This is a genomic window from Pseudomonas sp. BN411 (assembly GCF_029871235.1).
Taxonomy (GTDB): Bacteria; Pseudomonadota; Gammaproteobacteria; order Pseudomonadales; family Pseudomonadaceae; genus Metapseudomonas.
Window position 1 is genome coordinate 1 of the sequence record NZ_SSOM01000068.1, and the last position, 57,671, is coordinate 57,671.

Consider the following 57,671-nt stretch of genomic DNA (forward strand, 5'->3'; position numbering starts at 1 on the left):
TGAATCGCCCCTAGTTTCGTAGACACCTCCAAGCCTCATAATGAGGCCCGTTAGGAGGTGCCATGAGCAACCAGCGTTACCCCGAAGAATTCAAAATCGAAGCGGTCAAGCAAGTGACCGAGCGCGGCCTCCCCGTAGCCGAGGTGGCAGCGCGGTTAGGCATGTCGGTGCACAGCCTGTATGCCTGGATCAAGCGCTACGGCAAGCCCCAGGCGCAGCGGCAGCAAGAAGATGATCAGCAGGCCGAACTGCGTCGTCTACGCGCCGAACTCAAGCGAGTGACCGAAGAGCGAGACATCCTAAAAAAGGCCGCCGCGTACTTTGCCAAGGAGTCCGGCTGAAGTACGCCTTCATCAGCAAGCTGTCGGTGGAGTACCCGGTACGGCGTCTCTGCCAGACCCTGAAAGTGCATCCCAGCGGTTACTACGCCTGGCTGGCCGAGCCGAAATCCGTACGCGCCAAGGAAGATCAGCGCCTGCTCGGGTTGATCAAACATGCCTGGCTGGAAAGCGGTGGGGTCTACGGCTATCGCAAGATTCACGACGACCTGCGTGAGCTGGGAGAGTCCTGTGGCCGGCACCGCGTGGCTCGCCTGATGCGGGGAGAAGGGCTGCGCTCGCAGACCGGCTATCGTCGGCGCCCCGGCTATTACGGCGGCCGGCCAACGGTAGCTTCGCCCAATCGCCTGGAGCGGCAGTTCAACGTCAGTGAACCGAACAAGGTCTGGGTCACCGACATCACCTACATCCGCACCTATGAGGGTTGGTTGTATTTGGCGGTGGTGCTGGATCTGTTTTCACGCCAGGTGATCGGCTGGTCGATGAAGCCACGGATGTGCAGCGACCTGGCCATCGATGCCCTGTTGATGGCGGTCTGGCGGCGCAAGCCCAAGCAGGAAGTGATGATCCACTCCGACCAGGGCAGCCAGTTCAGCAGCTCGGATTGGCAGAGTTTCCTCAAGGCCAACAACCTGATCAGCAGCATGAGCCGACGCGGCAACTGCCACGACAACGCGGTAGCGGAAAGCTTTTTTCAGTTGCTGAAACGGGAACGCATCCGACGGAAGACCTACGGCACCCGCGAAGAAGCTCGGAGTGATGTGTTCGATTACATCGAGATGTTTTATAACCCCAAACGCCGGCACAGCAGCGCTATGCAGCTATCGCCAGTGGAGTTTGAAAAGCGCTATTTCCAGAGCTTGGAGAGTGTCTAGGAAAGCCGGGGCGATTCAATGCACGCCTATAAACGACCTGCACAAACCCTCCTAAAGTTGAAGCCCTAGGATCATCAAAGGAGACTTCTCGGGACGTACCACCCGCTATCTCCCCAAAGGAAATACCCATACCTCTTACATCATCAAGAATAAAATAGACAATTACCTCTAGAGCCCGAGCAGCGCTATTTTCAAGCTTATAGAAAGCTTTGGGACCGCCAATAGTCTCCGCAAACGTAATAAAGGTCAAACTAAACGAAGGCTCAAAAGGGATTTCGCTAGCTTCAACTAACTGACCCTGCCCCCTAACCAGTTCTTTTAGTTCGTTTGCTTGAAGCCCAAGCGCCGCCGAGCTGATTTTTAGCTCTTTCCCCTGCTGCAAATAACCTATAACCAACCAAGCAAATGCAACAGGCCCAAAAGCCCCCGCAAAAAAATCGCCTAGCTCATTAAGCTTTAACTGTAAAAACTCTTCATATCGGACACCCACAAGCAACACAATTATCTCTACCCAAATAACAGTTGCTAGCCCCGCCCACCATTCGACGCCCTTGCTGGACAAATACTCCCTCTGCCCAGTTAACCAATCTCGAACTCCTTGCATCGCCACCTTCCAGGCCAGTTCAAATCAAGCGAGTCCGTATACATCAGAAGAATTCTAATTGCCACTACGCCGGCGCTCTGGCTAGGGCTATCTGGAGCAATCATGACTACCGCAATCGATCAGTTCGCCGGGTTCGGCGGCTTCTCCTGGGCTGCGCGGCAAGCCGGCGCCGATGTCATCTGGGCCGCCAACCACTGGCCGGATGCGGTGCACTGGCACAGCCAGACGTGTACATCCGCATGGATGAACGCTCACCAATGGGCAGGCCTTCCCTGATCGCCGACATCCACCTGCCTCCAAAGGAGGGGCCCAGGTTCCCGACGCTCTACGACGTGCAGGTTCACGGCATGGCCGCAACCGCCCTGGTGATCACCGGAACGGAGATCATCGACGGGGCGGCCTATGCGCAGTCGTGGCATTGCCGCATTACATATGCCTGGGGCGGCTACATCCGAAGCTGTCAATCTTCCTGCTCGTCGGCGTACACCTGGTCCAGCTCACACAGCTCAAGAAGCTTGGCAATGAACTCTGATGTATTGCCTGACTGGTTGATGCATTTGCGCAGATTGCCGCGCCAGGGCTTTCCCTGGATCTGACGCTGGGAATCAATCACCACCAGGGCGTCGCGACTGGCCGGGTTCTTGTCGCAGTTCCAGCCACCGACATCCCAGCCGATGAAGATCGGGGATACATCCGTGGTAAGAGGCATGTCTCCGCTTTCGAGCATTTTCGACGTCCCATCAAGCGCTCGCCCATTGCCCGCAGAAAGACTGGAAGCGCTGACTTCACCAATGAATGATGAACACGCAGTTAACCCGCATTGCTCAGCTTTGCGTCTAAGCCCGTTCGTGGCCAAATTACGCATACGAAAAAGGCCGGTTCATTTCTGAACCGGCCTTTCTCTGAATATGGTCGGGACGGAGTGATTCGAACTCTCCGCAGTGGTCGGGGCAGCAGCATGTCCTGGCGACTGGGACGCCGGCGCCGGCCGGCGATTGGCGAGCGGTCGCCCCTACACCAGGGTCGACTCCTGCTGCAGCCACTGCTCGAAGGCTCTGCTTTCCGGTCTGCCCTCTTTGGCCGCGTAGTAGACCAGGCGCAGGTGGCGATCCTCGTCGATGGTCAGCGTGGTGTGCTCGAACACGATCTGGCCAATCGAATCGATGCGCAAGTTGCGAATGCCCTGGCACGGGCCATGAATATCCTGCTGTTGCCACCAGTCCCTGAAATCGGGCGAAACCTTAGCGAGGTCCTTTACCAGTGCGGCGATTTCCGGATCCTGGGTTGCCCGTACGAAGTCCCGACGGAAACTGGAGAGGATCTGCAGCGCCTGCTCCCGCCAGGGGTTGAACAGCGCTTGCATGCCCGGGCTGGTGAATAGCATCCAGAGCAGGTTGCGGCGGTCAGCCGGTATCGCGGAGAAACCGAAGACCCGGTCCGCCGCGGTGTTCCAAGCCAGCACGTCCCAGCGCAGGTTAAGCACATAGGCCGGGCGCGTCGGGATATCCGCCATCAGCCGATGGATCAGCGGCGGCACCACGCACCAGGTCCGCCCAGGCTCCGCCGGCAAACGCTGGTGAGCCAGCAGGAACAGATGACGACGCTCGGTGGCATCCAGCTTGAGGGCACGGGAGAGATTGTCGAGGAAGTTGGAGGACACGCTGATGTCCCGCCCTTGTTCGAGCCAGGTGTACCAGGACAAACCCACCCCCGCCAAAGCAGCCACCTCCTCTCGACGCAGCCCTGGCGTGCGTCTTCGGCAACCGGCAGGTAGCCCCACCTCCTCCGGCGAGATGCGCTCGCGGCGGCTACGCAGGAATTCGGCCAACTCTACCCGGGTGCGTTCAAGTGTTCGGGGCGCGCTCATCCGATTACCTCCAGTAACAGCATAAACAGTCAAATTGTAACCCCTATAAATCCCGAGAAGAATACCCCGGCCTGGCCGCAAACTCGCACGCCAGAGCACTTGCTTGATGAAGAAGCACACAGAAACCTGTCATCAGCTTGCTAAGGAGATAAAGGGATGTACCAAGCACTTCTTCGCCAACAACTGGAGACATTGAAGTCCTCCAATCAGTACCGCACCTTCACCACCCTCAGCCGCATCTGCGGCCAATACCCACTGGCCAAACTGGAAGGCCGCGACCACGAACCCGTCATCGTCTGGTGCAGCAACGACTACCTCGGGATGTCCCAGCACCCGGTAGTCCGGGAGCAGATGCTCGGTGGCGTCTCGCCCCTGAATGAGCGCATGGGCACGGATCTGGTGGTCGGTCTCAGCTGAGCGAGTACGACGTCAGCCTCGAACTCTAGTCCCCAACCAGATGTGGCCCCGTCTCGGGGCCGCATCCCTCAGTTCTTCCACCAACCTGCCTCCAATGGAGCGCAAACGAGTCTGAGCATGCACACACCTAACCAATCCCCCATCTACCTCATAGCGCTAGGGGCATTTGCCCTCGGGATGGCCTCCTACGTCACCGCCGGCCTGATCCCGATGATCGAAGCCTCGTTCGCGGTGTCCGTGGCGGTGGCTGCCCAACTGGTGACCGCCTTCACCCTTGCATACGGCCTGGGCTCGCCTATCTTCGTGGCCCTGACCCCGGCGCATCGCCAACGCACCGGCCTGCTGCTGGCCCTCGGCCTGTTCGTCATCGCCAACGCCGCCAGCGCGCTGGCCGAGAACTTCACCACGCTGATGGTCTGGCGTGCCGTCGCTGGCATCGGTGCCGGCGTCTACCTGGCCATGGGCATCGGCGCCTCGGCCGCGGTGTCCACGCCGGAACGCCGTGGCAAGGCCATCGCCATCATCATGGGCGGCATGGCCAGCGGCGTGGTGCTGGGCGTGCCGCTCAGCCTGCTGGTAGCCGAGCAGATGGGCTGGCAGACCGCCCTGTGGCTGGTCACCGTGCTCGGCCTGGTGGCTTTCTTCGGTCTGCTGCTGAAGCTCCCGGCACTGCCAGCCGCCACCGCCAGTACCCTGGGCCAGAAGCTGGCGATTCTCGGCGACAGTCATGTACTGGTCATCCTGCTGGTGTCCCTGCTGGCAGCCATCGCCAGCCTCGGCATGTACACCTTCATCGCCCCGCTGCTGGCTGACCCGGCCTATGGCGCGGTGCGCACGGTCACACCATACCTCTGGGTTTGGGGAATCGGCGGCGTGCTGGGTAGCTTCCTGGTCGGTCCCCTGGTGGATCGCATCAAAGGACCGGTCCTGACCTTCACCATCATGCTGATCCTTGCCGTATCGCTGTTCGTGCTGCCACTGTCGGCCGCGCTCGGAACCTGGCTGGTGATGCTGTCCATCGCTGTCTGGGGAGCCGTTGGCTGGGCCCTGCAGGTACCGCAGAACAATGAACTCATCTTGGCGCGCCAGACCCAGGGCGACGGCAACCTAGCCATTGCACTGAACGAATCAGCGCTCTACCTAGGCAGCGCCATCGGTGCAGCAGCGGGCGGCTTCGTGCTGCTGTTGCAGATGCCCACCTGGACCCTGGCCGCCTGCGCGGGCGGCGTGGCCGTCCTGGGCGCTCTGCTGCAGATCGTCAACCTGCGGCGCCAACCGAACTGGACCTGCGACGCGCAGGCCGAGCCCCACAACTGATGTACTCAAGTGAGGAAGGGCGGCGGAGCTACACCTCGCGCGTGCGTACACCGGTCTACGCATCAAACAATCGCCACCTCTCGCCAGTGCCAATCGAGAGGCTCTCCGTACGGTTAAACCATTCAAAGTGGAGGGGCTGGCGGGGCATTTTCTTCGGTGGGGCAAATGCAGAAACGAAAAAGGCCGGTTCATTTCTGAACCGGCCTTTCTCTGAATATGGTCGGGACGGAGTGATTCGAACACTCGACCCCTTGCACCCCATAAAGGTAAAGCCAAATCCACCGACATCCCTCAAAATCCATAAACCGCCTTGTAACCACCATAAATACTGGATTCAAGGCTTTCCAGCATCCGTCAGCATCTACTACCATCCATCCAAAGCCACGCTCAATTCACTACCAATTCACTACCAAATAGCTACCAGGTGCCCGGATGGCCAAGATCACTGACAAAGCCCTCAAATCCAAGCCGGGCGAAACCCACAAATGGCTGAGCGAAGTGGCCATATGGGGGCACGGCACCCTTCTCGCCCGAATCACCCCCGCCGGCGACAGGCTCTTCTACTTTCAATACACGACAGAAGCCGGCAAGCGCTACGCAATGCCTATCGGCACTTACGGTAGCGGAGTGGACGGAAGCATGACGCTCTCAGATGCACGCCAGCGAGCCATGGAGCTTGCTAGCTTGCACAAATCGGGCATCAGGAATATCCGTGAGCACCTTGAGGCTGAGGAAGCAGCAAGAGTCGCCGTACGCGATGCAGGGCTTGCAAAGCTGGCTGCGGAGAAAGCGGCTCTTGAGGCTGAGCACGCTCGCCAGGCTGCTCGCAAAAGCGTCAGAGAGCTCTTTGACCACTGGGCGAAAGTGGATCTCGTAAACCGAAAGGATAAGGGCGCTGAGGTACGGCGTATGTTTGAAAAGGATGTCCTGCCACGCCTTGGAAACATGGCGGTCGCCGACGTCAAGAAGGGTCATATCACCGAGGTGACTGACGCCCTCCTCGCTCGCGGCGTCAATCGCATGGCCAAGCTGATCTTCAGCTTAATGCGTCAAATGTTTCGCTTTGCCGTCGACCGCGATCTGATTGAGCACGACCCAACAGCCAGCATCCGCAAGGCAAAAATCGGCGGCAAGGATGTTGAGCGCGATCGAGTCCTCAGCGAGGAAGAAATTCGCCTGCTGGCAGCTAAATCTCCTGAGGCAGGTCTGCTGCCCTCGACAGACGCAGCGATCTGGATCGCACTCTCCACATGCTGTCGCATAGGCGAGCTGCTTGGCGCTCGCTGGGAGCATGTTGACCTCAAGCAAGGCGCATGGCTGATTCCGGCGGAAAACAGCAAGAATGGAAAACCTCACACGGTGGCCCTTTCTCCATTCGCCGCCCAACAGTTCGAGCGCATCAAGCAGATTAACGGGAAATCTACCTGGTGTTATCCAAATACTGACGAGTCAGGCCCCGTTTGCTCCAAGACTGTGACCAAGCAGCTCGGCGACCGTCAACGGGAACCAGGCAAAGGTGTAATGAGTAACCGCAGCGCAAAAACCCAAGCCCTTCTCCTTCCTGGGGGCAGATGGACACCACATGACCTCCGACGCACGGGGGCGACCTTTATGACCGCGCTAGGGGTGCTTCCTGAAGTGGCAGAGAGGTGCCTGAACCATACTGAAGAGAACAAGGTTAAACGGATCTACCAACGGCATAGCTACGTAAGTGAAATGAAGGCCGCGTGGGACGCACTGGGCACATATCTACAGCGACTTACCTGCCTGGAGCCCACGCAATTACCCTCACGTAAACATGATCAGGCTGCCCATGATTTCGGGGAGGAGAAGCTACTCGTCTAAAACCAACTGTCGCTATCGACCGACTCTGTTGAAAAATTCCCTTTGCAATTTCTGTCCGCAATAGAGGGTGAATGACGTTGAAATTTGAACCAATTACAACGCTGAACTGCTCCGGATTTCGCGTAGCAATGCCTCAATCGAGCGTTTTTCGCCTTTGTGCGAACGAGCCTAGATGACGCCGCCTTCTTCAACAGAATCGATCCACAGCGGACGCTGAGCCTATCACCTGCCGGCATAGCCAAAATGGGTTCCCCACCATACCTCGTTGGTTGTGCCTAGCTGATCTGGCAACCCGCATCAGCTTTCCATGAGACTGCTCCGATCCAAAGATCTTTTTGAGCGGCCCTGAGCCTTCCACGTGTCGACCTTTTTGCATTAGATTTACGCGAAACATGCTCAAATTAGCAGTTACCTTTCGGGCCGTAGACATCAATGCTTATAATGAGCCGAATCGACGGTCGAATACGCATCCCAGACACGCTTCGCACGACGGGCTGAGTGAACTACTGCGAAGTTCAACCGTATCTCCACCATAGAAATACAAGGAAGTGGGTTCTTGATGTCAAAGTTTAAACGCGAACACAACTATGGCCATCTAAATTTCTTTGAAATTGAGCGCAGTGGTCTTTATCGAGTACAGCGAAAATCCTCCGGAGATGAAATTATCTCTAAAAATCATGGACTTGGAACCACTGAGGTCTTTCGTGCGCTTGTGAAGTGGGTAAAAGGCCGAGGCTTCAAAGAGACGGCTCCGTGGCCCAGCAAAGGCGAGGCCGACAACGACCCAGTCATGTGCTACTGTCGGGAAATAAAAGAATTTCCCAACGGCGACTTCATGGTCGTACTGTGGAAACACGACCCAACCGATACTCGGGGGTTCCGTGGTTTGGAGCTTGGTACAGATGGAAGGCCGACCGGTAACTACATCACGAACGGCGCATCGAGCACCGGCGAAAACTATGTCTGGGGACACCCATGCTATTACTGGATTATTCCGGATAAAAACATGGTGGTCTCTGTAAAATTTGATGACTCTAAATGTGATTCCGAGCTAATGCAGAAGTGGGTTAACTACTGCGTTAGATATCGACTTAAATTTACCGGTTATAATTCTCGTCAGCCAGGCGATTCAGAAACAAGGATCAACTTCAGCACTCCTGCAAACCCAGAAACCTATAATCTTATTTACAGATTTTCGACCAACATAAAGATCTTCAAAACGAGCGAAGAGCACCTAGAGCGAATCTGCGAAACGACTAAATACATGCTCCTGCGAAATGAGGTCATCGTCAGTGACGCAGCGAAGGATGCAGAAGTGAAAGCATCAATTTCCGAAAGGGGAGGACTAGACGCAGCCAATATTGAAATATTTAATTACTTCCAGACCTTTATGACTAAATTCTTCCCGAAAGCGAAAGAAGCAGATGACAACATCCGAAAAGTAGAAATAAAGCTGGAAGCGACACCTTCCATTGAGCAGATGAAGGAGCTGCTCAGCTACTCATCTGGTTTTAGCGAAAACGGCTGGGCAGATATCATATTCATCGATGAAAACGAGAATGGCACATCAATCAAGCAGCATCGGATAGTGGAGCGCATCGTGCTTCCGCCTGCAATCGATGCATATAGTTGTGATCAGCTCTACAAAGTGGTGTCAGAAGCCCGGGATACGTTCTTGCCTCTCGCTAGCGTTGTCGAAGATGCAAACGAGCCTAGCGTATTGGGCGCTGGGAAAACTTCATGAAAGCACTTATTGCCTGCCTGATAGCTCCGCTCTTGATGCTCTTTTTTAGAGTTGAAATAGAGTCTAGCTCGGTATCCAACATACTCAGCTTGCTTGTTGCTATTGCCGGCGCAATTTTTACGATCATGAGTATTTGGGTAGCATTTCTCTATCCCAACGTGCTGAAGACGCTGAAGGGCGAGAATCTAATCAATGTCGATTTTTCAGCAGGCGGTGAGGACACCACAAGGCTCAAAGAGATCATTAGCGTTATTGTACAGTCAGCATCAACGATGGCAGTCGCTATTATGCTGTTGATCCTGGCCTCCTTTGTCAGCAATTTTGGTTTCAACGCCCAAACGTGGATCGCGGGCATTTGCCAGTTCGGCCTCCTATTTGTCAGCGGCCTTCAGATCTGTGCACTGATCAGCACCATCCGTATTAATTTGAGCTTTATGGATGTGCTGGAGAAACAGAGAGGAAAGCGGGCGAAGGACTGGGACACCTGACGGGAGAGGGCTGACTAATCCATCTTGTCGAGCCAGAAAGACCACCGGAGCTGCACAGGCCTCAACTTCAGGCCTGACGCACTCGCCACCTGGCGGGGAAAGAGGACGACTTTCATCACAAGTGTTTCGTCACACAAACTGTTCAGTCGATTGAGCTTCGACCTCTACTTTTGAGCAGCTAGTAGCTCGAACGCCCTGACGAGCTGGGCGAGTATCAATGCTTTTAGTACTTCAGTGGATTAGGAGCACTCCAGGAGCAATTGTGTTCTTACTTCGACATTTCCCATCCGTCCGTTTGGTAGTCAGTTCGCCGACACGCTGCTTTTGAGAGTTTCCCTCGCGGAAGTAGCTTCCTCTTTCTGAGCGTGATGCAGTCCCATTTATTTAGCCCCTTTTACATAATCGCGTGAGTGAGCTGGCCAAATGGTCCGACTCACTTTTTCCCCAACCTAGTCGCGAGCCGATTAGAAATCTTCCTCTTGAAAATCTAACTTGAGGTTAAGTTTTCCTTGGTAAACGCCAATTCTCTTTTTGGCTCGATCAATGACGTCGTTGAAATGCAAGATTTCGTAGTAGGTTTCGCCTAGCTTCATCCCACTTTCGGGGTCGATCAGCCCACTCGATTGGAACCATCCGTTACCCATCGGAAACTTAGTCCAACTGCCGCCTAGCCGGAGCGGATTGACACTGTCGCCTATTAGGTATCCATAAAACCTCTTTAGCTTCCCGGCTGATTTTGCGTTCAGCAAGTAGGCGTACTCCTGCAGGTCACCTATGTGTTCGTCCATCTGAACGCCAGGAGCCTTGAACTCCACGATGATTACCGAGCCTTCCTTACTAAAGATGGCAATGTCAGGACGCTTCCCGCTATTTTCATCGGCACGCTTCTCGAGTATCTCCTGAACTCCTTGATCAATATCCTCCGAGAATATTTTATTACCATCGTCCCAAGTTAGTTTTGAGAGTGGCATATCTGATGCGATGTAGTCGTAGTAGTGATACTCCTCACTCAAAAGCCAGATGTCATGGTCGGTGACCTCTGCGCTGTCTTTCCGCATGGGGAAGAATATGCTGTGAATAATCCTTTCGTCCTTGCGCCGCGCATCACTACCGACATTCTGCATTGCCAAACCTTTTCCACATGCTAAGTCCAGTATCTGGACTATTGCTGCACGTCGGACAATGAGCTGAGACAAATTTGCCATATCGATGTTTTTGAGCGAGGCGGTGTACTTCCAAGATAACTCGTTGATTTTCTCCCTAAAGTCTTCCGAATCAGGCTCAGCACTGGTAATCTCGTCTTTAAGACTCACAATCTGCGCCGTTTCAGAAATGACTCGCTCTTGGTATTTTTTTAGAACGCGCTCAGCAACTGCCAGAGGAGAATCTCCATAGACGATTCGTGTCGACGTATCTCTCAGCATTTCCTCGCTAATTCCAAATTGATTTGAAACCACTTTGAGAACGGTCTCCTTTTTCCAGTCTGCAGGAGTGACCATTTTCTCAATCACCGGATCTATTGCCTCGAAGATGGCTGCGTACGAGATGCCGTCCTGCGAAAACATGTCGCCGGGGACGAATTCTGCGGCAATATACTCAAAATCATCTCGCTGCTCATTTACTCGAAGATCAAGGTAATCGCTTTCGATTAAGACAATGTGGTGATACTCGCCTACCGGGTTGTTTTGCTCAGTCTTAGTGCGTAGATATCTCGATGTAATATCTTTGACTGGGGAGGATTTAGCGCACAGCGCAATGGAGTTCTTCGGGAGGTCATATTGCTTGGCATCGAGCTTATAATGAGAAATCTTGAAGCTCTGCGGGTCAGCCACGCTTTCTCCGCTCGCGGGGTTGTACTCATTAGCTGTTACTGCTTCCACAGTCGTGACGCTGGGCAGGTCGGAGCGCCTCAGACTGGTATTCTGAGTATCCTTTTTCCAGTGCTGGCTACTGAACTTGATTTCAAAATCACCCAAGCGACTGTCGAGGCCGATCAGTCGCTGTATGAATGTCACTAAAACATTTTTCTTCAAGTCAGAGGCGGAGAACAGCGAGCTTAGCTCATCGCCACGCATTATCTTAGCGTGCACGAATGGCCTGAGCCTCTTCAGCGTGATACTTGTCCCGACCTTAACTCTGCTGCCAGAGGCAGAGCTGAAGTCTTCGGCCTCAATTTGCTTCTGAGGTTCCAGATAGTGAAGTTTTCGCTCAGTGAGCGACTCCCCATCTTGATAGGTGCTTTCAAGCAGGAGCTCCGAGAAATGGTGAAAAAATTGAATTCTGCCAGCACCTTTACACTGGCCAATTCCCGAGATTGAGAGATCATCTTTGTAGGATGTGTCTTTCGTTAGGAAGGCCTTAAGCTGTTCGTCGCCCAGTCCACAGCCGTTATCTCGGCAGGAAATGATCATATCTTCCTGGTTTTCATCAAGACCGGCAGGTACGAAAATCACCTCAATGTCTACCTGCATGTCGGGAGCATGCGGATCACTAGCTTTCCGAATTAGATAAGAGTCTATTGCGTTAGAAAGAAGCTCTTCAAATACGACATACGGATTGGTGCTGAGCTTTGTGTTCTTTAGGCTTCCCCGAATGTCAAGCGTCATGATTTTCTCGATGTTAATTGTCTGAAGGCTAGATCTGATAGAAAATGAAAATTTATATATTGGCGAACAGGTACATCCACTTCGTGGCAGTATGCCAGTTCTTGACTGAATCTAGCAGCTAGAACTGCTCATCACTCAATCGGCAGTGATCCTGCCAACCTTACATCAAGATTAATCGACGTTGTTGCAGCGTCTTGTAGAAACAGGTTTAGTACAGCAGCGCGAGGAGTACCAGTTCCGTCGCATCTGATTCAAACTTCTACTCCATTGCTAAGCCTGCTTGCTGGCCGGAGGGGTGAGGGACGCAACGGCAGCAATGATGTCATCCTCGTCACGTTCTTCGGTGCGCCTTTCTTGCCCATCCGCAACCCCATCCACACGGAGTCATCATAGTGCTTTGCTCCACCAGCCAAATGTCCGGATCATCCTCAACGATGAGTCCAGCGACCGCATACTCGGTGCGATCAATTCTATGATGGTGGACTTGATGACCACTGGGAGACCTGAGGGACGCACAACATGTGCTTGAGCGCTATCCGCTTCTCCAGCCAGTCGTAATCAGCAGCTTAGAACCACAAGCGGATATCAGCACTGACTCACGCCGCGCAGAGCGGCATCGGCCAGAGCAAGTAATTTAGGTAGCAGGCTTTGCACGTCGGGCTTTCATTTGCTGAAACTTTGGCCGCATGTAGTACAGCGTCTCAAGTATCGCTTGCAGAAAATCTAAAGCCTCGCTTGCATCTTGACGACCTATGTGCTCCTCGGAGGCATGAGCGCCATAGTTTCGAATTACGCGAAGCTCATTAGCCCAGTCATGTATTTCTTGACTAATGGCACCATTCTGGTACATCGCTTGAAGCCCAGCAAACATGGTTTTCTGTTTAGGATCATAGTCTTTAGTGACGGCTTCAAGCGCTCTTCCGACCATAACTACGCAGGCGATCCATGCCTTTGAGCTTTCGCACCTAACAGCCTCTTCGTACGACGCACGGACTACTTTAGGAAGCAAAAATCCTATATGTCTATCATGCGCAGGGTATAAGCGGTAGTATGCGTCGCTCTCAAATCCGTCGCCAACGTCTTCTCTTACAAATACAGCCGGGTTATTGCAGGTCTCACACTTAGCGAATGTAAACTCCTCTGGAGGGGCTTCGTCTGGAAGAAGATGAACTTGTATTGGAGTGAAATTGGTGTGCTCTTCACAATTGGCACAAATATAGATCATGCGTTCCCCTTGTAATTTAACCATTATTTTGCGGCGGCGTGAGAAGTAGACGCGGTGCCTCCCTTCGTTTTCCCAATGCCGCTTTGCGGCGACTGGGACGCTATCATTGAGCCCCACAGTCCACAAGTTCTCCTCCGGCCGATGGGAGCCCTCGCCGGAAAGTCAGCTTTGGGTTTTATCCTGCTAATACCCTCTTCCCCTCGGCACAACCACCTCCCAGCGCTCACATTTATTCAGATCCCTGTATTGCTCCTCACCGTCCTCAGCAAACCGCACCATGACAGCCGCCACCTCACATCGATCAAAGGCAATCTGTGGCCGGAACGACTTGGCGGTTCGTCCCACCAGGTTCCCCTGGCGATCAAGCAGTTGATAGCGACCGGCCTCTTCTTTCAGAGTCAGCGGATCGCCCTCTCGAAGGCTCCTTATGATTTCGTGTATCCGAGCATTTGGTAACTGACGGCCAGCAAACCCAATGTCGATGTCTTTCAGAGTGAGCTGCTGAAAGCGCACCTCCAGATCGAGAAGATGCCTACCCAAGAACTCACGCCGCGGTACATCTCTCGCCAAGCAGCAACTGAAGGGATTGCCATCGGCGAACTCGCACAACGTCAGGGTCTGCTCTGCCCGTGTCATGCCTACGTAATACAGACGTCGTTCATCAGACAGGCTGTCGGCCTGAGCGCTCCACCCGCCATCCAGCAAAACGACGTGGCGGAATTCCAGCCCCTTGGCCGAATGTACAGTGCCAAGATAGAGGCCTTCCCTGGGTTGCTGGCGCAATTCACGTGCATAGTCATAGAGCCAGTCAACCAGTGCGCCGCTGCTTAGCTGACACTCACCCAACTCACCTTGCAGTTGCTCAAAAGCGGTCCGGAAAAACTCCTGCCACTCAACGCCCAGCAGGACATTTGCGGAGGACAGTCGCTGCCAAGCGTCCGCAGCACAGAGCTGATCCTCAATGGGCCGCAAGTAATCAATTGCGGCTACAAAACTACGCTGCCGGGTGATGGGTAACGCACTCTCCTTGTCAGCCGCCAGGAAGTAAGGAATGCCGTTCTGCTCACACCAGGCCTGAACCGGCCATAGATAACGGTGCGTACGCGCCAGAACAGCACAGCCATTCCAGTCACCCCGATCCAGTCCCAGCAAACGGCTCAGCTCCCCCATCGCCGCCTGAGCTTGCAAGTTGCCGTGTTCTCGATCGATCGCCTCGACACTGATGCACAGCACTCGCCCTTGCCGCTCGGAATCCAACGATTCCCAAATTCCTCCCGAAGGGAGCTCCTGACGTATCCGGTCGATTCGGATCGGATGGGCTGTTTTCAACCGTGCCGGGTTCTGGTCAATGACCTGGTTTGCGGTCTCGATGATGTACCGGGAGGAACGGTAGTTATCGACGAGGAAACTGGTTGCCGCGTCGTACTCTTCCCGGAATCGCTCGATGTAGCGGTTATTAGTATCGCGCCACGCGTAGATGTTCTGATCATCGTCGCCCACCGCCAGGATGCACAGACGACCATCCTCTGCCGCATGCCGCCCAGCCAGGGCACTCACCAGCCGATACTGCAAGTCGTCGATATCCTGATACTCGTCGACCAGGATGTAGCGATAGCCCCGCAACAACTGCTCGCGTAGGTCGTCCTCACCTTCCACTTGCCGTTTTCCCTCCAGCAACCCGACGGCATCTTCCAGCCCCCGCTTCAGGGATTTCTCATCGACTACGTCACCGCGCTCGAAGCGGGTCCCAGTCAAACGCATGGCCATGCTGTGGTAGGTCATAACGCTGACCCCATAGGCATCAGCTCCCACCAAAGCCAACAGGCGCTTACGAATTTCGTTGGCTGCATGTCGGTTAAAGGTGAGTACCACGATGCTGGACGCCGGCACCCGACGCACCCGCAGCAAATAGGCAATACGATGCACGATCACTCGGGTTTTGCCGGAGCCAGGCCCCGCCAGGACCAAGCGGTTGAGGTCATCATCATCGGCGACAATCAGCTTCTGAGTGGCGCTCAACGTTTCGATGATCGACTTCCACGACTCCTCACTGGTCGCCAGCTTGAGGACATCTTCCCGACCAGAGAAATACCGCTTGATGAAGGCCGACTTGGGGTCATTGAAGTAATGCAGTATCAGGCGCAATGCTTCCGCCATTTCCTTCAGCGCCACTTCCGCATACTCGCGCATCACGTGGACCTGAATACGCTTTTCGCGGTAGTGCTCGTCGAGCCGAAGGTAATCCTCTTTCAGAAAGTTGTTGCGCTTATCCGGATCGACCTCAATGGTCATGGCCCGGCGCATCACCGTCATCCCGTGATTGAGGGTTAGGATGTCCTGTTTGTGCAAATAGAGCAGCACGTGTTCGATGGCTCTGTGGCGCTGTGTGGGAGGGATCCTGGAGGACAATTCGAGGTCCCCCTCTATCACCCCGACCAATTGACCAAAAGTGGTTTCAACCAGTAGATCCTTGCCTCGCAACCCAGCAGGCAGCTTACCGACCAGGAAGTCCAGAAGCTTGGCGGCCAATACCCGCCGCCTTTCACCAAGCCCCTCAATCTGGCTCCAGGTGTAGTCACCCTTGATTCGCAGTTTGAGGTAGTCGCGATTGAGCTGTCGCAATTCGAAGCTGCTGCGCTGTTGGCTATCAGCGTCGCGGTCCTGAGCGAGGCTGCGCAACAACCGCAGCACATGCAGTGGAAGCAGTTCCTCCTGCCCAGTAGCCTCCTTGAGCGCGGCGGTAAGCGGCGGCAGATTCAGGTCTTGCCAGCCACCCTGCTCAGCATCTGGCGCCTGTTCCCGCAAGCAATGGAATAGGGCCTCTTCCAACTGCAAGGTGCTCTGCAGCCGTTGGCTGGAGGCCCCCGCTATGCCATGACGCAAGTAGAGCGTGAGCTGCGAGTCGTTGACCAACAGGCCCATCTCTTCCATCTGTTTCAGAATGCCGGCAACCTCTTCCGAGGTTAGGCTGGTCAAGGCCATCAGCCGGTCGGTGTTCACACGCTCATCGACATCTGCCTCGAACAGGTAACGCAGGATGGCCCGAAACTCCTCCAGTCGGCGAGCCGGCAGCTTCGCCGCCAGCAGCTTCTTTTCAGCCTCATCCTCACCGACATTCAAACGTGCCGGGAATATCTGGGTATGGTTCTCCTCGCGCTTGAGGTAATCACCACGCTCCAGCCAGGCCACGGCGGTAACGACCTTGGTTTCGGCATCCCGATCATCTGCTGAAAAGCTGGTTTCCACTTGGTCATCCAGCAGGATCTCGCCGGCAGTAATCACCAGCTTGCCTTCTTTGCGCCGCCCGCTTTCAGTTCGCAGCTTGCGCAGTATCTGCTGAATGTCCCGGATACTGAGCTTCGAGCGTTCGCTCATGCCGAATTGCGTTTCGATGTCCTGGGGGTCGTAAAGCAGCACGCAGCACGCATCACTCTGATCGCGCCCCGCTCTTCCCGCCTCCTGCAGATAGTTCTCCAATGAACCGGGAATATCAGCATGTACCACAAGCCGGATATCAGCCTTGTCCACCCCCATGCCGAAAGCGTTGGTAGCAACGATGATCCGCAGCCGCCCAGCCTTGAAGTCGTCCTGGATGTCCGTTTTGGCATTCGGCTCAAGGCCCGCATGGAAGTGCTTGCAAGGCCATCCCTGGCCGATCAGGAAATCGGCCAGCTCCTCTGCTCCCTTGCGGCTGGAAACGAAGACAACCGCTCCGCCCTCCTGAGCCCCCAGGTGGTCACTCAGCAACTGATTTGTGCGGAGCCACTTTTCTGCCTTAGCGCAGGGCAGCACCTCGAAACTCAGATTGGTTCGTTCATGACTACCTGGGAAAACCTGGAATTCGATACCTAGGCTGCTCTTGAAGTGGCTCTGAATATCGGCCAGCACATCTGGCTTGGCCGTAGCCGTGAAACAACCAATAGGAGCCAGGGGCCCTTCCCCCGTGTGCTCGCGGATAAAGCGGGATACGTATAGATAATCCGGCCGGAAATCACTACCCCACTTCGACAGGCAATGTGCTTCGTCGAAAATCCAAGCGCCAATCTGACGCTGTCGGATAGCCCGCCGAAAAGCCTTATTGCGGAACTGCTCGGGCGAAACCAGCAGGATGCCGACATCGCCCATCTGGACTTTCTCCAGCACATCCGCCCGCTCTGGCATGGTCAGCAAGCCATTGAGCGTAGCCGCACACTGGACATTGCGCTCCAGCAATCCGTCGACCTGATCCTTCATCAGCGACTGCAGAGGCGAAACGATGATGGTGAGACTGCCATTGCGGTGAAAGCGGTTGAGTGCCGGCAATTGGTAGCACAGCGACTTTCCGCCTCCAGTCGCCAGAATCGCCAATACATGTTGGCCACGCATACCCGCTAGGACGATGTCGTGCTGCAGACTCTTGCCAGGCTCCTCGTAACGAAAGTCAGGAAAACCGAAGTATCGCCTCAGCTCATGCTGTGGATCATGGGTCGTCCGGCAGTACTGGCAATCGCTCCGATCACAAGGCGTATCACGAAGCTCCGTTATTAGCCGACTGACCTCCGGGAATTGATAACGCACCCAGGGTGCCAGTACCGAGTTACCACCCGAAACACGCAGCCAGGCCAAGACATAGGCCAACGGCCAGTGCAGCTCATTGCGTTGCAAATCCTCGTTGATGAGGTGCTCCAAACGAGCCCGGCAGACCTTCAGATCGCGTTGCAATGAAGGATCTGACTCACACAGCAACTGAGGAATCAGATCCTTCAGCGCCGATATCGGCAATGGGGACTGCCCACTCAGTGACGCAAAGAAAGACCCCAAATCACTCTTCAGGCTAGGTGCCAGGAGCGACTGATAGCACAGAAGCTCGTCCTGATTGATCTCACTCAAATAGGTAAACGCTTGGCGCTGGTCCTGGAACAACACCAGAGTGGAACGGCAATCAGCCAGGGGCGAATTTAGGCTGTCACGGATGAGCTTGTAATCCTTGACCAGCCGGTGATACGGGTTCTGTGGAAACGCCAGGGGCGAGAGGCGCAACGTGTCGATCACCGGCAACGCATGCAGAGCCAGCTGCGGCGCATGTCCACGCAATATTGGCAAATCATGCTCGATGACATTGTGCCCAAGGACAAAGCTCGCGCCCTCGGACAGAGCATCCAACTGCTGCAAAGCGGATGGCAGGTCCCTGGATACGGTTAGCTCGAGCTCTTGCTTTAGATCAGGTCGAAGCGCACCCAACATTTTGACGCGAGCCAGCTCGCCATCTTTTGGCGGCACCACCTCAAGATCGAATATCAGTCCCTTGGGCTGAGTAGCAGACGACATCCCTGGGCAATCCTTGCATCAAGACTTGAAATCATTTTGATGGCAAATAATCAATCGGCAAGGCGATGAAGTCCATCTTTAAGCACTAGTTGGGCTGAATTTCCGCCTACATCCTCAGGTGGAACAGGTTCTGATTCAAAAAACTTTCAGCCCTATATCACTGCAATGAACCCACCCACCATGGAGCTCAAACCATGTCATTGCAGTGTCCTTGCTGTTACTCCAAACGAATCGCCTCGCTCCGCCCCGCTATGAAGGTTGGCGCCGCTGTCGGCACGGTCGGTGGTGCTGCCAGCGGCATCAGCGGCGCCTTGGCGGGCAGCCGGATTGGCTCGATTGTCGGTGCTGTTGCGGGACCTGTGGGTCTCACCCTTGGCGCACTCTCTGGTGCAGTCATGGGAGGCCTTGCTGGCGGCATCAGTGGTTGTGCCATTGGTGCCCAATTAGGCGAGCGGTTGGACCGCCACGTACTTGCCAACAACCTCTGCATCGACTGCGGGCATCGCTTCAACCTACCCGTCTAACCTTCACCTAACTCACCCCGCTTCTCCCTCAGGCCAGTGCTGCGCGCCGCGTAGCACTTATGCCGACCTGTACCCAAAGGAATCGCAATCATGGCTCATCTCATCGAACAAATGGCCTATGTTGGTCAAACGCCCTGGCACGGCCTGGGTAATCAGCTCACTCAGAAACAGCCCATCGAAGTCTGGCAACGCGAAGCCGGGATGGACTGGGCGATTCTCGAAAGCCCCGTCCATTTCAAATCCGATTCCGTCGGTCATCTAGGCGCTATCCACTCCTTCCCGGAACAGAAGGTGCTCTTCCGTTCCGACACCAAAGCGCCACTGTCGGTGGTCTCCAAGCGCTACCACACCGTGCAGCCGCGTGAGGTGCTGGAGTTCTACCGCGATCTGACCGAGATCTCCGGCTACGAGTTGGAGACCGCTGGCGTACTCAAGGGCGGACGCAAGTTCTGGGCACTGGCGCGCACCGGGCAGGACGCGACGCTGAAAGGCAACGACCAGGTTAATGGCTACCTGCTGCTGGCCACCTCCTGCGACGGCACCCTGGCCACCACAGCCACCCCGACCACGGTGCGCGTGGTCTGCAACAACACCCTGACCATCGCTTTGGACGGCACCAGCCGCGCAATCAAAGTGCCGCACAACACCCGCTTCGATCCCAAGGCGGTGAAGAGGCAACTCGGTATCGCCGTCTCGCAATGGGACGACTTCATGTACCGCATGCGCGGCTTGGCCGAACGCAAGGTGCAGTGGCATGAGGCGCTGGGCTTCTTCATGAACGTGCTATGCGAGATCAGTCCGAGCAATCAACTGCCGGAGCAATTGCCCAACGAGCGCGCGCTGCGCAAGGTTCAGGAACTGTACGAAGGCCGTGGCCGAGGTAGTCAGCTGGACTCGGCACGCGGCACTGCCTGGGGCCTGCTCAATGCTGTAACCGAGTACGTCGATCACGAACGTCGTGCGCGTAGCACCGAGTACCGCATGGACTCGGCCTGGTTCGGCCAGGGGGCGCAGATCAAGCAACGCGCCCTGGATGCAGCCCTGCGTCTCGCCGCTTAACCCTTCTCGTCAATCGCCACGCTCTGTCAGCCTCGCGCTGACCGAGCGCTTTTATGTCCGCAAGGTGAACAGCATGAAAGCAACGTCATTGAATGGCAGCAACAAAGCCCGTCCTGCCCTGCGTCTGATCAGCACCAAGGCACTACCGCGCGAGGACTGGCTGCAGATTCGCAAACAGGGCATCGGCAGTTCGGATGCCGCGGCGGCAGTAGGCCTCAATCCCTACAAGTCACCGCTAGAGCTGTGGCTGGAGAAAACCGGCCGTGACACCAACTTTCCAAAGATCAATCCGAAGGATGAAGACAGCCCCGCCTACTGGGGCAACGTGCTGGAGCCCATCGTGGCCTGGCACTACAGCAAGCGCACGGGCTACAAAGTGCGACGCATCAACGCCGTGCTGCAGCATCCGAATCCCGACCTACCCTGGATGCTGGCAAACATCGACCGTGAGGTGACTGGCGCCGACGACGTCCAGATCCTCGAATGCAAGACCGCCGGTATCAACGGTGCCCGCCTCTGGCAGAACGGTGTGCCCGAGTACGTGCAATTGCAGGTGATGCATCAACTCGCCGTGACTGGTAAGCAGGCTGCGGATGTGGCGGTGCTGCTCGGTGGCCAGACGTTAGAGATCCACCATATCGCGCGGGACGAGCAGATGATTGCCCGCCTGATCGAGTTGGAGCGCAAGTTCTGGGCCTACGTGGAAACCGACACCCCGCCGCCCGCCGATGGTTCCGCGTCGGCGGAGGCGGCGTTGCGCTGCCTCTATCCCGAGGACAACGGCCAGTCCGTCGACTTCAGTAGCCATGCCGGGCTGGCGGCAGCCTACCTGGAGCTCAAGGCCGTGCGCCAGGCGATTGGCGAGAAGGAGAAGCGCGAGGCGCAGCTCAAGCAGTTGCTGCAGCAAGCGATGGGCGAAGCCACACGGGCGGAATTCGCCAGCGGTTCTATCAGTTGGAAGAAAGCCAAAGACAGCAGCGTTCTCGACGTGGAGCGCCTCCTAAAAGACAAGCCCCACCTGCAAGTGCGCTACGCCAAACTCAAGGAAGGCAGCCGGCGCTTCCTGATCAACTGATCCCCTCTTCCATCATTTCCCCCTTGGCCATCCGGGCAACCACTGTCGCCCGGATGGCCTCTTTTTATTTCCAGGAGAACCATCATGCTGAAAGGTCTGGCTATTACCCCGCCGGTGCTCGGGCGGATTTCCATCGGCAAGGTCATCGAGAAGAACGGCAAGCGTCTGCCGGAAAAGGATGACCAGTTCACCCTCACCTCCCAGGTGCAAGGCCGGGACGGCTGGCTGCTGCACCCGCTCAACGACGAACTGCGCCAAGGCAAGGAAGAAAAGCTGCGCAGCATTCCGGTACGGCTGCTGTTCAACGAACCGGAGCTGAATTTCCGCGCCGACTACACCCTGTTCGACCGGCAGTCCGGACGACCCGTTTGTGTGGGCAATGGCGAGACCTGCAAACGGGTCACCCAGGACGGCATGCAGTCGCTGCCCTGCCCTTCGCCGGATGCCTGCTCGCTGACCAAGGGCGGTGCCTGCAAACCCTACGGTCGGCTGAACGTCGCGATCGGCGACGAGGATCCGCTCGGCAGCTTCGTGTTCCGAACAACTGGTTTCAACAGCATCCGCACCCTGGCCGCCCGTCTGCAGTACTTCCAGGCCATCTCGGGCAACCGTCTGGCCTGTCTGCCGCTGGAGCTGCGGTTGCGCGGAAAATCCACCCGGCAAAGCCATGGCACGCCGATCTTCTATGTCGACCTAACCCTGCGTCGCGAGATGAGCGTGGAGGAGGCCCTGCTCGCGGCGAAACAGCTGGACGACACCCGCCAATCAGCAGGCTTCGATCAGACAGCGCTAGACAACGCAGCACGGTGCGGGCTTGGCAACGGCGCATTCGAGGACAGCGAGGAGGATGGCGGCGCCGTGATCGAAGAGTTCTTTCCGGCGGCAGGCGATCATCCCACTCAGCCAAGTGCTGCAGTTCGGCCTCACCATCTCACCCTGTCCGAAAAGCTGGAGCACCAGGCAAAGCAACACGGTCAGCCAAACCACCTCACCGAAACAGCACATTCAGTTGCTTCCGCGATAACAACCACTACTCCGGAGGAGGCGTCGTGAGCCTCTTGCGCTTCTTGGGACTGCTGTTCGCCTTCGTCGGGGTGCTCGCCAGTTGCACAGTCGTCATTGCGCTGCTGGTGCTCCTACTGAGGTTCTGGCCGGTGCTGTTCGTGTGCCTCTTGGCCCTCGCATTGTTCGGTTGGCTGATGGAGCACTGCGGCATCCGGATCAACACCCGCGACTAATACTGCATCAGCAGGCGACCCGCGGTCGCCTGTTCCGCTTCGAGGGTTGCTCAACCACAGGTAATTGGATGGTCGAGTAAATGCAGTTCTATGCCGAACGCTTGCCGGAGGAAAAACTACTTCAAAGAAACTCTCTAGGAAATGCTACAGCCCTGCCTCCAATAGCAAATCCGACGGCTTGCATTGGAGTGCTTTAGCAATTCGCGCGATGTTCAGGAAGGTCACATTGCGCTCCCCCCGCTCGATCTTGCCCATGTGAGATCGATCAATCTCGGCAGCATCTGCCAAGGCCTCTTGCGAGAACCCCAACTGCGCGCGACGAGCACGCACTGCAGCTCCCAGGCGAACCAGGATTTGGTCTTGATCTTGGCTGGCAGAGACTCTTGGCATGCCGCCAATCGTTTCGATATGCTGCCAAAACGACCACGGTATTTACGACCCATTCGCATGCTAACTCACCTTTTCAATCGTGAGCCCCCCCGAACACCCCCCGTTCCTGAAAGGAAGCACAATGAAGAAGATCCAATACGAAGACCTGAACACCGAGGTTCTGGCGACGCTCATCCGCAACAAGGAATCTTTCGAAGTCGTCGGGCTCAGCGGACGACTCAGTAGCGCAGTGACCACCGTCGAAAACCGGATCGAGGCCCAGGGGCTCAAATGCCGCATTTACACCTTCGGTCGCATTGCGGCTGCAGGCGGTAGCTTCTTTGGCGGTATCACGGGGGTGATCGGTCTCGCATCGGCCGCCGGCATTGCTGCCCATAACCTAGCCACCTTCAACCCGGACTATGAAATCGCCAAGTACCCGATCGATAACCGGATCGTTATCAAATACAAGAAATAGGAATGATTGAATGAAAATCCGATATGCATTGGGTGCAGCGGCCATGATGCTCACTACACATGCGCTCGCCGAAACCACCTACCTACCCTGCCAGCTTTATGGCAACGCGCGGCATAACTGCACACCAGAAACTCCAACTACCGGCGGTAGTCTCCTCACCGATCAGATGGAGCAGGCCACTTACACCGACGACCAGGGTGTAAAGCGTGTCGCGACTGTCCGCAAATACCTCGGAGCCATGTGCAAGGACAATATCTGCAGTGTGCGAGGCGCCCAGTTCAATGGGGAGTTCGTGGGCCACGCTCCAGCGGGCTTCTACATCATCCCACGCGGCTGGTATTTGAGCCCGGCCAGCGACGGCAGCACAGTCGCCTATCCAATGGGGACTGGTCCGCTCTACAACGGTGGCGCCGCCGAGGTTGCCTCCAATGGCCTAACTGGCGAGGCCTGCTATGAAAAGAAGATGGCCGATTTCCGACAGGAAAATGGTGACGAGGCCATGATCATTCATGACCAGATCATCGAGTGGGAAAAGGCGTGTGGACTTCCTACTAGCGAATAGTCCTCAACCCACTAAACAAAAACCCTTCATCTTCCTACCGAAGATGAAGGGTTTCGAGTTCAAGACCTATCTCGCCTTGCTATCAACTACATACGGGAATGGTCGAGTTCTCTCGTCCCTAGCTCAATTTCTCGGCGAATTGCCATCATTCGATCGAGTCGTTGTACATCCGGAAGATAGGAGGCGCCAAAAAGCGGATCGCTCCAGACCAGCTCCCCGGTGCTAGGACGGCGCATGATGTTACTAATGCTCACATCTGCATCAGCACCGAAATGAGCAGCCTTGGCCAAGGTTTGCAGCAGCGGAGCAAACTCAGAGAACCGCTCGGCCATCGAATGGCAACGCTCAATGAGCACAGGCAGATCTGGCTCCATGACCAACGTTTCGCCTTCGCTCAGTTCTTCCAGAAGGGCAATCAGGCGCTGGATGGTTGTCTCTTGGTGATCGAGCTCATCCAACCACTCCACTTCGGCCAGCCAATAGAACTCTTCCCCAGAATTGAGACTGTCCTCGTCGGAGGGGGCCACGGCGCCGAAATCCTGGAGGATGCGCATCACCTGCGGATTCCCTTGCACTGCCTCCCTAGCGAGAAAATTGTGGCCGCACCCATCTCGGGTCAGTCGATACAGGTGACCGTCCTTCTGGAACAGCATGGCGGAGGAGCCCTGAGCGAACAGTTCAGTTGAACGCAGTGGTTCCTGCTGCTTAAGCCACTCGAAGTAGGGTCCCCCGAAAATCTCGGCTATGTTCTTTTCGAACCGCATTGCATCCTCTCAAAACCACGTTTCACTCAAGGTTTCCACGCAGGCCACTACCAGTTGAGCAGCTTCATCTTCTAAATCCGACGGGTAGCCGGACCATGCCACGGCGCCTAATCGTTAGGGGAATAGGGGGCATTTCAACTGCCATTTCTTTTTTGACGCGAGTCCTAATCCTAGCCGCGGGTAGGGTTACTACCTTTTCACCTCGATCAACTCAGTTGCCAAGGCAATCGCACGCACGCGCTCCAAAGCCAGCGAAGTCGAAAGCTTGCCGGCATTCACCAAATCCACCATTCGCTTCGCGGCGTCTTGCTCCAATACACCAGCAGCCAAGGTTAGGGCTATCAGTTGACCCAGCTCGACTTTCTCATCCAGCGGCGCACGCGCGGTCTCCAGATCCATGAGGCGTTGCGTCTGACGCTCAATGAAAGCCTTGCGCAGCCGATCCTGCTCACTCCCCGAACGAATTAACTTTGCGATGCCATAGCCAGCCGCACCCATCACGGCAGCCGAGCCGATCATCCAGCCCACAGGTGTCGCGGTGACGAAGACGCCACCCAGCACTCCAGCCAGGCTCGTTGAACCGAGCAAGGTGGTCACTCCTGCTGCACTGGCGATGGTGCCCGCAGCCGCCACCCCCGCCGCTGTGCCTCCGGCTGCAGCAAGATGCTCGCCCGCCAGCCCGAGCTTGTCCCGTCCACGCATCTTTTCGATAGCCTGCTTGATCGCAAGCTCTTCCGATGCTTCGGTCTGCAGTTCAACTACTGACGCCACAGGCATCCTCGTATGTTTCTGCACCTCTTCCCGCACCTCGACCTTCACCGTGCCCGACTCTTTCAGACGCTTCTGGATAGCCAGACGCGCTTTCTTGACACGGTCGACGTACGAGTCCTTTGTCATGCTTAAGGTCTCAGCCCGCGAGGAAGTAGTCTTGGATGGATAAGAATATTTCCTGGATCAACTCGAAGAACTTCTTGGCCAAATGCCCCACTGCAGCATAAGCGTCGGAAGGGTCACCACCCGCATCCTTTGTGGCGCCAACCGCTGCCCCATACAGAATTGAAAGCGCGGTGACGAGCGGCGCCAGCATCGCCCCGAGGAAAGGGATACCCGCAATCAGAGTACCCACTGCAGCACCGAGCGCGATACCGATGGTGAGATTGGGATTAGCCTTCAAGAACTCGAAAATCTTCATCACGACAATCTTGCCGATGGCCACAACCTCTCCGGCGATCGTCCTGGTCATTCCCCACACGCTTTCGAGTCGGGTCATTATCTCAGGCGGAATTCCACGGTTAAGCCCCATCACCAGCACATCGTCCAATTGTTCTCGGCTGACTGCTGCATTCAGCAGTGTCAGCTCAAACATGCCCCGCTCCTTGGTCAGTTCCGTCATCGTCAGTTCCTATTTTTTTGTGTATGAGACCAGTCAAAGCCCCATGGATTGAATCATCTCGCTTTCGCTGACCGCTTCAGGCGTTACCACAGCATCCTTGAGCAGCAACTTGCCCCTCAACAGACGATCAAGGTGTACATCAAAGGAATCGAATTGCGGGTGCGTCACCGCCGGCAGATGAATGTGCACATCCTTCTTCTGGCCGATCCGGTAAACGCGATCTGAGGCCTGCGCTTCCTTGGCAGGGTTCCAGTGGCGCTCTAGGTGGACGACATGATTGGCACCGACAACTGTCAGACCTACCCCAGCAGCCACGGGCGACATGATCAGTAGATTGAAGCCCGACTTGGCCTCGAAAGCGGTGATGAGCTTCTTGCGCGTCAGCTCGTCAGACTTCTTCGCCACCGCAGCGGTATCGCCGTTGATGATCGCCACATCCAGGCCATAGATCTGATCCAGCCAAAGCTTGAGCATGCGCTGCAGTCGCTTGGTGACCATGAACAGGATGACTTTTTCATCCTTCTGGCGAATGCGGTCGAGCAGTTCGAGCAGTACCGCCAGCTTGCCGGACTGCGCCATCACCGACCGCGCCTCGCTGGCCGAGTTGGTCATTAGTTGCGCTTCTTCCCGCAGACGCGGGTGCAGCGATACTTCGCGCAACTGGGAAAGCGCCGCCAGTGCGCTGCCCCGCATGTCTTCGGTAGCGCGGCGGGCGCGGAAATCGTCGAGCACTGCGTCGTAGGTTTGCAGCTGAATACCCTTCATGCACACCGCCAGATGAGCCGCGTGCAGCTGCTGGCCGTCTTGCGGTTGTGCCACCCCGCTATGAATGGTCTTGCTCGGCAGCCCCTTAAGTTGATCCTCCTTGACCCGCCGCAGCATGAAACTGCCCACAGCCTCACGCAGACCTGCGCCGACCTGGCGCCGCACCTCGTCGCGCTCCTCGTCTGGGGCACTGAGGATCGGCTTGATCCAGCTGTCGCGGAACTGGCTCCAGCCTCCTAGAACCCCGGGCTGGGCGGTATCCATCAGGCACCAGAAATCGCCGAGGCTGTTCTCCACCGGGGTGCCGGTGGCGAGCAGCTTGAAGTCGGCCTTCAGGCCCTTTGCCGCACGCGTCTGTGCAGCGTTGGGGTTTTTGATGTTCTGCGCCTCGTCGAAGATCACCAGGCCCCAGTCGATTCGGCACAACGAGAACTGGTAATCCCGCAGCGTCTGATAGGTCGTCAGTACCAGCCGACGATCCATATCGAGGCGATGCGCCCCGGACTCGGGGCCGATGGTCAGGGCATAGCGAATCGCGTCATCGGCCATCTGCCCTTCTTCATCCATCAGCAAAGCCAGCTGTGCGGATTCCCGTTCCGCGCCTTTGACGCGGAAACGGTTGAGATCCCGCCCCGATTGCAGCACCACAATGTCGCGGAACGGAATGCCTTTGAAGGTCTGGCCGACCTCGTCTTCCCAGTTTTCCAGCAGGCTCAACGGAGCCACAATCAATACCGGTTTCTGCGCCCGGTCAGCTGCTTTCTGCTGGGTCAGGTACTCGCCCACCGTCACCAGCGACATATACGTCTTGCCCAAGCCCATATCGTCGGCCAGCAGCCCGCCTTGCAGGCGATAGAGGTCATCGTGATTGTCCTGCACGGCCGAGGCCAGCAGTCCCAGCATCCAGCTGATGCCCTCACGTTGATGCGGGAAGGGTTGACGCGCATAGGCCTGCCAGTCTGGCTCCGTGGTAGGTCTGGCGTCCGCAGCCTTGCGCAGCAACACACTTTTGATCTCATCCACATCGCGCAGCAGCACGCTGACCCGCTCTTTCGGCTCGACTATCGATTTGGGTTCAACAGGCTCCTCAGGGGCCGGCGCAGAAAAGGACTCCTTGACCTTCGCCAGCTGCTCTTCGACCCGCGCGGGGTTGGATATGTCGACGGGCTGATCACCAAAGATCAGGCTCTCCGCCCCCTGCTCCTTCGCTGCGGTGTAGGCCTTGGTAAAGCTCTCCAGATCCTCCGGGGACTGCACCAGCTTGGAAATGATTTCCACCGGAGCCGGTCGCGAGTCCAGGGCAAACCAGTCCTGTTTCTTGCCATCCAGCTCACCGAACTCGATGTGCTGGAGCTTGCCGATCCCGGCAACACGAATAGAGAAGCCCAGATCCAGGTCGACCAGGGCAGCATCCAAAAACGCACTCGGCGTGGCGATAAACTCGGCAACCTTGTCCGCCGGAATGCGCTTGTTGCCTAGCACCTCCTTGATCGCCGCCATCCTCTTCGGCTCAAGCAGCACCACGCGATTGTCTATACGCAGCACGCCGCCTTCCGCGCTCATATCCAGTTGCGACCAACGCTTCTCGAGCTGATCCGGCGTCGAGCCGTCGCCCAGGCTGGGACTCAGCATCAGGCTGCCATCGGGCAACCGCGTGGCGATAACGCCGATGTTTTCCGGCACCACCACATCCAGTCGGTCGAAGTGGCTAAGGTCGATACGCATACCACTGCGCGCAGCAGTCTGCAGCTCCGCCATCAGCCGTAGGTTGGCGGGCTCGCCACGCTGCTCAGGACGTAGATTCTGATGGTGCTCCCAGGCCATGAGTCCCATCAGCTCGGCCGGCGTCAGGCGATAGGCTTCAGACGAGGTCAGATACAGCAGCGGCCCCTTACGGGTAAACGGTACCTCTCCTGAGTCGGACAGAACCGCCAGTTGCACGCGGAAACTGCTGTGACCCGTGCGCCCGCTGATCTGGCTGACGAAATCCATGGCGAAGTGACGCGGCAGACGGAGGATTTCCGCCTGCTCCTCGTCCATGCCCGCCACATCTTCCGCGGAAATGTGGAAACCATTAGCCAGCGACTCGGCGATCCCTTGCTCTTCCAGCATGCGCAGGACGACCAACTGGATCTTCTGCAAGGCATTGCCCTGTCCCTCGGCAAGCGCCACATAGGCCCTCTTGTCCAGATAGAAGTTCAACCCGTCGGAGTCGGCGCCATAAGCGAAGCCCTGCTGGGTGCTGAGCACCGCACGCCCCTCACCCAGCAGGCTTTTGAAAATGTCGGCTAGTCCCATGCTTGTCTCACTTATCTGTCGTCATGCGATCGAGCGCGGCAGAAATATCCGCGTTTACCGTCCAGCCAAAACCATCGCCCTGTTGGCACAGGGCCTTAAGCGGACCATAGAGCACGCGGTTGATCTCTCGGGAATCGACCTCCAGCACATTCGCGGCATGTCGCACCTTGTCTCCGGAATTGCGGGCGAAATAACGCAGCACCTGCAGCTCGAAGGCCCCCAAGCGAAGCAGATCAGCCGTTATGGTGTCCCTCGGAGGCTCGGATCGAACAACGGGAGATGCCATGCCCAATAAGTGCATCCCCTGCGCAGATAGTGACCAGCGGTACACATTGTCCTGAAAGACGTAGTCCGCGAGCACTCCTTGAAGACATTCTCGAATCACGTACATGGGGACGCCCTGGCTGGACAGCGCGCGTGCGATGTCACCCAAGATGCTCTGAGGGCATGCATGTAGGTAATTCAGAATCGCCGACTGCACATCTGTCAGCCCATTTTCGATGGGCTCAACCTTAGGGGCTTGGCGATTGCCCTGGGTGCGCTGCTCGCTCTTTGCTGTTGAAACGATGGGCACAGCGCGGGCAGCACGTGCCTCCGCAGTCGAAAAGGCCTGAGCGGAACGCGGCTCAGGTTTCGGAGTCAATTGTGCTGGCGACGATACACGCTCCCTTTTCCGCCCAACGACCGGCATCCCGTACTTGCTCAAATACGACTTGTACTCCTGCCGGCTCAGCAACTGCTCGATATCCACGCCAATACCGTTGTCCGCCAGGAACTCGAAGACCTTGCGCTGCCAGGTGCCGTTATGGGTTACCGCCTCGTAAGGGAGAGAGGGATGCGCCTCCTTGTACTGCCGGGGCATCCCAACAGTGAGGTCGGCGTGTGTGAAGTTGTTCCGCTCGTAAGACTTCACCGATGGCCCCGGCTGAGCCAGATAGACCCAGATCTTGAAACTGTGCGAGCCCTCGACCAAGTGAAAGTCACCGCAGTCCAGATAGATCACAGCTTTGTCGTTCATCGGGCCATCCATCTTGGCGAACTGGGTTTTCACCTCCCCGCCAAGAATTCTGCGCACTGACTGTTGCGCGATGCCGCCGAGCATCAACCGTGTATGGCGGATCAGCCCCAGCTTGAACAAGCCCTCGAGGAACAGCTTGCGCGACGGGAACATGCGCTTGAGGTCGTCCTTGCCAGACTCCACGCCATATTGCTCGACCGCCTGCAGGAACAGGCGCAGGTCTTCTTTGGACAGCCAGCCGCGCACCTTGCCGATGCGTTCCTCGCCCAGTGGCTTCCACCATTCGCGGAAGTTCTGCGCTGAGCTGGCAATGCGCGGATCGCCGGCCAGACTGAGGATAAAGTTTTGCCAGGCATCGCCAGGGTCGTCCCCCGCTCGGTCGATCATGATCTCCAGTGCGGCATGGCCGATACGCTTATCGCCCTCATAGGGAGCCTTGCTCACCGAGGGTTTGAGCAGTTCGTCGAGCACGTCATCCCATTCCCCGGGACGCAATTGACGTAGCACTTCGAGATAGAAGTGAGCGCGACATACATCGCCGTAGCGTCCGACATCGAATCCACTCAGCCCCAGGGTTTCGAAGGTCTGCGCGAGTTCACCTCCCTGCTCGCGCACGGTCTTCGCCAAGGTCAGGGGACCATCCACCGTCAGCAGCCACTCCCCCTCCCGTTTGAGCGTCGCGAGCGGGTCGGTAACGAATGTCTGGCGTCGCTCCGGCAGACGCTGCAGCTGATCCAGCAGGTGCAGTTCCAGCCGTCCGCGCAAGCTGCTTTCGGCCAATTTGTCGCGCTCGTCCAGGCGATCAAAATGGCGAAAATACAGTTGGATCATCTGGATCATCGTCAGTCGGCTAAGGCGCGGCTGCTGGTGCTCGATCAGCGCATCGAGCATTCGCGCATTGAACAGCCGGGAGCCTATAACCTCGTCATGCAGCCAAAGCCACGTCAGCGCCCTCGCGCCAAGCCGGCGCCCAAGCAACTCCTTGAGCCCGTCGAAACGCCCGCTGCTGGCCATATCGCGGAATCGCGCGAGCATGCGTTCGAATGCATCACTACCACCCACCTTGGCCTTCATGCGGTTGGCCTTTTCCACCAGTCGCACCCAACCCTCGATGACCGCAGGCGACCATTCACCAGGGCGGTTATCGATCGGCGGCAGATTCATTGGCTGGAATTCCCAAGCAAGGTCTTCACCGCCTCATAGTCAGCGCTTTGTGGCCGGCGGATAGTGAATCGGATGTCGATGCGACGATTCAGCCGATAGTCCTCTTCACCGTCCTGCTGTTTGCTCACAGGGCGAGTCTCGGCATAACCACTGACCGAGAACAGCGGTTCGCCATCCTGGTTACTCAGCCTGTTCAGGCGCTCTGCCTCGGGCATCTCATTGCTCCAGAACTGCCAGAGCGAAATTGCGCGAAAGGTCGAAAGACCCCAGTTGCCCTTGCCCATGAAGCCTGGATACGGGCGATTGTCGGTATGACCTTCGATGAAGATGGTGTCCAGGTAATTGACCCGGTCATCCTGGCTGATCACTTGATTGATCACCTCCCCAATTTCCAACGCGGTCTGCTGGTAGCGGGGCTGAAGCTCGAAGGCACCAGTATCGAAGCCGAGCAACTCGTTAGGAATGCGCAACACGGTATGGTTCTCGCTGACCTCTACCTTGATGCCGCGCTGCTGCAGCTTTTTGACGGCCTCGTCGAGAATGGTTCGACGCACCTCCTCGGCCTTCTGCAACTGGGAAACCTTCTCGTCGAACTGCGCGCTCTTCTCCATCAACTGAAGAATCAGCACTACCGAAGCGAGGATGAAGAGCACCAGAAGCGCCGACATGATGTCCACGAAGGACTTCCAGTACGGATCCTCATCCTCCATCGGAGTGTCATGGGATTTACGCCAGCGCATCAGCGGGCCTCCAGTTCATCGACCACATTGCTGATCGCCTGCACCGCTGCATGCATCTGGTTGGCGAAGCTCATGGTCTCTTTGTTCCACTGGTCCATGCGCTCATGCACCTGATCTCGCACCTCGCTGGAGTAGGTACGCAGCCACTGTTCGGCTTGCTGTTCGACGCCTTGCACTTGGTTACGCAGAGCCTCGCCCAGGGCGGTGAACTCGCTACGCACGCCAGTAAGGAACTCCTGCTGGTGGCTCCTCATCTCGCCAAATCCGTTGCGCGCCTCGCTGGCGGCCTGCTCAAAGCGCTGTGCACTTTCCAGCAGAGCACCCTGAAGCTGCGCCAAAGCAGTGGCTTGGCTCTGCAATTGGCCAGCCAGCTTAGCGTTCTGCTCACCTGTGGATTCGATGCGCTGAGTCACGCTCTCCAGACGCTCGCCAAGCAACTCGGCCGCCTGGCGAACATTGGTCGAGAGCAGGCCAAGCTGGTTGGCGCTGCTGTCCATATGCCGGCTGCTGACGGCAGCTGCGTCGCTGGCCTGCTGCAGGCGGCCCATCAGTTGCTGATGCTGCTCAGCCATCTGCCGGCTCTGCTGCTGGGTGGTTTGCACGGCCGCGGCTATGCCTTCTAAGAGCGCCTGCTGCTGCGCAGCCATGTTTTCCAGCTGCTCGTTGAAGCGTTGCTGGCGCGATAGCTCACGCTGCTCCGCTTGCTGACCATGGCCCGCCATCTGTTCATTGAAGCTTCCCAGCAACTTGCCGACCGAGTCTTCTAGTGCCCGCTGCTGGGCGGCAGCGGCTTCGGCAATGGCGCCGATCTGCTGCTGACTGGTCTGCCCGAGGCTGCCGATCAACTGCTGTTGCTGGGCCAGTGCGGCAGCCTGCTGCTGCTCGTGACGTTGAGCACGCTCGTGCTCCCGCGTTTCTGCCGCCCCCATCTGCGAATCCAGCTGGGAGTTCAACGTCATCATCAATCGGGCGAACACTTTCTCCAGATTGCCGTGTCGTTCATTGCCGGCCTCCGCCATGGCCTGCAACTGCTCACGGCTGGCGCTGGCGAACTTCTCCAGCAGCGCGGACTGGCTCGCACCGGCCTCGGCGAGCGTGCGCTCGAACAGCGCCTGGCGTTCCTCATCCCGCCTTTGCGCAGAGCCGAGTTGATTGTCCAGTTGGCCCGTCAGTCCACTCATTAGCTCGCCAAAGCGCGCCTCCAGCTGCTGCTGACGCTGATCTGCCGAAACGGAAAGTCGCTCCATCTGGGCCTGAAACTCGCCGCTCTGCTGGCGGGCAGCCTCCTGTTGACGCCCCTGTTGATCACTCAGGGTATGGAACAGCTGATTGAGCCGCTCCGTCATGCCGCCCACGGCGGCGTTCACATCCGCAGCGGCCTGCTGCATCAGATTGCCCTGCTCGCGCCCTGCCGAGGTGAGGCCTTGTGTGAAGTTGCTCACCAGCTGTTCCAGCACCTGGGTGGATTGCTGGCTAGTGGTGTGGACAAGCGTCTGAATGGCAGGTGCCATGATGTTGTTCAAAGCATCGGTGAGTGCTGTCTGCATCGCCTCGTTCATACCCGCCAGACTTTCCTGCAGGCGCTCACCGATACGCTCGTGCAGCTCTTGCAGGGCCTCCTTGGACTCGCGGCTGTAATCGGCGATATGTACCAGCGACTGTTCGGCAGGGATGAGTGGATACAGCGTGTCGATTCGGTGCTGCAGATCCTGAATCCGCCCCAGTGCCCAGCGCTCAGTGATCTTCTCAACAAGGTTCAGCACAAGGCTGAATCCCACCCCCCATACCGATGCCATGAAGGCAACCGCCGCCCCCTGAATCATCACGGAAATACCGTTCCGCAACTGATCGACCCCTGCGGTACTCGCCAACTTCAGATCGGACAGGCCGATGGTTAGGCCTACGAATGTTGCCAGCACGCCCAGCCCAACCAGCAAGCCAGGCAGAGAACCGAAAAAGCGACTTCCGCTCAGGCCCGGTGCCAGCGTCCGCGCGTTGAAGAAATGTTCGGCATCCAGGGTATTGAACAACTTCTTGTGATCACTGCTGCTCACCAAGCTGTCGTCGAACTCGTGCCAGAGCGCACCTATGCGTTTGTCCTTAAGTCCAAGTGCTTTCTGCAGCGTTTCCCGACGATTCAGTGCCAAATTTTCACGGCCCTGCCCAGCGATCAGGCTGTTCAGCGCACGCATGCGCGCCTTGAAGCTCCGCCCGCTGCCTATCAACGAGATGACCGAGTAGGTGAAAAGGGCTGCCATGATCAGCCAGAACACGACACCCAGGGCTTCAGTACTGCCGCTCTTTAGCAAGGAAAAGTTGGGCAACAGGTGATTCAGAAATTCCATGATGTGGGTCCGGATGGGATCAGCGTAAAAGGTTCAAGCCACGGCCTGCTCGACGAGCGCGCAGGCCAGCTGTTCATTGAGTTGGCGGGCCTGTGTTAGGCGGGATTTCAGTTGGTCGCAGAGGGCCATAAGTTGATCGACCTTGGCGACGATGCGGTGTTGCTCTTTCACAGGAGGAACTAAAATAAAGAACAAGTACTGTTGAGTGATTGGGACAAAGTCTCGAGTCGTCTGATTCTTTACCTTATCTACTTGTCGAGTAAAAAATACGCTCTGGAAAAAGTACATCAAATATCGATTAAATATCACTTCGCCATTCGGGCGATAATAAGTTGTTTGCGGACTCAGCACGCATGACCGACTATTAATCGCAGTACGCCCAACGCTGCCCTTATGGGTATAAATCACATCCCCCGGCTCAGAAAACCCCACCCTCAATCTTTGAAGCGGCTCCCCAGATATTTTATTTGCCCCCTCATAATCGATATTAAAGCCATTTACTTGGGCGGCAGTGATAAACGGCAAACCATCCTCTGTCCAGTCTCCTTTGACGGGATGGTTTGCACCATGATTTCCATCTTTTACGTCGATTACTGCGTTAGCTCTCAACAATTGAGCCGTTGACAATTTTGCCCAGCTCTCCAGTACTGGAAATGTATCAACCCATTGATCCATAGCGACATCCTCGGGGATGCCTCGTCTGATCTTTGATGTTCTGACCAGACCTTTTTCAAGCCAAACTTTTGCCGGCTCGTCGCTGACATCTTGCGGCACCAGTTTGCCCATCACCGCCAGTTGCAGCAGGGTTTGCTTGAGGGCATCGATGCTGGGTTCGGTGGTGAACAGGGTGTGGAAGTGTTCGGCCAGGCGCTGCCAGCTGGCGGAGAAGTCGGCGGCATCGCTGGCCTGGGTCAGGCTGTCGAGCAGCGCCTGCACCAGTTGGGCGTGGGCGCTTTCGGCACCAACTTGACGGGCTTCCAGCCGGTCGCATAGAGCCATCAGCTCATCGACTTTGGCGACGATGCGGTGTTGTTCGGCGAGGGGCGGAAGAGGAATTAACCCGCTGAAAAACTTACCGTCATTGATGGCTGGGTATGCAATACCCATCTGCACAGACTCAACGTAACGGACAAAAACCGGACTCCTTAGATACCAGAGAAAATATCTTGAGGGCATTCCCACGTAGGGGTGAATGATCGCAAACGCTGTACTGGCAATTGGCTCTTGCGCATACACCTCATCGATCACTGCAACGTTCAGCAGATAAGGTCGAATAGTTGAATAAATTACCGTTCCGGGTCTAACGACTTTCCGTGCTCGCGATGGCGCGTCGTCAGCCGTGACTACTTGGGGAGCACTGATCACCCCAAGGGCATTATCAACAGAGCCAACGTCGATATAAGTGAATTCCTGATCTGGAGTTTTCTGCCCCCAGTCATGGCCAACAGCTGCTACGCGAACCCACGCCCAGTTAGCAGGCACGTCAAACACCTTCTCTTCTGGGGCAATTTCTGCCAGTTGCTTCTGCTTCTTGATTTTCCCCTCGGCCACCAACCGCGCTTTTTCGTCGGCAATCCGTTTAAGCAACTCGCTAGCCGGCTCATCGCCGGAGTCCTGCGACACCAACTTGCCGCGCACCGCCAGCTCCAGAATCAGCTCACGTAGTTTTTTGATGCCATTGGGTGCACCGGCCAAGAGCGGCAGATTGTCGGTCAGCAACACGGTCATGCCTGGCGCTCCAGGGCTTCGGTCAACACGGCCTTGAGCTGGTCGCGCAGCTCGCCGATTTCGCCTTGCAGCGTGGCGTAGTTGCGCAGCAACTCATCTGGGTCGTGGCTGATCTGCTCACCGATATGCGGGTTCTTGCAGTCCAGGTTCCAGTTGCGCGCCTGCAATTCCTCGACGCTGACCTTCCAAGCAGATTCATTTTCCAGTCGTGTGGCAAAGCCATCGGCCTCACTGCCCCACCAGGCTTCCTCCACTGCAAACTCCTCAATGCGCATGGGCTTGGTCTTGGAGTAGCTCTTGTAGCCAGCCGGGTACTGATGTTCGTAGAACCACACCTCTTTGGTCGGTGTGCCCTTGGTGAAGAACAGCAGGTTGGTCTTGATGCCGGTGTAGGGGTTGAACACGCCGTTGGGCAGGCGAACGATGGTGTGTAGGTTGCACTCGGTCAGTAGCTTTTCCTTGATGCGGCTCTTGATGCCTTCGCCGAACAGGAAGCCGTCGGGCAGCACCACGGCGGCGCGGCCACCGTCTTTCAACAGCTGCATGATCAGCACCAGGAACAGATCGGCGGTCTCTCGGGTACGGAAGTTGGTCGGGAAGTTGGTTTCGATGCCATCCTCTTCCATGCCCCCGAACGGCGGGTTGGCTACGATGCAGTCGACCCGCTCACCTCGCCCCCAACTGGTCAACGGACGGCTCAGAGTGTTGTCGTGCTTGATCTGGCTGGGTACTTCAATGCCGTGCAGGATCATGTTGGTGGTGGCCAGGAGGTGCGGTAGCGGCTTCTTCTCCACACCGAAGATGCTGGCCTGAAGGGTGCGCTCGTCCTCGGCGGTTTTGACGTAGTGCTTGCGCTTGTGCTCGATGGAGCAAGTAAGGAAGCCGCCGGTGCCACAAGCCGGGTCCATAACCTTTTCATCCAGCTTGGGGTCGACCATGCGAACCATGAACTCGGTGACCGGGCGCGGGGTGTAAAACTCGCCGGCATTGCCGGCGTTCTGCAAATCGCGCAGCAACTGCTCGTACATGTTGCCGAATTCGTGACGTTCCTGCGCCTTGTTGAAGTCCACCCCCTCCTGGATCTTGTTGATCACCTGGCGGATGAGCTGCCCGGACTTCATGTAGTTGTAGGCGTCCTCGAACACGTTACGCACCACATAGGCGGCCGGGGTGGTGCTGTATTCGTGGAGGTTTTGCAGCTGCGGGAACAGGTTGTTGTCGATGAAGCTCTTCAGCTCGTCGCCGGTTATTCCTTCCGGATCGGCCGCCCAGGTACGCCAGCGGCAGCTTTCGGGAATCGGCGAGCGATAGGCGTCGTCGAGCAGTTCCCACTCCTGCTCGCGGTCGTCGAAGATCTTGAGGAACAGCATCCACACGAGTTGGCCGATGCGCTGGGCGTCGCCGTCTACGCCGACGTCCTTGCGCATGATGTCCTGGATGGATTTGATGGTGCTGGAAAGCGACATGGTCAATCTCTAAAAAGGTGCTCACGGTGCCAGGCCAGGTAGTCGCGGTGACGCGGCTCGATCTGGCGCAGGCGTAGTTCGGGGATGATGTTCAGCGCTATGGCACTGGCGGGGTCCAGATCACAGCCAAGCAGGATGTGGCCCTCGTCATCGAAACTGATCAGGCCTTGATCAAAGGCCAGATCGAGGTTTGGGGTGAGCAGCAGGCCGTTGTACGGGTCCAGCCGCTCGCCGGCACTGGCTGCGCGCCAGGGTTTGATATGCGAAGCGCGCAACAGCTCAGGCACACTGCAGTCCGTGACTGCGCAACCGCCCCAGTAGGCCAGCAGCGCCTCACGGTAGCCACCCTGACCGATGCGGGCCTTGATCAAAGCTTCACGTTCCGTGTCAGTCAGTTCACCTTCCACGAGGGGAGACTCCGGACGTGTGCATGTACCAGCCCCAGCTTCCAGGATGAATTGGGCAGAGATTTCATAGCCGAGCAACTGCAACAGTTGCCGCAGACTGGCAACGTCAGAAACATCCAGAGCAATTCCGAGTCGGCTTTGCGTACCCGATGCCTGTGGAAAGCCCTTGAGATTGGTGTTCTTGTAGGCCGGATTTGGCACTGTCGGAGTAAGCGTCGTGATCTGACCCCAAACGGCAGACTCCTGGTAATCGGGATGAATCACCAGTGGCTGCTTGCCAACCGGCTGGTCTTCTCTGCGCTTGATGTAGACAGGTTTATCCAGCGTCGAGTGCTGATAACCACTGGCGTGTACGTTATCGACAATCAAGCGAAAACCGAGAGCTATCAGCTCTTGGGCAACTTCAAGTGAATTGAGCATGGGTTATCCGTAGAGTTGCTCTTCCAGTTCGTGGAGAGCCTTGGTGTATCCCGCCTTGCCGCCAAAGGCCTTAACCAGCTCCACCGGTGCGCCGATCTGGCTGAAGGGCGCTAGTTGCAGAATCTTGATGTCTTCGATGTGCTCGATGCCGGTGTCGGCGTACTTGTCGACCAGCGCCTCCAGCACCTGCCGTGCTGCGCCTGAGTATTTGGCGAAGTAATTGCGCTTCCTCACCTGCTCGGCGCGTTCCCTGCGGGTGAGCGGCGGCTGGTCGAAGGCGACATGGCAAATCAGATCGAACGGATCGAGCGGCTGGCCACGCTTGGCTGCCACCTCTTCTGCCAGTGCCTCCCAGAAAATCCCCTTGGCGGCAAGCTCATCAATGATGGCCTTCTTCTGCTCAGCATCGTTCCAGCGTCGCAGGAAGTCGTCGAGCGAGGCGAACTGCTTCTGCACGCAGCTGCGGGTGTAGTCACGCAGGGATTCGGTGATCAACTTACCGTCCGGGCCGTAGTACTGCACACGCTCGGCAATCACCGAGATCGGGACGGTGTCGATGACGTACTTGATCCGTTTCTTGCCCTCCTCTTCTCCGGTGAATTCGATATCACCTGGCTGATCTGGCATGCCGCCCGTAATGCCGTCCTCGCCATCCAGTGGGCTCTCGGGCGGCACGGGCGACTCGTCGCCTTCGGGGCTATAGATCACCACCGGATCGCCGTCGAAGGCTGGGTCGGCGAATAGCTCGGTAGCCTTTTTGAAGTCCATGATGGTGAACCAGAACTTGCCGTAGTCCTCATTGATGCGGGTACCCCGGCCGATGATCTGCTTGAACTCGGTCATGGACTTGATGTGCTGGTCCAGCACCACCAGTTTGCAGGTCTGAGCGTCGACGCCGGTGGTCATCAGTTTGCTGGTGGTGGCGATGACCGGATAGCGCTCTTCCGGATTGATGAAGTTGTCCAGCTCGGCCTTGCCTTCCTGGTCATCGCCGGTGATGCGCATGACGTACTTGCGGTTTTCGGCTACACGCTCGGGGCTGAGGTTGACCAGCGCCTGACGCATACGCTCGGCGTGGTTGATGTCGTCGCAGAAAACGATGGTCTTCTGGTACGGATCGGTGGCCTTGAGGAACTCGGTGACCTTCTGCGCAACCAGTTGAGTACGCGCCTCAATCACCAGGTTGCGGTCCATGTCCTTGAGGTTGTAGATGCGGTCCTCGATCAGCTCGCCGTTCTTGTCGAGCATGCCCTTGGGCGGTCGCCAGCCTTGCAGGTCCTTGTCGAAGTCGATGCGCACCACCTTGTAGGGGGCGAGGAAGCCGTCCTCGATGCCCTGCTTGAGGGTGTAGCTGTAAACCGGTTCGCCGAAGTAGGTGATGCTGGAAACGTCCTTGGTTTCCTTGGGCGTGGCGGTAAGGCCGATATGGGTAGCACTCGAGAAGTACTCGAGGATCTCGCGCCAGGCCGAATCCTCCGCGGCGCTGCCACGGTGGCATTCGTCGATCACCACCAGGTCGAAGAAGTCCGGCGAGAACTGCTTGTAGATGTTCTTCTCTTCCTCGGCGCCAGTGACAGCCTGGTAGAGCGACAGGTAGATCTCGTAGGAGGTGTCAATCTGCCGCTTGGCGATCTTGGTCATCGCCTGGCCGAATGGCTTGAAGTCATTGTTCTTGGTCTGGTCGACCAGGATGTTGCGGTCAGCCAGGAAAAGGATGCGTTTCTTTTGGCGCGACTTCCACAACCGCCAGATGATCTGGAACGCGGTATAGGTCTTGCCAGTGCCCGTCGCCATAACCAGCAGGACGCGATCCTGCCCACGCGCTACGGCCTCGACCGTGCGGTTGACGGCGTTCATCTGGTAGTAGCGCGGCATGCGGCCGGAGCCGTCGTCGTAGTACGGCGCCTCAACCTTCTGCTGGGCTTCGCCCTCAAGGCCCTTCCACTGGCAATAGCGCTGCCATAGCTCGGCTGGACTGGGGAACTGGTCAAGGCGCAGCTCTGTTTCCACTTGGCTGCCGGTACCGCTGCGGTCGTGAAACAGAAAGCCGTCGCCATTGCTGGAAAACACAAACGGCACGTCCAGCGCCTCGGCATAACCCAGCGCCTGCTGCATGCCCGAGCCAATGGAGTGCTTGTTGTCCTTCGCCTCAATGACAGCGATCGGCAGATTCTGCTGGTGGTAGAGGATGTAGTCCGCTCGGCGCGACTCGCCGCGGCTATGCAGCTTGCCACGCACAATGATGCGGCCTTTGGTGAAGCTGACTTCCTCGCGTACCTGTTTTTGCAGGTCCCAACCCGCATTCGCAATGGCCGGCGAGATAAATTTGCTGCAGATGTCTCGTTCCGAGAGCGACTTCTTGTCCATGTTCAATTCCTAAGCAGCATGTAAAGCCATGCCATCCCATGCAAGCGATTCGGGCTACGGCTAGACAGCAGCAAGGAATGGACACGCGTCTCGGATCGCTCGGAAACACTGATGAGGGGCCATCCCTGAGGTACTGCGGCCAGCCATGATTCGACTGCGATCACAATATCCACCTGCTTTTCATGGGTAAAGATCGGAAACCGTCGAGATGGAACTTTTTGCGCGAACGGTTGTTTGCCGATCGAGAACTCAAGCAACTCGTGACTCCCCATGTCGCCAATCAATTCGCCTGTGGTGGCGGCTCCCTGGCTTGTTGGCACAAAACACCGCCTGGCGATGCCCGACGGTGATGACTTGGTCGTCCTTCACCACCACGTAGCTATTTCGGGCCTTCTCACCAAATGCCGCTCCGTGGCCGTCAGGCCGAGCAGCATCTGCCGGAAATGCGCCCGGTCAAAGAAGTACACCCGCGCACCTCGGTTCCAGGTGAGGCACCCAAAGACGATTAGCCATTCGATCTGCTGAATGCGGATGCCACGCTGACTGCAACGCTGCACGGCATGTGCGCTGAGTTCCATTGCTCTGCTCCTCTGCCGACGTCGATCCGCGGCCCGTCAGGTTGGTCATCCGTGACCGGCGGGCTCCACCCTTGCCCACATCCGGCAGGCACATCTGAAGGATATGTCGCCTTACTGGACACACCAATAATGGGCGTTCATACAGGTCAACTTTTCAGGCGGGTTTGGGTGGAGACGAAGGGCAAAGAGTCACACCGGCAAGTCTTCACCACCGCATGCGTCAACTTTTGGTTCGGGCTCAGCCAAGGCTGACGAGCCAAGGCTCAACAACGCGTTTGCGCTGGTCGAGATTCAATGCAGCCACGCCCCCCTTCACCAGCGCCTTCTTGTCTCCTGTGTGTGGGTTGATGACATAGGTGCCAATGCTTGGCAACGTGTTGGGGTTACCACTCCAACCTAGATTGAATGCGGCCAGCTTGGGGAACCAGAACTGACTGGCGTAGGGCAGATTGTCATGAATCCACCAGGCCAGTGGGGTCCAGTCGCCTTTCTGGTCGTACCAGGGCAGCAACGCCGGAACCACGATGCAGGCGGTGGCGCCCAAGTAGCCTTCGACATCGGGGTAGTCCCAGATGTGCGAGGCGTAATTTTTCTCGTTGGTTGCGCAGCTGTACTGGTTGTTGTTCTCGGCGCCTTTGGCGTTGACTGCCGGAGCACGATAGGCCGAACGGATAACAAGTCGGCCGAAGCGGTCCTGCAACGGCTCCAGCAGCCGCTCACAAAGCTGGCGCCCTGCTTCAATGGCTCGATCCGGGAAGTCCGGAATATTGGGGATACCCTCGATCTGGCTGATTTCCGAATAGAGGAAATCGCGCATGTAGAAATGGGTGGAAAGCTTCACCCGGCCCAGATCTTCCAGCGCCTTGACAGTGGTGGGTTTGTTCATTGGGTTACATCCCTGAGGGCAAGTATTGGTTGCAGCTGACTCACCGCTGCCGCATACAAGACGCTGGGAGGAGGAGCGATGCGTCCATCCCAACGACCGTCGTTGTCCAAATCACGGTCGGTGCCGCCCTTGTCGTAATCCCAACGGTCGTCGTTATCGACATCGCGATCCGAACCACCCGCGCCATAATCCCAACGCCCATCATTGTCGAGATCACGGTCACTGCCGCCCTTGTCATAGTCCCAACGACCATCGTTATCGACGTCGCGATCCGAACCGCCGCGACCAAAATCCCACCGACCGTCATTGTCCAAATCGCGGTCTTCGGCTTGGACGAATGCGCAGAATGATAGCGCCAGCAGCATGATGAGCACGTGCATCTCAGACTTCCTCGGGCTCCGGCTCATGTTCGAGCAGGTTGAGCTCAAGATCCGCTCTATCAACCCACTCCTCGGTAATCTCGCCCTTCACGGCTACGCCCAGCTGGCGGAAATCGCTGACCTGTTTGACCAGGTTGCCCTTGCCATGCACCAGTTGGTCGCAGGCCTTCTTGTAAGCGTCCTGGGCTTTCTCCAGGCTCTTGCCCACCCCGTCCATGCTGCCAAGGAAAGTACGCAGTTTGTCGTAGACCTTGGCCGCGCGCTCGGCCAGTTCGGCGGTGTGCTTGTTCTGGTCTTCGAAGCGCCACAACTGGCGCACGATGTTCAGGCTGGTCAGCAAGGTGGTCGGCGTGGCAACCAGCACGTTCTGTTCGATGGCCTTCTGGAACAGGGTCTCATCAGCCTTGAGCGCCTCGACAAAGGCCGATTCGATCGGCACGAACATGAAGACCATCTCCGGAGCATTCAGCCCAGGCAGGTCGAAGTAGTGCCGGTCGGAAAGCTCTTTGATGCGCTGGCCGACGGCCGCCACATGCTCGGCCAGGGCTACGCGCCGCTCGGTGTCGTCCTCGGCGTTGATATAGCGGGTGTAGGCGTTGAGCGAAACCTTGGCGTCGATGATCAGGTGCTTGCCCTGAGGCAGGTGGACGATCACGTCTGGACGCTTGCGACCTTCTTCGTCGGTGAAGCTGACCTCGCGCTCGAAATCGCGGCCCTGGATCAGCCCGGAGCGCTCCAGCACGTTCTCCAGGATCAGCTCACCCCAATTGCCTTGGGCCTTTTTCTGCCCCTTGAGCGCAGTCGTGAGGTCCTGGGCTTCCTGGGTAATCTGCCGGTTGAGCTCTTTCAGGTGCAGTAGCTCCTGGGTCAACGCGGCCTGCTGCTGCACGTCCTTGTGGTGGATGTCCTCTACCTTGGTGCGGAAGCCTTCAATCTGCTCGCGGAAGGGTTTGAGCAGCGCATCCAATGACTGCTGGCTGTGCTGTGAGAAGGCCTGCCCCTTGGCCTCGAAGATCTGACCAGCCAGTTGCTCGAACTCCAGCTTGAGCTGGTCGCGGCTATCCTTCAGCAGTTGCTGCTGCTCGGCAAAGTGCTGCTGCTTCTGCTCAAGTGTACTGCTCAGGGTCGCGTGCTCTCTGGACAGATTGGCGAACTTCTCCTGCAGCACCTCATGGCTGTTCTGCTGGCGTTCGTGAGCCTGTTTGAGCTCTTCATGCTGCTGCACAAGCTGTGCATGCTGAGCACGTGCAGCGCTAGCCTGGCTCTGCGCTTCCGCCAGTTTGGCACCTAGTTGCTTCAGCTCATCCCGCGCGCCGGCCATTTCCTCCTGGGCATATCCGACTTGGCGTTGCAGCTGCTCGACATGCGCCTTCTCCGCCCGCACTGCAACGGTCAGCTCGCGTAGTTCCAGCTCCTGCTGCTGGCTGATTACCCGCTGCTGATCGAGCAGCACCTGGCAATCCCGCAGCCCTTCCAGCGCCTCTTGCCGACGCATCAGCTGCCAGAACAGCGCCACCCCCAAGGCCAGCACCATGGCAATTGCGAGTACTCCCACAGACATTCCGATATCAGTCACAGCGTTTCTCCTTCTGCTAACCCGCCGATAACGGCCGGCTTGAATGACACCATCAGGATATGTAGCGTAAAGCGACGCATCCACGGTGTTTACCCGTACAGGTAAAGTTTTCGAGCAGATGGAGAAGCCATGAAGCGCAAGCAATCAATCGAATCAGTACGCTGGGATCTGGCGTTGCGCTATCGCCTGATCGAGACGGTAGCCTGGTGGGAAGGCCGACTGACAACGGGACACCTGATACAGAGCTTTGGTATCAGCCGGCAGCAAGCGTCGAAAGACATCAACACCTACATCAGCGAGCACGCGCCGAAAAACCTGACATATGACAAGCACCTGAAGGGGTACGTACCCAGCAAGCAGTTCAAGCCGCTGTTCATTGACGACAGCGCTAGCGCCTACCTGCATCTGCTGAACCAGAACCACGAGCGCGCCCCACATATCGAGGGCCTGGCCTTAGCCTATGCACACACCGAAGTGCTGGCCGTACCCGACCGCACGGTACGCCCCGAAGTGTTGCGGCCTTTGCTCAAGGCTTGTCGCGAGGGGCTGCGCCTGGAGTGCGAGTACGTGTCGTTCACCACGCCAGATGGCGAAACTCGCCTGATCGCTCCCCACACCCTGGTCTATACCGGGATGCGCTGGCATGTGCGCGCCTACTGCGAGAAAAATCGAGACTACCGCGACTTCGTGCTGAGCCGCTTCCGGGGCATTCCGGAACTAATGGATGACCGCACGGAGTACGGTCGAGAGAATGATCCGGGCTGGTACACCCTAGTGCAGGTGATTATCGAGCCCGACTCGCGCCTCAAGCCCGAGCAGAGGGCCATTATCGAAGCCGACTACGGCATGCAGGATGGCCAGCTTAGGATCGAAACCCGTGGTGCCCTCGTGCAGTACGCACTGCAACGATTCCAGATCGACCCGACCAAGGTGCATACCAAGGCCACGGCACAACAGATTGTAGTGGTGAACCTCGATGAACTGGGAGCCTGGCTCTATCACTGACGTTCGGAGCCTGTAAGAGCACTCCTATGCAACAACCAATGGGGCTAGTTTTCGCTCAAATCCGAGCACAACCCCTCAAGCCAGCATCATGTTTCTCCAACCCCATTCTGCGCTCAGCAGAGACTTCGCCAGAGCTCCCCAGACTCGACGACGCGAGTGAATCGAACAGCAGAAAAACCCTCTGGAAACAGCGAGCCTTTCTCAACGGAATCGACTTGGTCTAAAGGGCGCAATAGGGCTCGTTCGTCACGTAGGACAACCTCGAGCACCTCTCGAGAGATGACCTTGAAACCATCCACAACCTGCTCGTCAAACTCGATTGAGGTATCAACGACCCACGCATGCAGATGTGCTTCTGGGTGCTGACCGTCGTAGCCCAATCGAGAACGCAGCCCCGAATCACTCATCAGCGCATCCACAATCGCTACGCGCTTTCGGCGCAATTGCCATGCAGCCTTGCGCAGTGTATTGGTCCGATGGAGCCAGACTTCATGCCTGGTCGAACGCAGATAGCCCGACTTCACTTCCAGCAAGAGCAAGATGCCGTCCTGTTGGCAGATCAAGTCAACCTCTCCCGCATCCTCATCCGCCATCAATGGCGGCCTATAGCCAACCTCAACGGAAAACCCCCTGCGCTTGAAGGCTTCGGCCAGAACCTGCTCTACCCGCCGCGTTTCTATTTGCAGATCAGCCCTCCGGGCACCTACCCGCCGAAGGTTGTTTAAGGCCGCGGTCAGATTGTTCTGCTGGGCCACGAGCCAGGGAAACTGAAAGCTGTAGCGCCCGATTTTGTAGAAGGGACGTTCGTACAGCCTCGGAGCCGGCATCCGCGGATTCTGCCTCAATTGCTGACACAGCAATTTGAGATCACTGGTCCAGAACTTCAGAATCGATTTGGCCGATTCCGTATCTCCATCGGGGAACTCCGTGCAGACGGTCCATCCCTTGATGCGCCGGACCTTCTCCTCCGCCTCGGACCAGGTCAGGGGGAATCGATTCTCGCCTGTGCGCAATCCATCCAATGCCAACTGACCAAGGGCGTGAGCCACAACCCCCGTCTCACTGAAGTGACGCTGAAACGGCCGAATGAACGCTTGCTCAAAAAAGACAGAGGTCAGTTCACTGGCCAAAAGCACATGATGCATCTGGACCTGGGATCCGTCGCTGAGCGACAGTTGCTCCCCCAGACCATAGATTTGCTGAAGCAGTAGCCGGCTGCGAATCGCCTTGATGAACGCTAGCCGGTTTGCTTCGTGGTTTTCGGCGGAGCCGATAATTTCATCGACCATGCCGGAATCGACATACTCCTGAACCGCGCGGTTCATCCAGTAGTGCCAGAGAAGCTCATTCTTTCGCTCTGTTCGCTTCCACTGCACAGTCCCTTCATCCGATTCGTTGAAGATCACGGACTGGCCAGGCCTGAGCTGGTAACGACATTCGGGGTCGAAGCAAAACCAGTCAATTGAACCCTCATAGTCGATCCGTTCCTGAGTTGCTTCGACCAAAACGGCCAGCGCCTCAAGGATGGATCGACACTCTGCTGATGCATCTGGACCAGCGAAGAGTAGAGGCGACAGATGCCTCTGCAAGGACTCCCCCAGGCGCACCTCGCTAAGACGGAAATGCTCCTCATCGCATACCTGCAGCTTCCTCAAAATAATGCGGTTGTAAGCCTCCCACTGCTTACTTTCAGGAACACCTGCGCCCACTCCGGTGAGTTCTTGATAGGCCAGGATGCTCAGGTACGAGAACAACTCCAGCAGCGACAACTGCTTTAGCTGGCCCTCCATTTGGCGTATGAGCTCATCAAATGGCTTGAGCTGGTCAAGCAGACGATCGCACACACCAAAGAAGATCTGCCAATCGAGGCTGATCAAGCTTGCACGCAAATAAGCCCATAGAGGCGAGTCAGGCCGCTCAAAAAGCTTCGAATAGCGAATTGCCCATCTAAGGGTCTCGGGGTTGTGTGTTGCCAGATGTTCAAGCAATTCGACGCTGATTGCATTGTCAAAATGCAGTACACGACTCAAGGCCAGGCTGGCCAAGCCAGCACCTTGCACCGCCGACACATCCCACCAGAACGGAGCTGAAGTTAAGCCGACTGCACGATCAAACGCAGAGAGATTCTTACCGCTAGGTCGCTGATCCAGAAAATGGTGCAGGCACTCATCCAGTGCTTGCGCATTGCTGCTCAGTGACTGGCTGACCGTGTAGATCGATAGGTAATGCTGCAGGCACCGATTTCCCTTCTCGTCCACCCACAAAACTCCAAAGATAGAACCTGCTCAGCTGAAGCCTTCGCAGCCATGAAAGCGGCTGCCTATCACGTGAGCGTGAGCACTACGCGCGGCTAAAGCGGATCACTCGTCGTCTTCGGCCAACTCGAAACTCATGCCGCTGAGCATTTCCACACCAGCCGGCTGCCGCACCAGTTCGTAAGTATCCACGCTGTCCCCGGTCCCTCCAAGGGTAAAGGACACCAGCCAGGTGAAGTCCCCCAGTGCGTGAGTGGCCGTAAAGGACACGGACCAGTTTTCGCCGTCGTCCTTCAGGATCCCACTGCTGTTTTGAATCAAATCATGTTGTTTGAGCTCGCTTGCTGCGATGCGGTAAGGCTGCCCAGCCGCCTCGAAGACGGCCTCACCAATCGGTTGAACTGCCATGAAGCCCCCTCAATTTGTCGAGGGGGCACTATAGCCCATGATGACCGAATTTCTGCTGTCAGATCCGGCTGTAACCACAGTTACGAGTACGGCCGAAGTACTCCTTGGTGGCGTTTTTGCAGAAGTAGCTCACCCGGTGAAAAAAGGCCGCCAATCCAGGATCGCCCTCCCCCCTGTTCAAATGAAAGGAGGCGTTGTCCGGTACGTTCACCAGACCACTGACGTCAAGAATGGATAACTGCAAGGCTCGGGCCCAAGCCTCCTGCAGGCGATGGAACATATTGACTCGCTCAGTCTCCAGTCTACCCAGCGTGTGATAAGCATCCCGGTTGAGCATAAACGCGAAGTGGTAATGGGGCTGACCTTGCCCGCTAACCTCACGCACCCAGAAGTAGCGGAGCTCTGTCGCATGAACACGCCGCTCCTCACGTGCGGCTCTGTCCTGATCGGCTTTCAGCTGCGCCCCGAATGAGTCAATGAAGCGTCGAATCACCGTGTTGTGCACGAAGTCGTCGGGCATGCGATAGCCGCTAGGAAGCTTCAAGTCGACTCTAGCTGCGAAGACGCGAGGATAAGCCATGAGCGCTTTCTCGGTGACCAGCTGGAACTTCTCCAGGTACTCAGTAATGAAGGGGCCCTTCTCGACCATCAGCGGCAGACCATAGTAGTCGGGCTGGCACCAGAGGGTCAGATTGCTATTGCCGGGATGGCGCTTTGGGGTGGCCTGGGTAGACATGGGGTTACTCCGTTGCATTGGTTTCATACCACCTGCAACGGAATATTTTTTAACCAAACACGGCAGGCCCAGGGCAGTGCTTCGATCTCAATGCCCTACGACAAGGTGAAACGCCGAGGCAGATTAAGCTGTGGGCAATACGGGTGGATTAGTGATCTGGATGATCATGGAAATGCCCCTAAAAGCAGACTGCCCGCGCCGACATCAGTACCAAGAAAATCTCCGGAATTTCCCGAACATTCGAATCAGAATCCTGCAGCCGCCCCAAGACTCACCCACTCCGACTTAAAACCATAGGAAGCCGGGCCTGAGCCCGACTTCCTATGGCTTCACTCATCGTATCGTCCTTCGTCTCGTTCTTCGACACGAGCGAGGACCCAGTCTTGCACCTCGCTCTCAACCCAGCCGACGCAACGGTCACCCAGCGAAACTGGCCTGGGGAATGTGCCCTCAGCAATGTACTTGTAGATGGTCGAGCGGCCTAGGCCGGTGGTGTCGATGACGTCTTTCAGGCGGATGATTTTCACGATACAGCACCTCTGAGTATTGGTTCAGAGGATTGGGGAAAGCTGTAGAAAATTACTTTCAGCTCAGCTCTTGGTCGGGGCACGACTTAGCTAACAGAGGACCCGTAGCGCTTCAGGGCCCTAAATTTAGTATGCAAGCCATAGCTGGCACGCTGATCTAGGTCGATTGCCAGTATTGCCTCCAGTCGCTCACACGTCGCCTCGCCCCTCAGCGCCTGAACCACAAAGCACGCTCCCGAGAACTCTTGCTCTTTGGGGAGGGCTAACAAAGCCCGCACCCCCTGGTAGGCAACCGGGTTAGTTGGCGGTAGCACCTGAAATTGCATCTCATCGAACGCCAATTCCTCGAGGGGAAGTAATAACTGCTTGAGTCGGCAAGCCAGTGCAAAGGAAACCTCGTATAGAAACTGACCGCCGCACTGCTCGGTTACTCCGTCATACAACATGAGCGATCGGCTTCGAGGCTTGAAATCTGCTTTAGCACAGGCCATCAACGCCTCATCCACGAAAAAAGTGTCTTTCGACAACTGGCTCCATCGTGTCGAAAGAAGGCGAGAGGCGTACCCGTCCAACAAAAACTGCAAAGCGGAAGCAACAGCATCCACCCCTCCGGGCAGATTCCTCTGGGGGACAAAGAAGGCGGCCAAATGGTCAAAATCACGCGTAAGCCCCAAAAACTCAAGGTCGTGCTTGGACCAGTCAAACCGCGCTCCGCGGCTCAAGTCTGCTAGCGAAATAATCTTGCCCGCCTCAGTCGACTGGCCTCCGTACGATGCTTTATCAGCTTGCAGTACCAAGGTCACCAACTGGGGTTGCATCGCGACCAAGCTCGGATGATGAAGATTTAAGAAGTAGACCGTATCCCAGCTTCCGAGCAGTCTGGAGCCACTGAATCCAACAATTTTGTGGCTGATCAGACCCAGCTCGTTAAGCTTGTGCAGATGCGCCTTAAGTGACTCCCGCCCCAATCCAGTTAGATCGGATAACGCCGCAAACCCCGTAGACCGAACAACACCAAAACGGTCTGCATAGCAGAGCAAAACAGCAAGGAGGAGGCGGTTGGTAGCACTGGCTTTGCCTTTAAGTCGCTTGCGCGCAGTCACCTTTCGGTGTGCCGGACTATCTACCAAAGCGGCCTGGCTCGTTGTCGCAATCGAAGTGAGCCCCTGTATCTGATTCTCAGGGTGTAACACCTGGTCGACCAGATGGGACAGCGGACACTGCTCCGCCCCACCTTCCTCCGCAGCCAACCTCTCGAGCAGTCGCTCCGTGCATTCGAGCGAGTCTCTTGGGCGTCCTTTTCCTTCAGCGACCCTGGCCATCCTGATGAAGTCGCGTGACTGCAATTCATCCAAAGCACGGTTGGAAACAGGAGTCGACTGACGCAACCCGACAGACAACGCTTGGACCTCGGTTCGCCCAATGGGACGCCCCGCGTAGACCCGCAGATAGCTCGCAAACAGCGCCCTGGCCTCAGGACTAAGACCGAGGCCCTTCATCTGGACGAAAGCTATATGCATAGCTCCCACGCCCCTGATCGAAATTTAGATTTATTTAATGATATCACACCGTGTTAATAGAAATTTAATCAGCAGTGATATCACTAATGATAAATAATCTATCCAACTTAAGCCGGAGCTTTGCAATGCGCCCTCACCTTCACTGGCTAAACAGAAACAACGACGAGCAGCTCCTTTGGGCAAAGGACTACCTGAACAAGCACGCAGCCATACTCAAGCAGACGCACCCGAACGCCCCTGTCGAAGTCATCAGCTCAACTGGCTGGCATGAGATCTATGAACAAATTACGGAATGGGCCGAAAGAGCCCAGAACGACGAGAAGCAGAAGGGATTGAGAGAAAAGCTCGGTCGTGCCTGGTCGCAAAAGAAATACAGCGCAAAGAAAGGGGGCAAGCGGGCTCGCAGCCTTGTACTCCAAGAGGCCACGAAGAAGCAGCTGGACGACTTCGCCCGGTCAAGATCCCTGCCCATGACAGTAGATGACGCACTGCAACTGCTTCTGGCATGCGGAACGAAACAAACCAATGAAATCGAACGACGACTGAGTCTCAAGGCAAGCGACGCGGGCAAGGTACATGACAGCCTGAAGGCCGAAATCACCCGCAAGACCCAGGCGATTGATGCTCTGAACCGGCTCCTGAGGGAGAGCGTGGTGGACCAGAGCATACTTGAGCTTCAACTGGAGCAAGCCAGGCAGCAGGGGCTCACCCCAGCAAAACCACCAGCGAAAGTTGTAGAAGATCTCAGCAAGAAGCTCTTGAGCGAGGCCCTGCGACGGGAACTTGAAAATCTCGGCACCAAGGATCTTGGAGTACGCAGCCTGACCCAGCTCGCCAATTACCCAGACCTTAAACTAATAGAGCTGCGCCTGAACCATATGCGCGAAGGCAAGCCCCTTACTCATCGCGCTAAACGCATCGATACACTTCTAAGGAAAGCATGCCTCCGCAATCTTGAAGCTAGTTTGAACTCGATAGACACCCATCCTGCGCGTGGCCTAAACATAGGCCGCCTCCGAAGCCTAGAGCCATGCACATGGATTGAATGCCACCAGAACGTAATCATCACTGGCATGACAGGCAGAGGCAAAACCTGGCTGGCCTGTGCCCTCGGCCGCCAGGCCTGCGAGAAAAGATGGCGGGTGCGCTATTACTCCCAAGGGGACCTCCTTGACGAACTCGCAACTGCACGCGACAGCAAGAAATTTCAAGAAGCCCGCAAAGTCCTGTCTGACTTTGACTTACTGATCATCGACAATTTCGACCTGACAGAGCTGACAACCAGCCAGTACCAAGACCTACTGGAAATTATCGACTCGCGCGTGCAGTGCCGCTCAACCCTTGTCGCCAGCTGCACAAATCCAAGCCAGTGGCGCGAATTGATCAGGGATAACGAAGCAGCGCGGATGCTGATAGACCGACTCGCATACGCCCCGCATCAATTTCATCTTCAGGGAGAATCGATGCGAGAGAAAATGGCGAGACTGGCCCCTGGCTGCAATCCAGGCGACTCGATTAATTGCCCACCGAGCCAGCAATCTCAGGGCAATGCTATTTCACCAATGGACAGCCCTCGGGAGGTAGCAAGGGAGGATGACGTAACATCAAACGAAAGCCCGGCCATAGTCGCCACCGAGACCCACAGCACCATAAACACGCAGCCTGAAAACCACCCATCAACAACCCAGGACATCAACGAGCCCATGCCTACGCCAGAAAGCTACGAGAAACTACTTTCGCTTAGGCCCATTACCTCGAAGCACATTAGCTCAAAGAAATAACTCGCTCATGACCACTGCCCGAAGCCACCCAGATAAATGGCCGCCAAAGGCTTGTGAGCACCAGGTCAACGCACCAAGAAACCGAACCCCAAGTAGGTCCAGCAAATCTCAATTCACTACCAATTCACTACCAGAAATGCCAAATCGCAGAAACGAAAAAGGCCGGCGCTTTCGCTACCGGCCTAAGTCGTTGAAGAATATGGTCGGGACGGAGTGATTCGAACACTCGACCCCTTGCACCCCATGCAAGTGCGCTACCAGGCTGCGCTACGCCCCGACGTTTTGTAGCTCGCTCCGGATCACCGGAAGCGGAGCGAACTATATCTTAAGCTTTTGAATTGTGGAAGGTTTTTTTCAAAAAAATTCACTTCCGCAACACATGGAGGACATCTTCGAGCTCAGCGATCATCTGGCGGATGAGTTGCTTGTACTGCGTGGTGTCTTCCTTGGCTTCGTCCCCGGAGAGGCGCTGGCGCGCCCCGCCGATGGTAAAGCCCTGATCGTATAACAGCGCCCGGATCTGCCGAATCATCAGCACATCCTGACGCTGGTAGTAGCGACGGTTGCCGCGCCGCTTTACTGGGTTGAGCTGGGGAAATTCCTGCTCCCAGTAACGCAGCACGTGGGGCTTGACTGCGCAGAGTTCACTAACTTCGCCAATAGTGAAGTAACGCTTGCCTGGAATGGGCGGTAACTCGTCGTTATGACTCGGTTCCAGCATAAGCTTCAACCCTGGCTTTGAGTTTCTGCCCTGGACGGAAAGTGACCACACGGCGAGCCGTGATCGGGATTTCCTCTCCTGTCTTCGGGTTTCGGCCAGGCCGCTGACGCTTGTCGCGCAGATCGAAGTTGCCGAATCCTGACAACTTCACCTGTTCGTTGTGCTCCAGCGCCTGACGGATTTCCTCGAAGAACAGCTCCACCAGTTCCTTGGCTTCCCGTTTATTCAGGCCAAGCTCTTCATAAAGACGTTCAGCCATCTCAGCTTTCGTCAGAGCCCCCATACGCTACTTCCTTAACGTGGCATTGAACCTGTCTTCTAGCGAGGTGACGATGTTTTGCGTCGTGGTGTTCACCTCATCGTCAGTAAGAGTGCGCGATGGATGCTGCCAGGTCAAGCCAACGGCAAGGCTTTTTCTAAGCGGATCAATGCCTTTACCGTGATACACGTCAAATAGCCTGAGGTCCGTCATCCACTCGCCAGCGGCTTCGCGGATGGTGGCCAGCACGGACTCTGCGGGAACCTCGCGATCCACCAGCAGGGCCAGGTCACGGCGCACTTCAGGGTAGCGCGACAGTTCGCTGAAGCTCGGTAGCTTGCCTTGCATCACTTCGGCCAGTACCAGCTCGAACAGGTAGACCGGTTGATCCAGGTCCAGGGCCTTGGCCAATTCCGGGTGCAGTGCACCGAGGAAGCCAACCAGGCGCCCTTCCCTTTCAATGCGAGCGGTCTGGCCCGGGTGCAGAGCCGGATGCTCGCCCGGCACGAAGCTGAAGGCACCCAAGTCGCCGGCGGCGCCGAGAACGGCTTCGACGTCGGCCTTAGCATCGTAGAAGTCGACGGCGTCGCGACCGTTGGCCCAGCCTTCCGGCAGACGGGAACCGCAGAGCACGCCCGCCAGCATCGGCTCTTGCTTCAGGCCTTCAAGCTGGCCAACGAAGCGCAGGCCGCTTTCGAACAGGCGAACGCGAGACTGCTGACGGTTGAGGTTGTGCTGCAGCGCGCTCACCAGGCCCGGCCACAGCGACGAGCGCATGGCGGCCATGTCGGCGGAGATGGGGTTGGCCAGCATTAGCGGCTTCACGCCCGGAGTGAACAGCTCGAACAGCTTCGGATCGATGAAGCTGTAGGTGATGGCTTCGTGGAAACCACGAGCCACCAGCAGGCGACGCAGGGCCGGCAGTTCAACCGCACCTTCGGCGCGCGCACGCGGCGCCAGGCGGGCTTGCGGGTAACGAACCGGCAGACGGTTGTAGCCGTAGAGGCGGCCCAGCTCTTCGATCAGGTCCACTTCCAGGCTGATGTCGAAGCGGTGGCTCGGCACTTCTACGCGCCACTGGCCAGCGCCTTCGGCGGTGACCTTCAGGTCCAGCGCGGTGAGCAGGCGCTCGACTTCGGCGGCGTCCATTTCCATGCCCAGCATCTGGGCGATGCGATCGGCGCGCAGGGTCACCGGAGCTACATTCGGCAGGCTTTCCTGGCTGGCAGCTTCGATGATCGGGCCGGCTTCGCCGCCGACGATTTCCAGCAGCAGGCCGGTCGCACGTTCCATGGCTTCGCGAGCCAGTTGGAAGTCAACGCCACGCTCGAAGCGGTGGGACGAATCGGTGTGCAGACCGTAGGAGCGAGCCTTGCCGGCGACAGCGATGGTGTCGAAGAAGGCCGCTTCCAGGAACAGGTCGCGAGTCTTGCCGCTAACGCCGCTGTGCTCGCCACCCATCACGCCGGCGATGGCCAGGGCGCGATTGTGGTCGGCGATCACCAGGGTGTCTGCGCGCAGGGATACTTCCTGGCCATCCAGCAGGACGAGCTTCTCGCCCTCGTCCGCCATGCGCACGCGAATGCCGCCGTTGATCTCGGCGAGGTCGAAGGCGTGCATCGGTTGACCGAGTTCGAGCATCACGTAGTTGGTGATGTCGACGGCAGCATCAATGGAACGCACTTCGGAGCGACGCAGGCGCTCGACCATCCACAGCGGGGTCGGGCGGGACAGGTCGACATTGCGGATCACACGGCCGAGGTAGCGCGGGCAGGCAGCAGGAGCGGTCACTTCAACCGGGCGTACTTCGTCGTGAGCCGGCGCAACGGCGGCGACTTGCGGGCGAGTGACTGGAGCTGCGTAGAGCGCACCCACTTCGCGGGCCAGGCCGGACATGCTCAGGCAGTCACCGCGGTTGGGGGTCAGGCCCAGCTCGATGATCACGTCATCCAGGCCGAGGTAGGCACGGATGTCCTGGCCAACAGGGGCGTCAGCCGCCAGTTCCATCAGGCCGTCATTTTCATCGCTGATCTGCAGTTCGGAAGCCGAGCACAGCATGCCATTGGACTCAACGCCACGCAGCTTGGCCTTCTTGATCTTGAAGTCGCCCGGCAGTTCGGCACCGATCATGGCGAAGGGGATCTTCAGGCCGGGGCGCACGTTGGGCGCGCCGCACACGACCTGCAGAGTCTCGCTGCCATTGCTCACCTGGCAGACGCGCAGCTTGTCGGCGTCCGGGTGTTGTTCGGTGCTCAGCACCTCGCCCACGACCACGCCGCTGAAGGCGCCCGCTACCGGAGTAACGCTGTCGACTTCGAGGCCGGCCATGGACAGACGAGCCACCAGCTCGTCACGGGATACCTGCGGGCTTACCCAGCTCCGCAGCCATTGTTCACTGAATTTCATCCTGCTCTCCTAAGGGATTCGTTTCGGACACTACGACCTAGCGGAATTGCGCGAGGAAGCGCAGGTCGTTGTCGAAGAACAGGCGCAAGTCGTTGACGCCGTAGCGCAGCATGGCCAAGCGCTCAACGCCCATGCCGAAGGCGAAGCCCTGGTATTTCTCCGGATCGATGCCGGACATACGCAGCACGTTCGGGTGAACCATGCCGCAACCCATCACTTCCAGCCAGCCGGTCTGCTTGCACACGCGGCAGCCCTTGCCGGAGCACATCACGCACTGCATGTCGACTTCGGCCGACGGCTCGGTGAAGGGGAAGAAGGAGGGACGGAAACGCACGCCGAGGTCCTTCTCGAAGAACACACGGAGGAACTCTTCGATGGTGCCCTTGAGGTCGGCGAAGCTGATGCCTTCGTCTACCAGCAGGCCTTCGACCTGGTGGAACATCGGCGAGTGGGTGATATCCGAGTCGCAGCGGTATACGCGGCCGGGGCAGACAATGCGGATCGGCGGCTGCTGGGACTCCATGGTGCGCACCTGTACCGGGGAGGTGTGGGTACGCAGCAGCATGTTCGCGTTGAAGTAGAAGGTGTCGTGCATTGCCCGGGCCGGGTGGTGGCCGGGAATATTGAGCGCTTCGAAGTTGTGGTAGTCGTCTTCGACTTCGGGGCCTTCGGCAATGCCGTAGCCGATCCGAGTGAAGAACTGTTCGACGCGCTCGAGAGTGCGGGTTACCGGATGCAGGCCACCGGAGGCCTGGCCGCGGCCCGGCAGGGTCACGTCGATACGCTCGGCCGCGAGCTTGGCGGTCAGGGCAGCCTGCTCAAGCGACTCTTTGCGGGTATTCAAGGCATCCTGAACGCGCTCCTTGGCGGCGTTGATCAGGGCGCCGACCTTGGGACGCTCTTCAGCCGGCAGATCGCCCAGGGTCTTCATCACCTGGGTCAGTTCGCCTTTCTTGCCAAGGTAGTGAACGCGAATCTGCTCCAGGGCATTCACGTCTTCGGTTTGTTGCACGGCCTCAAGCGCTTGCGAGACCAGCGCATCCAGATTTTCCATTTACTGACTCCAGATACGAAATAGGGGAAGAGCGCAAGGCCCTTCCCCTATCGGTGACGTTCAGCACCGGGCGAACCCGGTGATTGTCGGGGACTTAAGCCAGAACGGCCTTAGCTTTCTCGACAATCGCAGCAAACGCCGCTTTTTCGTTCACTGCCAGGTCGGCCAGAACCTTACGGTCGATCTCGATGGCCGCTTTTTTCAGGCCAGCGATCAGACGGCTGTAGGACAGACCGTTCTGACGAGCACCAGCGTTGATACGAGCGATCCACAGAGCGCGGAACTGACGCTTGCGCTGACGACGGTCACGGTAGGCGTATTGGCCAGCCTTGATCACCGCCTGCTTGGCAACGCGGAACACGCGGCTGCGTGCGCCGTAGTAGCCTTTGGCGAGTTTCAGAATTTTTTTGTGACGAGCACGAGCGATGACGCCACGCTTAACACGAGCCATGAGTAATTTCCTCTAGAATCTTGACCGATTAACGAACGCGCAGCATGCGCTCTACTTTACGCACGTCAGACGGGTGCACCAGGGTGCAGCCGCGCAGCTGACGCTTACGCTTGGTAGTCATCTTGGTCAGGATGTGGCTCTTGAAAGCGTGCTTGTGCTTGAAGCCGGAAGCGGTCTTTTTGAAACGCTTCGCAGCACCGCTCTTGGTTTTCATTTTTGGCATGTTCGGATACTCCGCATTCAATCAATAAACATAACCGCAAGGCCTGCCAGTGCCCTGGGGGTTACTTTCGCTTTTTGGGAGCGATGACCATC

49 protein-coding genes, 1 tRNA gene and 2 pseudogenes (1 of these 52 running past the window's edge) are annotated in these 57,671 nt (G+C 57.1%); 16 read left to right on the top strand and 36 right to left on the bottom strand.

Annotated elements, in window-relative coordinates:
• Nucleotides 1–62: 62 nt before the first annotated feature.
• Nucleotides 63–1,213, top strand: a protein-coding gene (locus tag E8F06_RS15050; RefSeq protein WP_280363247.1) for an IS3 family transposase whose coding sequence is annotated in 2 segments (ribosomal slippage) — nt 63–306 and nt 306–1,213 — 1,152 coding nt in all. Because the reading frame shifts where the segments join, the coding sequence is not laid out codon by codon here.
• On the opposite strand, the gene E8F06_RS15055 is transcribed toward E8F06_RS15050, so the two are convergent.
• A complete protein-coding gene (locus E8F06_RS15055) occupies nt 1,152–1,817 on the bottom strand; it encodes a hypothetical protein (protein ID WP_280368600.1) in 666 nt (221 codons plus the stop codon). The genes E8F06_RS15050 and E8F06_RS15055 overlap by 62 nt on opposite strands.
• Before the next feature lie 102 nt (nt 1,818–1,919).
• Between E8F06_RS15055 and E8F06_RS15060 the strand changes: the two are divergent.
• Nucleotides 1,920–2,039: pseudogene (locus E8F06_RS15060) on the top strand (DNA cytosine methyltransferase); the annotation flags it as partial.
• Between the two features lie 238 nt (nt 2,040–2,277).
• Here E8F06_RS15060 and E8F06_RS15065 read toward each other — a convergent pair.
• Both E8F06_RS15065 and E8F06_RS15070 read right to left on the bottom strand, forming a co-directional pair.
• Nucleotides 2,278–2,526 carry a hypothetical protein gene (locus E8F06_RS15065; protein WP_280368603.1) on the bottom strand — a complete coding sequence of 83 codons (249 nt, stop codon included), beginning with the start codon at nt 2,524–2,526 and terminating at the stop codon, nt 2,278–2,280.
• A 303-nt stretch (nt 2,527–2,829) separates the two neighbouring features.
• Entirely contained in the window at nt 2,830–3,684 is an 855-nt protein-coding gene (locus E8F06_RS15070) for a helix-turn-helix transcriptional regulator (protein ID WP_280368605.1), read from the bottom strand.
• 156 nt (nt 3,685–3,840) lie between these two features.
• Between E8F06_RS15070 and E8F06_RS15075 the strand changes: the two are divergent.
• From E8F06_RS15075 to E8F06_RS15095, 5 genes and pseudogenes are all read left to right on the top strand, one after another.
• Nucleotides 3,841–4,038: pseudogene (locus tag E8F06_RS15075) on the top strand (5-aminolevulinate synthase); the annotation flags it as partial.
• A 180-nt stretch (nt 4,039–4,218) separates the two neighbouring features.
• The gene (locus E8F06_RS15080; protein ID WP_280368611.1) at nt 4,219–5,418 is read left to right on the top strand and encodes an MFS transporter; all 1,200 of its coding nucleotides are present in this window, start codon (nt 4,219–4,221) and stop codon (nt 5,416–5,418) included.
• A gap of 432 nt (nt 5,419–5,850) precedes the next feature.
• Nucleotides 5,851–7,263 carry a site-specific integrase gene (locus tag E8F06_RS15085; protein WP_280368614.1) on the top strand — a complete coding sequence of 471 codons (1,413 nt, stop codon included), beginning with the start codon at nt 5,851–5,853 and terminating at the stop codon, nt 7,261–7,263.
• Between the two features lie 559 nt (nt 7,264–7,822).
• Entirely contained in the window at nt 7,823–9,007 is a 1,185-nt protein-coding gene (locus E8F06_RS15090; protein WP_280368616.1) for a hypothetical protein, read from the top strand.
• On the top strand, nt 9,004–9,495 hold the full coding sequence (locus E8F06_RS15095; RefSeq protein WP_280368618.1) for a hypothetical protein: 492 nt from the start codon (nt 9,004–9,006) through the stop codon (nt 9,493–9,495). The genes E8F06_RS15090 and E8F06_RS15095 overlap by 4 nt, the downstream gene beginning before the upstream one ends.
• 464 nt (nt 9,496–9,959) lie before the next feature.
• Here the strand turns inward: E8F06_RS15095 and E8F06_RS15100 are convergent, their stop codons facing one another.
• The 3 genes from E8F06_RS15100 to E8F06_RS15110 form a co-directional block, all read right to left on the bottom strand.
• Nucleotides 9,960–12,101 (bottom strand): hypothetical protein, encoded by a 2,142-nt coding sequence (locus tag E8F06_RS15100; RefSeq protein WP_280368620.1) that lies wholly within the window; start codon nt 12,099–12,101, stop codon nt 9,960–9,962.
• Nucleotides 12,102–12,735: 634 nt separating this feature from the next.
• Entirely contained in the window at nt 12,736–13,326 is a 591-nt protein-coding gene (locus E8F06_RS15105; protein ID WP_280368622.1) for a DUF4145 domain-containing protein, read from the bottom strand.
• Between the two features lie 183 nt (nt 13,327–13,509).
• Nucleotides 13,510–18,633: a RecQ family ATP-dependent DNA helicase gene (locus E8F06_RS15110; protein ID WP_280368623.1), complete on the bottom strand. Its 5,124-nt coding sequence runs from the start codon at nt 18,631–18,633 to the stop codon at nt 13,510–13,512.
• A gap of 194 nt (nt 18,634–18,827) precedes the next feature.
• Here E8F06_RS15110 and E8F06_RS15115 point away from each other — a divergent pair, with 194 nt between their 5' ends.
• The 5 genes from E8F06_RS15115 (at nt 18,828) to E8F06_RS15135 (ending at nt 22,529) form a co-directional block, all read left to right on the top strand.
• Nucleotides 18,828–19,157, top strand: coding sequence for a hypothetical protein (locus tag E8F06_RS15115; protein WP_280368626.1), 330 nt, complete (start codon nt 18,828–18,830; stop codon nt 19,155–19,157).
• A gap of 90 nt (nt 19,158–19,247) precedes the next feature.
• On the top strand, nt 19,248–20,216 hold the full coding sequence (locus E8F06_RS15120) for a DUF932 domain-containing protein (protein ID WP_280368628.1): 969 nt from the start codon (nt 19,248–19,250) through the stop codon (nt 20,214–20,216).
• Between the two features lie 73 nt (nt 20,217–20,289).
• Entirely contained in the window at nt 20,290–21,291 is a 1,002-nt protein-coding gene (locus E8F06_RS15125; RefSeq protein WP_280368631.1) for a lambda-exonuclease family protein, read from the top strand.
• A gap of 84 nt (nt 21,292–21,375) precedes the next feature.
• Nucleotides 21,376–22,344 carry a hydrolase or metal-binding protein gene (locus tag E8F06_RS15130; protein WP_280368634.1) on the top strand — a complete coding sequence of 323 codons (969 nt, stop codon included), beginning with the start codon at nt 21,376–21,378 and terminating at the stop codon, nt 22,342–22,344.
• Nucleotides 22,341–22,529, top strand: coding sequence for a hypothetical protein (locus E8F06_RS15135; RefSeq protein WP_280368636.1), 189 nt, complete (start codon nt 22,341–22,343; stop codon nt 22,527–22,529). The genes E8F06_RS15130 and E8F06_RS15135 overlap by 4 nt, the downstream gene beginning before the upstream one ends.
• 144 nt (nt 22,530–22,673) lie before the next feature.
• Here the strand turns inward: E8F06_RS15135 and E8F06_RS15140 are convergent, their stop codons facing one another.
• Nucleotides 22,674–22,919, bottom strand: coding sequence for a helix-turn-helix transcriptional regulator (locus E8F06_RS15140; RefSeq protein WP_280368638.1), 246 nt, complete (start codon nt 22,917–22,919; stop codon nt 22,674–22,676).
• Nucleotides 22,920–23,040: 121 nt separating this feature from the next.
• On the opposite strand from E8F06_RS15140, the gene E8F06_RS15145 reads away from it, so the two are divergent.
• Both E8F06_RS15145 and E8F06_RS15150 read left to right on the top strand, forming a co-directional pair.
• Nucleotides 23,041–23,376, top strand: a complete 336-nt coding sequence (locus tag E8F06_RS15145; protein WP_280368641.1) for a hypothetical protein — start codon at nt 23,041–23,043, stop codon at nt 23,374–23,376.
• 10 nt (nt 23,377–23,386) lie between these two features.
• A complete protein-coding gene (locus tag E8F06_RS15150) occupies nt 23,387–23,938 on the top strand; it encodes a hypothetical protein (RefSeq protein WP_280368643.1) in 552 nt (183 codons plus the stop codon).
• A gap of 86 nt (nt 23,939–24,024) precedes the next feature.
• Here E8F06_RS15150 and E8F06_RS15155 read toward each other — a convergent pair whose 3' ends face one another.
• The 16 genes from E8F06_RS15155 to rmuC all read right to left on the bottom strand — a co-directional run bounded on the left by E8F06_RS15155 (nt 24,025) and on the right by rmuC (nt 44,233).
• A complete protein-coding gene (locus E8F06_RS15155) occupies nt 24,025–24,702 on the bottom strand; it encodes a hypothetical protein (protein WP_280368646.1) in 678 nt (225 codons plus the stop codon).
• Between the two features lie 189 nt (nt 24,703–24,891).
• Nucleotides 24,892–25,599 carry a hypothetical protein gene (locus tag E8F06_RS15160; RefSeq protein ID WP_280368648.1) on the bottom strand — a complete coding sequence of 236 codons (708 nt, stop codon included), beginning with the start codon at nt 25,597–25,599 and terminating at the stop codon, nt 24,892–24,894.
• Nucleotides 25,600–25,609: 10 nt separating this feature from the next.
• Nucleotides 25,610–26,095 carry a hypothetical protein gene (locus tag E8F06_RS15165; protein WP_280368650.1) on the bottom strand — a complete coding sequence of 162 codons (486 nt, stop codon included), beginning with the start codon at nt 26,093–26,095 and terminating at the stop codon, nt 25,610–25,612.
• A gap of 33 nt (nt 26,096–26,128) precedes the next feature.
• Nucleotides 26,129–29,158, bottom strand: a complete 3,030-nt coding sequence (locus E8F06_RS15170; RefSeq protein WP_280368652.1) for a DEAD/DEAH box helicase — start codon at nt 29,156–29,158, stop codon at nt 26,129–26,131.
• Nucleotides 29,159–29,165: 7 nt separating this feature from the next.
• Nucleotides 29,166–31,340 carry an EH signature domain-containing protein gene (locus E8F06_RS15175; protein ID WP_280368654.1) on the bottom strand — a complete coding sequence of 725 codons (2,175 nt, stop codon included), beginning with the start codon at nt 31,338–31,340 and terminating at the stop codon, nt 29,166–29,168.
• Complete coding sequence (locus E8F06_RS15180; RefSeq protein ID WP_280368656.1) at nt 31,337–32,080, bottom strand: OmpA family protein; 744 nt, start codon at nt 32,078–32,080, stop codon at nt 31,337–31,339. Before E8F06_RS15180 ends, E8F06_RS15175 begins: the two co-directional genes overlap by 4 nt.
• Entirely contained in the window at nt 32,080–34,428 is a 2,349-nt protein-coding gene (gene zorA / locus E8F06_RS15185) for an anti-phage ZorAB system protein ZorA (RefSeq protein WP_280368836.1), read from the bottom strand. The genes E8F06_RS15180 and zorA overlap by 1 nt, the downstream gene beginning before the upstream one ends.
• 30 nt (nt 34,429–34,458) lie before the next feature.
• Complete coding sequence (locus E8F06_RS15190) at nt 34,459–36,153, bottom strand: restriction endonuclease subunit S (RefSeq protein ID WP_280368659.1); 1,695 nt, start codon at nt 36,151–36,153, stop codon at nt 34,459–34,461.
• Entirely contained in the window at nt 36,150–37,619 is a 1,470-nt protein-coding gene (locus E8F06_RS15195) for a class I SAM-dependent DNA methyltransferase (RefSeq protein ID WP_280368662.1), read from the bottom strand. Before E8F06_RS15195 ends, E8F06_RS15190 begins: the two co-directional genes overlap by 4 nt.
• A gap of 2 nt (nt 37,620–37,621) precedes the next feature.
• Nucleotides 37,622–38,446: an HNH endonuclease gene (locus E8F06_RS15200; protein ID WP_280368664.1), complete on the bottom strand. Its 825-nt coding sequence runs from the start codon at nt 38,444–38,446 to the stop codon at nt 37,622–37,624.
• Nucleotides 38,447–38,449: 3 nt separating this feature from the next.
• Complete coding sequence (locus E8F06_RS15205; RefSeq protein WP_280368666.1) at nt 38,450–40,813, bottom strand: DEAD/DEAH box helicase family protein; 2,364 nt, start codon at nt 40,811–40,813, stop codon at nt 38,450–38,452.
• 2 nt (nt 40,814–40,815) lie between these two features.
• Nucleotides 40,816–41,133 (bottom strand): hypothetical protein, encoded by a 318-nt coding sequence (locus E8F06_RS15210; RefSeq protein WP_280368668.1) that lies wholly within the window; start codon nt 41,131–41,133, stop codon nt 40,816–40,818.
• Between the two features lie 45 nt (nt 41,134–41,178).
• Nucleotides 41,179–41,391: a hypothetical protein gene (locus tag E8F06_RS15215; protein ID WP_280368670.1), complete on the bottom strand. Its 213-nt coding sequence runs from the start codon at nt 41,389–41,391 to the stop codon at nt 41,179–41,181.
• A 238-nt stretch (nt 41,392–41,629) separates the two neighbouring features.
• Nucleotides 41,630–42,277: a peptidase M15 gene (locus E8F06_RS15220; RefSeq protein ID WP_280368672.1), complete on the bottom strand. Its 648-nt coding sequence runs from the start codon at nt 42,275–42,277 to the stop codon at nt 41,630–41,632.
• Nucleotides 42,274–42,657 carry a hydrolase gene (locus tag E8F06_RS15225; protein ID WP_280368674.1) on the bottom strand — a complete coding sequence of 128 codons (384 nt, stop codon included), beginning with the start codon at nt 42,655–42,657 and terminating at the stop codon, nt 42,274–42,276. The genes E8F06_RS15220 and E8F06_RS15225 overlap by 4 nt, the downstream gene beginning before the upstream one ends.
• 1 nt (nt 42,658) lies before the next feature.
• The gene (rmuC, locus tag E8F06_RS15230) at nt 42,659–44,233 is read right to left on the bottom strand and encodes a DNA recombination protein RmuC (protein WP_280368676.1); all 1,575 of its coding nucleotides are present in this window, start codon (nt 44,231–44,233) and stop codon (nt 42,659–42,661) included.
• A 129-nt stretch (nt 44,234–44,362) separates the two neighbouring features.
• On the opposite strand from rmuC, the gene E8F06_RS15235 reads away from it, so the two are divergent.
• Nucleotides 44,363–45,238, top strand: a complete 876-nt coding sequence (locus E8F06_RS15235) for a WYL domain-containing protein (RefSeq protein ID WP_280368677.1) — start codon at nt 44,363–44,365, stop codon at nt 45,236–45,238.
• Between the two features lie 113 nt (nt 45,239–45,351).
• On the opposite strand, the gene E8F06_RS15240 is transcribed toward E8F06_RS15235, so the two are convergent.
• The 5 genes from E8F06_RS15240 to E8F06_RS15260 all read right to left on the bottom strand — a co-directional run bounded on the left by E8F06_RS15240 (nt 45,352) and on the right by E8F06_RS15260 (nt 50,684).
• Complete coding sequence (locus E8F06_RS15240; protein WP_280368679.1) at nt 45,352–47,496, bottom strand: NERD domain-containing protein; 2,145 nt, start codon at nt 47,494–47,496, stop codon at nt 45,352–45,354.
• 102 nt (nt 47,497–47,598) lie between these two features.
• Nucleotides 47,599–47,901 carry a hypothetical protein gene (locus E8F06_RS15245; protein ID WP_280368682.1) on the bottom strand — a complete coding sequence of 101 codons (303 nt, stop codon included), beginning with the start codon at nt 47,899–47,901 and terminating at the stop codon, nt 47,599–47,601.
• Between the two features lie 58 nt (nt 47,902–47,959).
• Nucleotides 47,960–48,637 carry an inovirus Gp2 family protein gene (locus tag E8F06_RS15250; protein WP_280368685.1) on the bottom strand — a complete coding sequence of 226 codons (678 nt, stop codon included), beginning with the start codon at nt 48,635–48,637 and terminating at the stop codon, nt 47,960–47,962.
• A gap of 329 nt (nt 48,638–48,966) precedes the next feature.
• Nucleotides 48,967–49,164 (bottom strand): AlpA family transcriptional regulator, encoded by a 198-nt coding sequence (locus E8F06_RS15255; RefSeq protein ID WP_280368687.1) that lies wholly within the window; start codon nt 49,162–49,164, stop codon nt 48,967–48,969.
• An 86-nt stretch (nt 49,165–49,250) separates the two neighbouring features.
• On the bottom strand, nt 49,251–50,684 hold the full coding sequence (locus E8F06_RS15260; protein WP_280368689.1) for a hypothetical protein: 1,434 nt from the start codon (nt 50,682–50,684) through the stop codon (nt 49,251–49,253).
• A gap of 125 nt (nt 50,685–50,809) precedes the next feature.
• Between E8F06_RS15260 and E8F06_RS15265 the strand changes: the two genes are divergently transcribed.
• On the top strand, nt 50,810–52,465 hold the full coding sequence (locus tag E8F06_RS15265; RefSeq protein ID WP_280368691.1) for an ATP-binding protein: 1,656 nt from the start codon (nt 50,810–50,812) through the stop codon (nt 52,463–52,465).
• Between the two features lie 200 nt (nt 52,466–52,665).
• Here the strand turns inward: E8F06_RS15265 and E8F06_RS15270 are convergent.
• The 8 genes from E8F06_RS15270 to infC form a co-directional block, all read right to left on the bottom strand.
• Nucleotides 52,666–52,742: transfer RNA gene (locus E8F06_RS15270), tRNA-Pro, on the bottom strand.
• An 87-nt stretch (nt 52,743–52,829) separates the two neighbouring features.
• Nucleotides 52,830–53,186: a MerR family transcriptional regulator gene (locus E8F06_RS15275; protein WP_016493505.1), complete on the bottom strand. Its 357-nt coding sequence runs from the start codon at nt 53,184–53,186 to the stop codon at nt 52,830–52,832.
• A complete protein-coding gene (ihfA, locus tag E8F06_RS15280) occupies nt 53,167–53,469 on the bottom strand; it encodes an integration host factor subunit alpha (protein ID WP_044874623.1) in 303 nt (100 codons plus the stop codon). The genes E8F06_RS15275 and ihfA overlap by 20 nt, the downstream gene beginning before the upstream one ends.
• A gap of 3 nt (nt 53,470–53,472) precedes the next feature.
• Nucleotides 53,473–55,851, bottom strand: coding sequence for a phenylalanine--tRNA ligase subunit beta (gene pheT, locus E8F06_RS15285; RefSeq protein ID WP_280368693.1), 2,379 nt, complete (start codon nt 55,849–55,851; stop codon nt 53,473–53,475).
• Nucleotides 55,852–55,888: 37 nt separating this feature from the next.
• The gene (gene pheS, locus E8F06_RS15290; RefSeq protein ID WP_077526030.1) at nt 55,889–56,905 is read right to left on the bottom strand and encodes a phenylalanine--tRNA ligase subunit alpha; all 1,017 of its coding nucleotides are present in this window, start codon (nt 56,903–56,905) and stop codon (nt 55,889–55,891) included.
• Nucleotides 56,906–56,999: 94 nt separating this feature from the next.
• The gene (gene rplT, locus E8F06_RS15295) at nt 57,000–57,356 is read right to left on the bottom strand and encodes a 50S ribosomal protein L20 (RefSeq protein WP_044874620.1); all 357 of its coding nucleotides are present in this window, start codon (nt 57,354–57,356) and stop codon (nt 57,000–57,002) included.
• Nucleotides 57,357–57,384: 28 nt separating this feature from the next.
• On the bottom strand, nt 57,385–57,579 hold the full coding sequence (gene rpmI / locus E8F06_RS15300) for a 50S ribosomal protein L35 (RefSeq protein ID WP_016493509.1): 195 nt from the start codon (nt 57,577–57,579) through the stop codon (nt 57,385–57,387).
• Nucleotides 57,580–57,640: 61 nt separating this feature from the next.
• Nucleotides 57,641–57,671: the 3' end of a translation initiation factor IF-3 gene (gene infC / locus E8F06_RS15305; protein WP_271412243.1), read on the bottom strand. It continues 521 nt past the right edge of the window; 31 of the gene's 552 nt are visible here — the last part of the coding sequence; the start codon falls outside the window, past its right edge; the stop codon is at nt 57,641–57,643.

Coding starts and splice junctions, on each gene's coding strand:
- ihfA (WP_044874623.1), bottom strand. CDS start 53,469: ATGGGGGCTCTGACGAAAGCTGAGATGGCTGAACGTCTTTATGAAGAG.
- E8F06_RS15125 (WP_280368631.1), top strand. CDS start 20,290: ATGAAAGCAACGTCATTGAATGGCAGCAACAAAGCCCGTCCTGCCCTG.
- E8F06_RS15220 (WP_280368672.1), bottom strand. CDS start 42,277: ATGAACAAACCCACCACTGTCAAGGCGCTGGAAGATCTGGGCCGGGTG.
- E8F06_RS15115 (WP_280368626.1), top strand. CDS start 18,828: ATGTCATTGCAGTGTCCTTGCTGTTACTCCAAACGAATCGCCTCGCTC.
- E8F06_RS15110 (WP_280368623.1), bottom strand. CDS start 18,633: ATGTCGTCTGCTACTCAGCCCAAGGGACTGATATTCGATCTTGAGGTG.
- E8F06_RS15275 (WP_016493505.1), bottom strand. CDS start 53,186: ATGCTGGAACCGAGTCATAACGACGAGTTACCGCCCATTCCAGGCAAG.
- E8F06_RS15225 (WP_280368674.1), bottom strand. CDS start 42,657: ATGCACGTGCTCATCATGCTGCTGGCGCTATCATTCTGCGCATTCGTC.
- E8F06_RS15250 (WP_280368685.1), bottom strand. CDS start 48,637: ATGTCTACCCAGGCCACCCCAAAGCGCCATCCCGGCAATAGCAATCTG.
- E8F06_RS15175 (WP_280368654.1), bottom strand. CDS start 31,340: ATGAATCTGCCGCCGATCGATAACCGCCCTGGTGAATGGTCGCCTGCG.
- E8F06_RS15245 (WP_280368682.1), bottom strand. CDS start 47,901: ATGGCAGTTCAACCGATTGGTGAGGCCGTCTTCGAGGCGGCTGGGCAG.
- E8F06_RS15265 (WP_280368691.1), top strand. CDS start 50,810: ATGCGCCCTCACCTTCACTGGCTAAACAGAAACAACGACGAGCAGCTC.
- E8F06_RS15130 (WP_280368634.1), top strand. CDS start 21,376: ATGCTGAAAGGTCTGGCTATTACCCCGCCGGTGCTCGGGCGGATTTCC.
- E8F06_RS15180 (WP_280368656.1), bottom strand. CDS start 32,080: ATGCGCTGGCGTAAATCCCATGACACTCCGATGGAGGATGAGGATCCG.
- rplT (WP_044874620.1), bottom strand. CDS start 57,356: ATGGCTCGTGTTAAGCGTGGCGTCATCGCTCGTGCTCGTCACAAAAAA.
- E8F06_RS15195 (WP_280368662.1), bottom strand. CDS start 37,619: ATGTCGCTTTCCAGCACCATCAAATCCATCCAGGACATCATGCGCAAG.
- E8F06_RS15235 (WP_280368677.1), top strand. CDS start 44,363: ATGAAGCGCAAGCAATCAATCGAATCAGTACGCTGGGATCTGGCGTTG.
- E8F06_RS15170 (WP_280368652.1), bottom strand. CDS start 29,158: ATGGGACTAGCCGACATTTTCAAAAGCCTGCTGGGTGAGGGGCGTGCG.
- E8F06_RS15090 (WP_280368616.1), top strand. CDS start 7,823: ATGTCAAAGTTTAAACGCGAACACAACTATGGCCATCTAAATTTCTTT.
- E8F06_RS15105 (WP_280368622.1), bottom strand. CDS start 13,326: ATGATCTATATTTGTGCCAATTGTGAAGAGCACACCAATTTCACTCCA.
- E8F06_RS15260 (WP_280368689.1), bottom strand. CDS start 50,684: ATGCATATAGCTTTCGTCCAGATGAAGGGCCTCGGTCTTAGTCCTGAG.
- E8F06_RS15145 (WP_280368641.1), top strand. CDS start 23,041: ATGAAGAAGATCCAATACGAAGACCTGAACACCGAGGTTCTGGCGACG.
- E8F06_RS15150 (WP_280368643.1), top strand. CDS start 23,387: ATGAAAATCCGATATGCATTGGGTGCAGCGGCCATGATGCTCACTACA.
- E8F06_RS15080 (WP_280368611.1), top strand. CDS start 4,219: ATGCACACACCTAACCAATCCCCCATCTACCTCATAGCGCTAGGGGCA.
- E8F06_RS15190 (WP_280368659.1), bottom strand. CDS start 36,153: ATGACCGTGTTGCTGACCGACAATCTGCCGCTCTTGGCCGGTGCACCC.
- E8F06_RS15120 (WP_280368628.1), top strand. CDS start 19,248: ATGGCTCATCTCATCGAACAAATGGCCTATGTTGGTCAAACGCCCTGG.
- E8F06_RS15055 (WP_280368600.1), bottom strand. CDS start 1,817: ATGCAAGGAGTTCGAGATTGGTTAACTGGGCAGAGGGAGTATTTGTCC.
- E8F06_RS15085 (WP_280368614.1), top strand. CDS start 5,851: ATGGCCAAGATCACTGACAAAGCCCTCAAATCCAAGCCGGGCGAAACC.
- pheS (WP_077526030.1), bottom strand. CDS start 56,905: ATGGAAAATCTGGATGCGCTGGTCTCGCAAGCGCTTGAGGCCGTGCAA.
- pheT (WP_280368693.1), bottom strand. CDS start 55,851: ATGAAATTCAGTGAACAATGGCTGCGGAGCTGGGTAAGCCCGCAGGTA.
- E8F06_RS15095 (WP_280368618.1), top strand. CDS start 9,004: ATGAAAGCACTTATTGCCTGCCTGATAGCTCCGCTCTTGATGCTCTTT.
- E8F06_RS15200 (WP_280368664.1), bottom strand. CDS start 38,446: ATGCTCAATTCACTTGAAGTTGCCCAAGAGCTGATAGCTCTCGGTTTT.
- E8F06_RS15165 (WP_280368650.1), bottom strand. CDS start 26,095: ATGACGGAACTGACCAAGGAGCGGGGCATGTTTGAGCTGACACTGCTG.
- E8F06_RS15140 (WP_280368638.1), bottom strand. CDS start 22,919: ATGCCAAGAGTCTCTGCCAGCCAAGATCAAGACCAAATCCTGGTTCGC.
- E8F06_RS15155 (WP_280368646.1), bottom strand. CDS start 24,702: ATGCGGTTCGAAAAGAACATAGCCGAGATTTTCGGGGGACCCTACTTC.
- E8F06_RS15205 (WP_280368666.1), bottom strand. CDS start 40,813: ATGGACAAGAAGTCGCTCTCGGAACGAGACATCTGCAGCAAATTTATC.
- E8F06_RS15065 (WP_280368603.1), bottom strand. CDS start 2,526: ATGCCTCTTACCACGGATGTATCCCCGATCTTCATCGGCTGGGATGTC.
- E8F06_RS15100 (WP_280368620.1), bottom strand. CDS start 12,101: ATGACGCTTGACATTCGGGGAAGCCTAAAGAACACAAAGCTCAGCACC.
- E8F06_RS15215 (WP_280368670.1), bottom strand. CDS start 41,391: ATGGAACTCAGCGCACATGCCGTGCAGCGTTGCAGTCAGCGTGGCATC.
- rpmI (WP_016493509.1), bottom strand. CDS start 57,579: ATGCCAAAAATGAAAACCAAGAGCGGTGCTGCGAAGCGTTTCAAAAAG.
- E8F06_RS15160 (WP_280368648.1), bottom strand. CDS start 25,599: ATGACAAAGGACTCGTACGTCGACCGTGTCAAGAAAGCGCGTCTGGCT.
- E8F06_RS15070 (WP_280368605.1), bottom strand. CDS start 3,684: ATGAGCGCGCCCCGAACACTTGAACGCACCCGGGTAGAGTTGGCCGAA.